Source organism: Candidatus Dorea massiliensis AP6, from assembly GCF_964245105.1.
Classification (GTDB): domain Bacteria; phylum Bacillota; class Clostridia; order Lachnospirales; family Lachnospiraceae; genus Laedolimicola; species Laedolimicola intestinihominis.
Genome location: NZ_CAXTKW010000013.1, coordinates 57672 through 115044 on the forward strand (window position 1 = coordinate 57672; position 57373 = coordinate 115044).

At 49.1% G+C, this 57373-nt stretch carries 58 protein-coding genes and 4 pseudogenes (2 of these 62 only partly in view); 11 read left to right on the top strand and 51 right to left on the bottom strand.

The genetic code is table 11. The features are described from left to right. The 10 genes from murA to ACESZP_RS13745 all read right to left on the bottom strand — a co-directional run. Window positions 1-1201, bottom strand: partial view of a UDP-N-acetylglucosamine 1-carboxyvinyltransferase gene (gene murA, locus ACESZP_RS13700; protein ID WP_349164292.1) — the 5' portion only. Its footprint begins 41 nt before the window's first position; 1201 of the gene's 1242 nt are visible here — the first part of the coding sequence; the start codon lies at window positions 1199-1201; its stop codon lies off the left edge, out of view. A 28-nt stretch (window positions 1202-1229) separates the two neighbouring features. Beyond that, window positions 1230-2360: an FtsW/RodA/SpoVE family cell cycle protein gene (locus ACESZP_RS13705; RefSeq protein WP_178038611.1), complete on the bottom strand. Its 1131-nt coding sequence runs from the start codon at window positions 2358-2360 to the stop codon at window positions 1230-1232. 52 nt (window positions 2361-2412) lie between these two features. Then, window positions 2413-3771, bottom strand: a complete 1359-nt coding sequence (murD, locus tag ACESZP_RS13710; protein ID WP_499709309.1) for a UDP-N-acetylmuramoyl-L-alanine--D-glutamate ligase — start codon at window positions 3769-3771, stop codon at window positions 2413-2415. Between the two features lie 14 nt (window positions 3772-3785). Further along, window positions 3786-4745 (bottom strand): phospho-N-acetylmuramoyl-pentapeptide-transferase, encoded by a 960-nt coding sequence (gene mraY / locus ACESZP_RS13715; RefSeq protein ID WP_178038678.1) that lies wholly within the window; start codon window positions 4743-4745, stop codon window positions 3786-3788. A gap of 35 nt (window positions 4746-4780) precedes the next feature. Then, entirely contained in the window at window positions 4781-6559 is a 1779-nt protein-coding gene (locus ACESZP_RS13720) for a peptidoglycan D,D-transpeptidase FtsI family protein (protein ID WP_499709310.1), read from the bottom strand. Window positions 6560-6607: 48 nt separating this feature from the next. Then, window positions 6608-8773, bottom strand: coding sequence for a peptidoglycan D,D-transpeptidase FtsI family protein (locus ACESZP_RS13725; protein ID WP_499709312.1), 2166 nt, complete (start codon window positions 8771-8773; stop codon window positions 6608-6610). Between the two features lie 5 nt (window positions 8774-8778). After that, window positions 8779-9318, bottom strand: coding sequence for a hypothetical protein (locus ACESZP_RS13730; protein WP_499709313.1), 540 nt, complete (start codon window positions 9316-9318; stop codon window positions 8779-8781). A gap of 2 nt (window positions 9319-9320) precedes the next feature. Further along, window positions 9321-10271, bottom strand: coding sequence for a 16S rRNA (cytosine(1402)-N(4))-methyltransferase RsmH (gene rsmH, locus ACESZP_RS13735; protein WP_499709315.1), 951 nt, complete (start codon window positions 10269-10271; stop codon window positions 9321-9323). A 17-nt stretch (window positions 10272-10288) separates the two neighbouring features. Beyond that, window positions 10289-10726 carry a division/cell wall cluster transcriptional repressor MraZ gene (gene mraZ / locus ACESZP_RS13740; RefSeq protein WP_178038606.1) on the bottom strand — a complete coding sequence of 146 codons (438 nt, stop codon included), beginning with the start codon at window positions 10724-10726 and terminating at the stop codon, window positions 10289-10291. A gap of 262 nt (window positions 10727-10988) precedes the next feature. Beyond that, the gene (locus tag ACESZP_RS13745; protein ID WP_499709317.1) at window positions 10989-11603 is read right to left on the bottom strand and encodes a DedA family protein; all 615 of its coding nucleotides are present in this window, start codon (window positions 11601-11603) and stop codon (window positions 10989-10991) included. A 180-nt stretch (window positions 11604-11783) separates the two neighbouring features. Between ACESZP_RS13745 and ychF the strand changes: the two genes are divergently transcribed. Continuing rightward, the gene (ychF, locus tag ACESZP_RS13750) at window positions 11784-12881 is read left to right on the top strand and encodes a redox-regulated ATPase YchF (protein WP_499709319.1); all 1098 of its coding nucleotides are present in this window, start codon (window positions 11784-11786) and stop codon (window positions 12879-12881) included. A gap of 102 nt (window positions 12882-12983) precedes the next feature. On the opposite strand, the gene ACESZP_RS13755 is transcribed toward ychF, so the two are convergent. From ACESZP_RS13755 to ACESZP_RS13895, 29 genes are all read right to left on the bottom strand, one after another. Next, window positions 12984-13772 (bottom strand): SseB family protein, encoded by a 789-nt coding sequence (locus tag ACESZP_RS13755; protein WP_499709321.1) that lies wholly within the window; start codon window positions 13770-13772, stop codon window positions 12984-12986. Window positions 13773-13886: 114 nt separating this feature from the next. Next, on the bottom strand, window positions 13887-14750 hold the full coding sequence (locus ACESZP_RS13760; protein WP_499709323.1) for a DNA adenine methylase: 864 nt from the start codon (window positions 14748-14750) through the stop codon (window positions 13887-13889). A 71-nt stretch (window positions 14751-14821) separates the two neighbouring features. Beyond that, a complete protein-coding gene (gene greA, locus ACESZP_RS13765) occupies window positions 14822-15319 on the bottom strand; it encodes a transcription elongation factor GreA (protein ID WP_349163568.1) in 498 nt (165 codons plus the stop codon). Window positions 15320-15322: 3 nt separating this feature from the next. Continuing rightward, window positions 15323-16489: a DUF4317 domain-containing protein gene (locus ACESZP_RS13770; RefSeq protein WP_499709325.1), complete on the bottom strand. Its 1167-nt coding sequence runs from the start codon at window positions 16487-16489 to the stop codon at window positions 15323-15325. Window positions 16490-16576: 87 nt separating this feature from the next. After that, on the bottom strand, window positions 16577-19246 hold the full coding sequence (locus tag ACESZP_RS13775; RefSeq protein WP_499709327.1) for an NYN domain-containing protein: 2670 nt from the start codon (window positions 19244-19246) through the stop codon (window positions 16577-16579). Between the two features lie 103 nt (window positions 19247-19349). After that, the gene (locus ACESZP_RS13780) at window positions 19350-20141 is read right to left on the bottom strand and encodes a DUF3169 family protein (RefSeq protein WP_499709329.1); all 792 of its coding nucleotides are present in this window, start codon (window positions 20139-20141) and stop codon (window positions 19350-19352) included. Beyond that, window positions 20113-20349 (bottom strand): helix-turn-helix transcriptional regulator, encoded by a 237-nt coding sequence (locus ACESZP_RS13785; RefSeq protein WP_349163563.1) that lies wholly within the window; start codon window positions 20347-20349, stop codon window positions 20113-20115. The genes ACESZP_RS13780 and ACESZP_RS13785 overlap by 29 nt, the downstream gene beginning before the upstream one ends. A 186-nt stretch (window positions 20350-20535) precedes the next feature. Further along, window positions 20536-22089, bottom strand: coding sequence for an ABC-F family ATP-binding cassette domain-containing protein (locus ACESZP_RS13790; protein ID WP_499709331.1), 1554 nt, complete (start codon window positions 22087-22089; stop codon window positions 20536-20538). A 121-nt stretch (window positions 22090-22210) separates the two neighbouring features. Continuing rightward, complete coding sequence (locus tag ACESZP_RS13795; RefSeq protein WP_499709332.1) at window positions 22211-23530, bottom strand: aspartate kinase; 1320 nt, start codon at window positions 23528-23530, stop codon at window positions 22211-22213. A 266-nt stretch (window positions 23531-23796) separates the two neighbouring features. Then, window positions 23797-24543, bottom strand: a complete 747-nt coding sequence (locus ACESZP_RS13800; RefSeq protein ID WP_499709334.1) for a GNAT family N-acetyltransferase — start codon at window positions 24541-24543, stop codon at window positions 23797-23799. Between the two features lie 16 nt (window positions 24544-24559). Beyond that, window positions 24560-25186, bottom strand: a complete 627-nt coding sequence (locus ACESZP_RS13805) for a GNAT family N-acetyltransferase (protein WP_499709335.1) — start codon at window positions 25184-25186, stop codon at window positions 24560-24562. A 22-nt stretch (window positions 25187-25208) separates the two neighbouring features. Beyond that, window positions 25209-25451 (bottom strand): hypothetical protein, encoded by a 243-nt coding sequence (locus tag ACESZP_RS13810; RefSeq protein WP_499709337.1) that lies wholly within the window; start codon window positions 25449-25451, stop codon window positions 25209-25211. A 24-nt stretch (window positions 25452-25475) separates the two neighbouring features. Beyond that, entirely contained in the window at window positions 25476-26099 is a 624-nt protein-coding gene (locus tag ACESZP_RS13815) for a TetR/AcrR family transcriptional regulator (protein ID WP_499709339.1), read from the bottom strand. A 90-nt stretch (window positions 26100-26189) separates the two neighbouring features. Further along, the gene (locus tag ACESZP_RS13820; RefSeq protein ID WP_499709340.1) at window positions 26190-26549 is read right to left on the bottom strand and encodes a VOC family protein; all 360 of its coding nucleotides are present in this window, start codon (window positions 26547-26549) and stop codon (window positions 26190-26192) included. Between the two features lie 28 nt (window positions 26550-26577). Further along, window positions 26578-27969 carry an ABC transporter ATP-binding protein gene (locus ACESZP_RS13825; protein ID WP_499709341.1) on the bottom strand — a complete coding sequence of 464 codons (1392 nt, stop codon included), beginning with the start codon at window positions 27967-27969 and terminating at the stop codon, window positions 26578-26580. Beyond that, complete coding sequence (locus ACESZP_RS13830; RefSeq protein WP_499709343.1) at window positions 27966-28697, bottom strand: energy-coupling factor transporter transmembrane component T; 732 nt, start codon at window positions 28695-28697, stop codon at window positions 27966-27968. The genes ACESZP_RS13825 and ACESZP_RS13830 overlap by 4 nt, the downstream gene beginning before the upstream one ends. Further along, a complete protein-coding gene (locus ACESZP_RS13835; protein WP_499709345.1) occupies window positions 28697-29281 on the bottom strand; it encodes an MptD family putative ECF transporter S component in 585 nt (194 codons plus the stop codon). The genes ACESZP_RS13830 and ACESZP_RS13835 overlap by 1 nt, the downstream gene beginning before the upstream one ends. Window positions 29282-29298: 17 nt before the next feature. After that, the gene (locus ACESZP_RS13840; protein WP_499709346.1) at window positions 29299-31032 is read right to left on the bottom strand and encodes an ABC transporter ATP-binding protein; all 1734 of its coding nucleotides are present in this window, start codon (window positions 31030-31032) and stop codon (window positions 29299-29301) included. Next, entirely contained in the window at window positions 31029-32792 is a 1764-nt protein-coding gene (locus tag ACESZP_RS13845; RefSeq protein WP_499709348.1) for an ABC transporter ATP-binding protein, read from the bottom strand. Before ACESZP_RS13845 ends, ACESZP_RS13840 begins: the two co-directional genes overlap by 4 nt. 7 nt (window positions 32793-32799) lie before the next feature. Next, window positions 32800-33771, bottom strand: a complete 972-nt coding sequence (locus ACESZP_RS13850; protein ID WP_499709399.1) for a helix-turn-helix domain-containing protein — start codon at window positions 33769-33771, stop codon at window positions 32800-32802. Between the two features lie 385 nt (window positions 33772-34156). Next, window positions 34157-34501, bottom strand: coding sequence for an L-2-amino-thiazoline-4-carboxylic acid hydrolase (locus tag ACESZP_RS13855; protein ID WP_499709349.1), 345 nt, complete (start codon window positions 34499-34501; stop codon window positions 34157-34159). 30 nt (window positions 34502-34531) lie between these two features. After that, window positions 34532-35164: an L-2-amino-thiazoline-4-carboxylic acid hydrolase gene (locus ACESZP_RS13860; RefSeq protein ID WP_499709351.1), complete on the bottom strand. Its 633-nt coding sequence runs from the start codon at window positions 35162-35164 to the stop codon at window positions 34532-34534. Continuing rightward, entirely contained in the window at window positions 35161-36087 is a 927-nt protein-coding gene (locus ACESZP_RS13865; protein WP_499709352.1) for a ketopantoate reductase family protein, read from the bottom strand. The genes ACESZP_RS13860 and ACESZP_RS13865 overlap by 4 nt, the downstream gene beginning before the upstream one ends. Next, window positions 36084-36926, bottom strand: a complete 843-nt coding sequence (locus ACESZP_RS13870) for a class I SAM-dependent methyltransferase (RefSeq protein WP_499709353.1) — start codon at window positions 36924-36926, stop codon at window positions 36084-36086. Before ACESZP_RS13870 ends, ACESZP_RS13865 begins: the two co-directional genes overlap by 4 nt. A gap of 9 nt (window positions 36927-36935) precedes the next feature. Then, window positions 36936-37670, bottom strand: coding sequence for a hypothetical protein (locus ACESZP_RS13875; protein ID WP_499709355.1), 735 nt, complete (start codon window positions 37668-37670; stop codon window positions 36936-36938). A gap of 49 nt (window positions 37671-37719) precedes the next feature. Then, window positions 37720-38214: a hypothetical protein gene (locus ACESZP_RS13880; protein ID WP_499709356.1), complete on the bottom strand. Its 495-nt coding sequence runs from the start codon at window positions 38212-38214 to the stop codon at window positions 37720-37722. Between the two features lie 81 nt (window positions 38215-38295). After that, on the bottom strand, window positions 38296-38907 hold the full coding sequence (locus ACESZP_RS13885; protein WP_499709357.1) for a class I SAM-dependent methyltransferase: 612 nt from the start codon (window positions 38905-38907) through the stop codon (window positions 38296-38298). A gap of 1 nt (window position 38908) precedes the next feature. Further along, complete coding sequence (locus tag ACESZP_RS13890) at window positions 38909-39523, bottom strand: class I SAM-dependent methyltransferase (RefSeq protein WP_117760435.1); 615 nt, start codon at window positions 39521-39523, stop codon at window positions 38909-38911. A gap of 322 nt (window positions 39524-39845) precedes the next feature. Next, entirely contained in the window at window positions 39846-40154 is a 309-nt protein-coding gene (locus tag ACESZP_RS13895) for a hypothetical protein (RefSeq protein WP_499709359.1), read from the bottom strand. Window positions 40155-40233: 79 nt separating this feature from the next. Between ACESZP_RS13895 and ACESZP_RS13900 the strand changes: the two are divergent. Continuing rightward, window positions 40234-40356 (top strand): annotated as a pseudogene (locus ACESZP_RS13900) (IS256 family transposase); the annotation flags it as partial. Between the two features lie 150 nt (window positions 40357-40506). Here the strand turns inward: ACESZP_RS13900 and treC are convergent. Continuing rightward, complete coding sequence (treC, locus tag ACESZP_RS13905; RefSeq protein WP_499709360.1) at window positions 40507-42159, bottom strand: alpha,alpha-phosphotrehalase; 1653 nt, start codon at window positions 42157-42159, stop codon at window positions 40507-40509. Window positions 42160-42169: 10 nt separating this feature from the next. After that, window positions 42170-44093 (bottom strand): annotated as a pseudogene (gene treP, locus ACESZP_RS13910) (PTS system trehalose-specific EIIBC component). Window positions 44094-44297: 204 nt separating this feature from the next. Here treP and treR point away from each other — a divergent pair. The 3 genes and pseudogenes from treR to ACESZP_RS13925 all read left to right on the top strand — a co-directional run. Further along, window positions 44298-45023 (top strand): trehalose operon repressor, encoded by a 726-nt coding sequence (gene treR, locus ACESZP_RS13915; RefSeq protein WP_499709361.1) that lies wholly within the window; start codon window positions 44298-44300, stop codon window positions 45021-45023. Window positions 45024-45033: 10 nt separating this feature from the next. Continuing rightward, on the top strand, window positions 45034-45804 hold the full coding sequence (locus ACESZP_RS13920) for an HAD-IIB family hydrolase (RefSeq protein ID WP_499709362.1): 771 nt from the start codon (window positions 45034-45036) through the stop codon (window positions 45802-45804). 202 nt (window positions 45805-46006) lie between these two features. Continuing rightward, window positions 46007-46207, top strand: a pseudogene (locus ACESZP_RS13925) (transposase); the annotation flags it as partial. A gap of 239 nt (window positions 46208-46446) precedes the next feature. On the opposite strand, the gene ACESZP_RS13930 reads toward ACESZP_RS13925, so the two are convergent. The 3 genes from ACESZP_RS13930 to ACESZP_RS13940 are packed head-to-tail and all read right to left on the bottom strand — an operon-like array spanning window position 46447 to window position 48573. Further along, window positions 46447-47364, bottom strand: a complete 918-nt coding sequence (locus ACESZP_RS13930; protein ID WP_499709363.1) for a radical SAM mobile pair protein B — start codon at window positions 47362-47364, stop codon at window positions 46447-46449. Then, on the bottom strand, window positions 47352-48041 hold the full coding sequence (locus tag ACESZP_RS13935) for a radical SAM mobile pair protein A (RefSeq protein WP_499709364.1): 690 nt from the start codon (window positions 48039-48041) through the stop codon (window positions 47352-47354). The genes ACESZP_RS13930 and ACESZP_RS13935 overlap by 13 nt, the downstream gene beginning before the upstream one ends. 28 nt (window positions 48042-48069) lie before the next feature. Then, the gene (locus ACESZP_RS13940) at window positions 48070-48573 is read right to left on the bottom strand and encodes a flavin reductase family protein (protein WP_499709365.1); all 504 of its coding nucleotides are present in this window, start codon (window positions 48571-48573) and stop codon (window positions 48070-48072) included. A 154-nt stretch (window positions 48574-48727) separates the two neighbouring features. On the opposite strand from ACESZP_RS13940, the gene ACESZP_RS13945 reads away from it, so the two are divergent. After that, window positions 48728-49081: a winged helix-turn-helix transcriptional regulator gene (locus ACESZP_RS13945; RefSeq protein WP_308458567.1), complete on the top strand. Its 354-nt coding sequence runs from the start codon at window positions 48728-48730 to the stop codon at window positions 49079-49081. An 83-nt stretch (window positions 49082-49164) separates the two neighbouring features. On the opposite strand, the gene ACESZP_RS13950 is transcribed toward ACESZP_RS13945, so the two are convergent. The 5 genes from ACESZP_RS13950 to ACESZP_RS13970 form a co-directional block, all read right to left on the bottom strand. Next, on the bottom strand, window positions 49165-49728 hold the full coding sequence (locus ACESZP_RS13950; protein WP_499709366.1) for a DNA-3-methyladenine glycosylase I: 564 nt from the start codon (window positions 49726-49728) through the stop codon (window positions 49165-49167). A 3-nt stretch (window positions 49729-49731) separates the two neighbouring features. Beyond that, window positions 49732-50052 carry a TIGR04076 family protein gene (locus tag ACESZP_RS13955; protein WP_499709368.1) on the bottom strand — a complete coding sequence of 107 codons (321 nt, stop codon included), beginning with the start codon at window positions 50050-50052 and terminating at the stop codon, window positions 49732-49734. Window positions 50053-50073: 21 nt separating this feature from the next. Continuing rightward, window positions 50074-50910 (bottom strand): SIR2 family NAD-dependent protein deacylase, encoded by an 837-nt coding sequence (locus ACESZP_RS13960; protein WP_499709370.1) that lies wholly within the window; start codon window positions 50908-50910, stop codon window positions 50074-50076. A 21-nt stretch (window positions 50911-50931) separates the two neighbouring features. Further along, on the bottom strand, window positions 50932-51333 hold the full coding sequence (locus ACESZP_RS13965) for a hypothetical protein (RefSeq protein ID WP_499709372.1): 402 nt from the start codon (window positions 51331-51333) through the stop codon (window positions 50932-50934). A 62-nt stretch (window positions 51334-51395) separates the two neighbouring features. Beyond that, window positions 51396-52376, bottom strand: coding sequence for an SIR2 family NAD-dependent protein deacylase (locus ACESZP_RS13970; protein WP_499709374.1), 981 nt, complete (start codon window positions 52374-52376; stop codon window positions 51396-51398). A 127-nt stretch (window positions 52377-52503) separates the two neighbouring features. Between ACESZP_RS13970 and ACESZP_RS13975 the strand changes: the two genes are divergently transcribed. The 5 genes and pseudogenes from ACESZP_RS13975 to ACESZP_RS13995 all read left to right on the top strand — a co-directional run bounded on the left by ACESZP_RS13975 (window position 52504) and on the right by ACESZP_RS13995 (window position 54733). Beyond that, window positions 52504-52947: an Rrf2 family transcriptional regulator gene (locus ACESZP_RS13975; RefSeq protein ID WP_499709375.1), complete on the top strand. Its 444-nt coding sequence runs from the start codon at window positions 52504-52506 to the stop codon at window positions 52945-52947. A 146-nt stretch (window positions 52948-53093) separates the two neighbouring features. Then, window positions 53094-53384, top strand: coding sequence for a heavy-metal-associated domain-containing protein (locus ACESZP_RS13980; RefSeq protein ID WP_499709377.1), 291 nt, complete (start codon window positions 53094-53096; stop codon window positions 53382-53384). Then, a complete protein-coding gene (locus ACESZP_RS13985) occupies window positions 53339-53812 on the top strand; it encodes a hypothetical protein (protein WP_499709379.1) in 474 nt (157 codons plus the stop codon). The genes ACESZP_RS13980 and ACESZP_RS13985 overlap by 46 nt, the downstream gene beginning before the upstream one ends. After that, window positions 53781-54396 (top strand): annotated as a pseudogene (locus ACESZP_RS13990) (ATP-binding protein); the annotation flags it as partial. The gene ACESZP_RS13985 and the pseudogene ACESZP_RS13990, both read left to right, overlap by 32 nt. A 100-nt stretch (window positions 54397-54496) precedes the next feature. Further along, a complete protein-coding gene (locus ACESZP_RS13995) occupies window positions 54497-54733 on the top strand; it encodes a DUF6061 family protein (protein WP_048791018.1) in 237 nt (78 codons plus the stop codon). A gap of 159 nt (window positions 54734-54892) precedes the next feature. On the opposite strand, the gene ACESZP_RS14000 is transcribed toward ACESZP_RS13995, so the two are convergent. Beyond that, the gene (locus ACESZP_RS14000) at window positions 54893-57322 is read right to left on the bottom strand and encodes an ABC transporter permease (protein ID WP_499709381.1); all 2430 of its coding nucleotides are present in this window, start codon (window positions 57320-57322) and stop codon (window positions 54893-54895) included. Further along, window positions 57319-57373: the end of an ABC transporter ATP-binding protein gene (locus ACESZP_RS14005; protein WP_499709383.1), read on the bottom strand. 620 nt of this gene lie beyond the right edge of the window; only the last 55 of its 675 coding nucleotides appear in the window; its start codon lies beyond the right edge, outside the window; its stop codon occupies window positions 57319-57321. The genes ACESZP_RS14000 and ACESZP_RS14005 overlap by 4 nt, the downstream gene beginning before the upstream one ends.

Consider the following 57373-nt stretch of genomic DNA (forward strand, 5'->3'; position numbering starts at 1 on the left):
TATTTTCATAGCCCCTGGCAATAAAAGGATACTGTAAAATGCGGCTTTTCCCTTGAGCCGCAGCCGCCGCGATGCAAAGGGCCGCCCCGCCCCGAAGCTCCCGGGCAGTAAGTGCCGCGCCCTGCAGGCTTCTGCCGCGCACCAGGGCTTCTTCCCCTGTTACTGTAATATCCGCGCCCATTTTCCGAAGCTCTTCCACGATTTTATAACGGGCCTCAAAAACCCGCTCGCAAATCCTGCTCTCTCCGGGCAGAGCTGCCAGGACCGCCATGAGGGGTGACTGCAAATCTGTCGGAAAACCCGGATAAGGCGCGGTGGAAATGGCAAGGTGACAGGGTTTTACTTCCCGCCTGGTAAGGCTCACACCGTCCTTCCCTGTTTTGCTTTCCACCCCAAGCTCTGACAGCACCGGCCAGAGACTGTCAAGCTGTTCCACGGGAGCTTCCCTGAGTCGAATCCTGCCGCCTGTGGCAGCCAGTAAAAGCATATAGGTGCCCGCCACTATCCGATCGGGCATTACGGTAAATTCCGTATCATAAAGCTGTTGTCCGCCCTCTATCACGATGCGTCCGCTCCCCTCGCCCCGGATACGCGCTCCCATACTTCTTAAGAACCTGCAGAGCTCGCAGATCTCCGGTTCCCGGGCCGCGCCGTGCAGAATGGTCTCGCCCTCAGCCTTTACAGCCAGCAAAATCACATTTTCCGTGGCGCCCACACTTGGAAAGGGCAGATGAATTTCTGCGCCGTGCGGACTCCTGCAGACTGCATAAATTCCATTTTCTTCCAGTTTTATTTTCGCACCCATCTGTGTAAGCGCCGCCAGATGAATATCCACGGGCCTGGCCCCGATGACGCAGCCACCCGGATAGGGAAGCCGCACCTCCCCCAGCCTTCCAAGAAGACTTCCCAGCAGCATGATCGATGATCGCATTTTCTCCGCATAGGCCTCCTCCGCCTGAAGCGGCATGAGCGCCGAAGCATCCACGACCAGCGCTCCACGCTCCTGCCGCACCTGACAGTCACAGCCCCTCAGAAGCTCCAGCATGGCCGTCACATCCGTGATATCCGGACAGTTTTTCAGCACTGTCACGCCGGAATGAAGCAGAGCCCCGGAAAGAATGGGAAGGGCTGCGTTTTTCGATCCCTGTATACGCGCTTCGCCCCGTAAAGGGTAACCGCCCTCGATGTCCAGATAATCCATATGTCTTCTCCCCGTCTCTGCTATACCTTTAGCATATGCCGCTCTCCCCGTGGGGGTGATTACGGGACACATTTAAAGCCATCCCCATTTCCGACAGGAGAAATAAGACTGAGGTACCGCCATAGCTGACGAAGGGCAGGGTGATCCCTGTATTGGGGATTGTATTGGTCACCACCGCGATATTCAAAATCACCTGAATCAGGATGTGGCCCAGAATTCCGGTTACAATGAGACAGCCAAATAAATCCTGCACATGCACCGCGATGCTATATAACCGCCAGACCAGCAGCACAAAAAGCAGCATCAAAAGTACCGCCCCCATCAGTCCAAACTCCTCGCATACAATCGAAAAAATCATATCATTCTGAGCCTCCGGCACAAAGCCCAGCTTCTGAAGGCTGCCTCCGAAGCCCACGCCGAAGAGGCCGCCGGAACCAATGGCGTAGAGCCCCTGCATGGTCTGATAGCCCTTCTCATAAGCCTCAGGATGCCGCCAGATGGCCAGACGCTCCAGGCGGTAGGATTCCAGACTTAAGAACACTGCCAGAAAACCGGCGCCGCCTGCGCCGATCAGAACAAATCTCAGATAACCGGGGCTGGCCACAAAAATCAGAATCACCGCAATTCCCATGATAATGATGGCAGTACTCAAATTATTGGTGCCCACCAGGCCCACCAGCGGCAGGGCCAGAAGCATAACCCCCAGCATCTGCCGCAAAGTCACAATGCGCTGCAGACGGCTGCTGATCACCCGGGCTAATAGCAGGATAACCGCCACCTTGGCGAATTCCGAAGGCTGAAAGGACACCGGACCGATTGCCAGCCAGCGCCTGGAACCGTTATACTCGTCACCGAAGATCAGCACTGCCACCTGAAGAAGCAGGGAAATCAGGTATCCCAGGCCTGCCAGTTTTCCCCATTTATGATAATCAATGCAAGATACCGCATACATGGCCGCCAGTCCCAGAGCTGTGGCCAGAAGCTGCTTTTTCAGATAATAGGCCGGGTCGGCGAACTTCACCTGCCCATTCCAGGAGCTGGTGCTATAAAGCACAACAAGTCCGAATCCCGCCAGAAGCAGCACAGTCAGCACAAGGCCGTAATCGGGAGCCCCACTCCCGTGCTTCTTCTCTTTTCCGGCGGAATCCGGACCTGTCATAAAACCTCCGTCCCGGGGCCTAAACCCACTGCTTTATTTTTCTTCCCTTTTTTTATTCGGGAAGCGCGCGGACGTAATCTTTAAACATTCTTCCTCTCTGCTCGTAATTATCGAACATGCCCCAGCTTGCGCAGGCCGGAGACAGCAGAACCGCGTCGCCGCTCTCTGCCTTGCCGGCGCAGACCTGCACTGCTTCTTCCAGGCTCTCGGTAAATACGATATGGGTAAAGCCATGCTTCTTCGCAGTCTCCGCAATCTGATTCGCAGTCTGGCCCAGCAATACCAGCCATTTCACCTTGTCACCAAAACACTCGATCCAATCGTCGAAGGTCACATGCTTATCGTATCCTCCTCCGATGACAATGGTAGGACGATTCATGGCCTGCACCGCCTTGATGGACGCGTCGGTATTCGTTCCTTTGGAATCATTGTAATAAGCGACTCCCTTTTTCTCTGCCACAAACTCAATGCGGTGCTCCACAGCCGTGAAATGAATAACCGTTTCACGGATATACGGGAAGGGCACGCCCATGGCTGCCGCGATGGCCACCGCTGCCATAACGTTCTCATAATTATGGGTTCCGAGAAGTTTCAGTTCTGACACATCACAGATCTTTGTCCGGACGGACTCATCTGCATAGACGATGGCTGTTCCATCCATATATACGCCCTGATCCAGTATATGCTCCCGGCTGAAATACAGAACCGAGGCCTTGCAGCTCCCGCCGAAGCGTCTGGTCTCCTCATCATCGTAATTCAGGACGCAGGTATCATCCCCGGTCTGATTTTCCGCGATCTTCTCCTTGGTTTCGATATAGCACTGCATGGTATGATGGCGGTTCAGATGATCCGGCGTGATATTCAGGATAGCGCTGACCTTTGGGTGGAAGTTCTCGATGGTCTCCAGCTGGAAGCTGCTGATCTCCGCAGCGATCACGCTATTGTCGGTCATCTTCAGCGCCTCCTGGGTGTAGGCGGTTCCGATATTACCCACCACGAAGACCTCCGGGTAATAGCTCTTGAAAATCTCTCCCACCAGGGTTGTTGTTGTAGTTTTTCCGTTTGTTCCGGTAATGGCCGCAATTTTGCCCTTGCCAAAATGGTAAGCCAGCTCCACCTCACCCCAGATGGCTGCGCCGTTCGTGCGCAGCTCCTCTACCAACGGCAGATCCACCGGCACGCCCGGGCTTAACACGACCAGCTCAGTCTCTTTCTTTAAATTCTCCGGGAATTCGCCCAGGACAACCTTGCACTTGCTGCCCTCGGGCAGTCTTTTCCGTACTTCCGCTTCCGTCAGTTTCTCATTGCTGTCATAGAGGGTCGGCACCGCGCCCGCCGCCTCCAGAAGCTTTACCGCGCCGACGCCGCTGACACCGCTACCAATCACTACTATCTTTTTATCCGTAATCATTTCTCATATCCTCCTTAAAGCGCCAGTAAGCCAACCAGGCACAGCAGTGCCGTCACGATGGAAAATACCGCCACGACACGGGTCTCAGACCAGCCGCCCAGCTCGAAATGATGATGAATCGGCGCCATCCGGAAGATACGTTTTCCACCGCTCATCTTAAAATAAGTTACCTGAATCATAACCGACAGAATCTCCACCCAGTAAATCAGCGCCACAATCAGAATGAAAATCGGCATATCCATCATGTAAGCCGTGGCCGCCACAAAGCCGCCCAAAGCCAAAGATCCGGTATCGCCCATAAAGACGCTGGCCGGAAATACATTAAAGAGCAGGAATCCCATCAGGCTTCCCACCACTGCGCAGGTAATCGGATGCAGACCGCTTCCGGTTCCCACTGCAACCACTGTGAAAAATACGGCAATCAGTACGGTGACACTGGAAGCCAGGCCGTCCAGGCCGTCGGTAAAGTTGGCGCCGTTGACCGTTCCGATGATAGCCAGAAAGGCCACCGGAATAGCCAGCCAGCCCAGATGCAGATAGTGTCCCGGCCAGAACGGAATCAGCATAGCCATGTCGCCGCCGGTCAGGTTATAATAGTAAAAAATGAATACGCCGGTCACCAGGAACTGGCCGAACATCTTCTGTCCGGGCGTCAGGCCCTCGGAGCGGTGCAGAATAATCTTGATATAATCATCCAGAAATCCGATAATGCCAAAACCCACGGTCACAAAAAGCACCGGGATAATCTTTGGGAAATCCTTTGCGTAAATCAGGGATGTTACAATAATGGCAATCAAAATCATGACGCCGCCCATGGTCGGCGTACCCGTCTTCTTCAGATGGCTCTTGGGTCCCTCCTCACGCTCTGTCTGGCCAAATTTCATCTTGCGAAGCAGTGGAATCACAACGGGTCCCAGAGCCGCGCTGATAGCAAATGATATCAGAACCGGAAATATCAGTGTTTTCAAATCCATAACCAATCTACCTCTCATACTTATTTCTCTTATGGCTAATCTGCATTATAAGCCTTTTCTTCCGTTTTTTCAATGCCAAGATAGGGAAGAATATTTTCAAAAATATCCCGGACGACCGGAGCGGCGATGGTGCCGCCGTAATAGACCCCCTGGGGATTGTGAATCACGCACATGGCCAAAACCTGCGGATTGTCCGCCGGAGCAAAACCGATGAACGAGGAAATGTAGCGTCCGGTGCCTCTGGGGAGCGTCTGGGATGTGGCCGTCTTGCCGCCGATACGGTAACCCTCAATGTACGCCTTCTTTCCGCCGCCCTCGGACACCACCTTTTCCAGCAAAAAGCGCATGGTTTCTGAGGTTTCAGCGCGCACCACCCGTTTTCCTTTGGGCCAGGACAGCTTCTTCAGCACCTTTCCATCCTGATTTTCAATGGCAATCCCGAAATGAGGCGTAATCCGAAGCCCGCCATTTATGATGGAACTGACCGTAGCTGCCATCTGCATGGGCGTAATCTGGAAGGACTGCCCAAAGGACATGGTCGCCAGCTCGACTAAGCCAATATTTTCCAGTTTGTGCATGATAATATTGGCCTCTCCGGGCACATCAATTCCTGTCTTCTCCATCAGGCCAAATTGCCGGAAATACCCGTAGAAATCCTCTGCGCCCACCCGTTGACCGATATCGATAAAGACCGGGTTGCAGGAATTTTCGATGGCCTGTACAAAGGTCTCGCTCCCGTGTCCCCTCACCTTATGGCAGCGGATCCGCCGATCCTCCACCATGCGGAAGCCCGGACAGTTGAAGGTATCGTTTAGATTCACCACGCCTTTTTCCAATGCGGCTGCCGCCGTCACCACCTTAAAAACAGACCCCGGCTCGTAGGTATCATTGATGCTCTGGTTCCGCCACATCTGATTGCGCAGATCCTGCTTCTGCTCCCCGGCAAGCGCTGCTGCGTCCTGTCCGGTGTCCGCAAGATACGCCGTCAGGTCATAGGGATTGTTCAAATCAAACTCCGGCACATTTACATTGGCGTAGATCTCGCCATTCTGGGGATTCATGACCAGAATCGATACATAGGCGGCCTGTTTTTCTTCCCGGACCTTCTTTGCCGCCTGCTCCGTGTAGAGCTGGATATTATAGTCCAGACTGACCCTCAGATCTGCCCCCGGCACCGGTTCCACCCGCTCCTCGCCCGCGTCGGCCAGTTCGATACCCCGGGCGTCTGTCAGCGTCAGAATTGTACCGTTCTGCCCCTGCAGATAGGAATCATACCGGACCTCCAGTCCGATGATGCCCTGATTATCGCCGCCGGTGAAGCCAAGCACCTTGGACGCCAGGGAACCGTAAGGATAAGAGCGCTTATAATCCTCGTCAATTTTCACACCGGCCAGTTCCAGGGCACGGATGCGGTCGCCGGTTTCTTTGTCCACATTGGCCTTGATCCGCTCGATGGAGCTGTATTTCTCCACCCGTCCGCGTACCTGCTCATCCGACAAATTCAGTTCACGTGAAAGCGCCGTAATTACCGCCTCCGGATCGGTCAGCTGGCTATGTACCACCGACACGGTACACACGGTACGGTTGGAAGCCAATACCGTACCATTCCGGTCGAGAATCCTTCCCCGGGCTGCCTTGATGCTCCGCTCCCGCTGGTGCAGATCCTCCGCCAGTTCCTGATAATAGTCCGCCTCATAAACCATTAACCGCACCAGCCTCGCCACCAGACCCACCAGCATCAGCACACACACGCAGAACACCAGCGTCAGCTTCTTCCGGTTATATGTTCTGCTTTTCGTTTCCTTTTCTTTCATAAAAACCCCATAATCGGTTTGTTACAACCTATTATGGGGTTTCTGATTTTATTCTGTCTCTGCAGGGTTGCTTCCGTCCTCAGGAAGAATCGGGCTTTCATAGTCATCCAACGGACCACTGTCGCCTTCTGCCTCTACTTCTTCTTCCGTAGGCATCTTCACAGTCTCGCCGGTATTCGGATCCACCAGTGTACCTTCTTCAATCGGAGTTTCCTCTTCCGTCGCCTCTTCTTCTGCTTCCTGCTCTGCCCGGGCCGCTTCCTCAGCCGCCACTTCCTCCTTCATGTCTTCCGGAATCTCTGCGTTTCTCGGAATATTCAGATATGGCATAGCCTCTTTCATAATATTTTTGAATATCTCCTGGGCAAAAGCGCTGCTTGCCTGAGTCGTCGGGCTGTCCGCGTTGGGCTCGTCCACCACCACATAGCAGACTACCTGGGGATTATCCGCCGGCGCAAAGCCGATGAATGACACCAGATATTTTCTGGCGGAACGGGGAACCTTCTGAGCCGTTCCGGTCTTACCGCCCATAGTATAACCTGCTACGCGGCCCTTTTTACCGGTGGGGTTATTGCCGTTGGCGTCCGCAGTTCCGTACATGGTGTGATACAGATACTGCCGGATCATGGAAGACGTCTTATTGGAAATGGTCTGGCGCACCAGCACCGGATTGACAGTCTCCACGGTGCCGCCCTCCGCGTTCAGAATCTTCTTCACCACGTGGGGCTGGTAATAATAACCGCCATTGATAACGGAAGAAAAGGCCGAAGCCACCTGAATCATAGACGTATTGAAGCCCTGACCGAAAGAGCTGGTCGCCAGCTCCACCGGACCCATGGTGTCCTTCGTAAATACCGTCGACGCGTTATTGGTCTCGCCGGGCAGATCGATGTTGGTCTTCAGACCGAAGTTAAAGATCTGCTGGTACTTCAGAAAGTTATCATAACCAATCATGGCGCCCATCTGCATCAGGGCGTCATTGCAGGAAAACATCAGGGAGCCTTCCAGGGAAATGATACCGTGGCCGGTCTTCTTCGCGCACTTAATCTTGGGTTGGCCCTGTACGATAACCTGTCCGCCGTCGCAGAGGAAGGTGGTGGAATCATTGACCAGGCCCAGCTCCAGAGCCGCTGCCACCGTCATGGGTTTTACGGTTGATCCGGGTTCGTATCCGTCGCTGATGCAGAAGTTTCGCCACATCTGGTTCTTGGCGTCCAGCTGTTCCTCCTCGGACATGGCATCCACCTGCTCCTGGGTCAGGTAGCCATTGCCCACCAGATCCTGAGGATTATTCAGATCGAAATCCACATCACCCGCCATGGCCAGAATCTCGCCGGTCTGGGGATTCATCATCAGCACGCCAATATTCTTCGCCGCCGGTCCTTCCACGCTTTTATTCGTATAATCTTCGATAAATTTGCCAATGTATTTCTCTGCAATGCCTTGCAGGGTTGCGTCAATCGTAGACACCACTGTATTGCCATCTACGGCCTTCTTTACCGAGGTAGACTGCTCCAGATCCTCGTTCAGGTACTTGTAGCTGCGGCCATTGATGCCGTTCAGGGTATCACTGTATTCTTCTTCGATACCGGTCTGCCCCTGATTTCCCGTAACGGTATATCCAATCACATGGCAGGCCAGAGAATTATACGGATAGCGACGGATATAAGAGTCCTCAAACCAGACACCCTTGATGTTGCTTCCGGTCTCTTTGTCCTCCTGCGCTGCCTTAAAATCAGCAATTTCATCTTTACTCAGCTGTTTTCTTAAGATAACATAGCTGCTGTCTTTCTTTTCGCTTAAGGTAGCCCGAAGTTCTGACTCATCCAGTTCAAAATACTGCACCAGCGCCTTGATGGTCGGTTCCACGCAGTCCTTCTCCGCATCCTCCTTGTCCTGGTTCTGCCACAGTACCTTCGGATCCAGAATCAGATTGTAAACCTTTTCACTGGTAGCCAGAATTGTGCCGTTGCGATCCAGAATATCGCCTCTTCTGTATGGCAGCGTAGTACTGTTGGTATCCTGCTGCGCCAGTACTTTTTTCGTATACTTATCTCCGCTGGTTTTATTGATATAAGCCAGCCTTACGCTCACTCCCAGCAGAGCAAGCACAATGAGCGCGAATACCAGCGCCAGCTTACGCTTCATTCGGTTGGTAAGCAGCGCCTGCATCCGCGCTCTCGGTTTTCTTTTTTTCTCTGTACGATCGTTCAAATTACTCACCTGCTAATCGTGCCAAGCGCTCCCTTGAGACTCTTATCGTCCTCCGGGATCTCGGCATACTGCTTTACGTAATCGCTCCCCTCATCGTCGTAAAGTACTACCTGATCCTCATTTGCGTATACCATGCCAAGCTCATTCATGGCAATGTCCCGGATTTTCTCCAGATCCACAGAAGTCGTCACCCGGTTATATTCATCGTCATTCTCATCCTTCAGCGTGGAAAGCTGCGTCTCCAGCGCCGTGATGTTCTTTGCCCGGGCGGTATTGTCCGCCTGCAGCTTCAGATATCCCACACAGACCCACATGGCCACGCCCAGCGCTACTGCCAGAAACATGCCATATCCCAGGCCCATGCGTTCCTTCGCCTTTACTCTGCGGGCCGTATGAACGGAAAACCGTTCTTCCTGCCTGCGCTGTCTCTCCGGCTGCTCGCCGGTCCGAAGCCTGCGGACCGCCGCTCCATCCACATAGGTGGTTCTGCGTTCTGTTTTTCCATCTGTTCTGTTATTCGTATAAATGCTTCTGATCTCTGCCATTTTTACGCTTCCTGACTCCCGATCCGTTCAAAGACGCGAAGCTTCGCGCTCTTGGATCGCTTATTATATTCCAATTCCTCCGCACCGGGAGCAATCGGCTTTCTAATCGGTGACCTGCCCTTCGGTTTTTTACCACACACACACACAGGAAAGTTAGAAGGGCAGGTACAGGGATTTTCATTGGTTTTAAATATGGTTTTTACTATCCGGTCTTCCAGAGAATGGAAGGTTATCACACAGATTCTGCCGCCCGGATTCAACAGATCAATCATATCATCCAGTGAGTTCTTCAGTACCTCCAGCTCCTGATTCAGCTCAATGCGAATGGCCTGGAAGGTACGTTTGGCCGGATGTCCGCCTACGGCCCGTATCTTCGCCGGAATCGCCGCCCGGATAATCTCCGTCAGTTCTCCGGTGGTCTCGATGGGCTTCTTCTCTCTGGCCAACGCAATATGCTTCGTGATATTGGCTGCGAACTTTTCCTCGCCGTAATCCCGGATGACCCGGTACAGCTCATGCTCTGTATAGCCATTTACAATATCCCGGGCCGTCTTCGTCTGGCGCTGATCCATACGCATGTCCAGCGGGGCGTCCACCCGGTAGGTAAACCCCCGGTCTGCCGCGTCCAGCTGATAGGAAGAAACCCCCAGATCCAGCACGATGCCGTCCACATGGTCAATGCCAAGATTCTGAAGCTCCCGGCGCATATTGCAGTAATTGCTTCGGACGATAGTTACCCGGTCGCCGAATTCCTTCAGTCTCTCTCCCGCTGCCGCAATGGCGTCCGCATCCTGGTCGATTCCGATAAGCCTTCCTTTATCCGAAAGCTGCTTACAAATCTCATAAGAATGTCCGCCGCCGCCCAGCGTACCGTCTACGTATATTCCATCCGGACGGATATGCAGTTGTTCAATCGTCTCATGCAGTAAGACGGATACATGTGAAAATTCCATGTCTGTCCCCTTTATTGTTAGATATCCAGACCAAGCTCTGTCAGCTGACCTGCAATCTCGTCCATGTCAATCTCTTCGTAATTGTTGTTCTCGTTCCACTTCTCCTCACTCCAGATCTCGATACGGTTCAGGAGTCCGGCCAGTACAACGTCTTTTTCAATTCCCGCGAACTTCCGTAAGGTTGCCGGAATCAGTACTCTTCCCTGCTTGTCAAACTCACAGGAAGTGGCGCCCGCAGTCAGAAAACGTACAAAAGAACGCGCATTCTTATTGGTCATAGGGAGCTGCTTCAGCTTTTCTTCGTAGTTTTCCCATTCTTTCATGGGAAATACGAAAAGGCAGCCATCCAATCCTCTTGTCACAATGCACTCGTCACCGAGCTTTTCCCGAAACTTAGAAGGAATGATCAGCCTGCCCTTGGTGTCTACCGTATGGTTATATTCGCCCCGGAACATAGCGTCACCCCACTTTCATCGGTTTCTGGTTCTTATCTACCACTTAAATGCACTTTCAAACCACTTTCCACCACTATTCACCACTTATGGATTAATAATATCTTAAATTTTCATAAAAAGCAAGTCCTTTTTCTGTGTATTTTGCACAAACGCAAAACAACAATATCTTGTTTTTTGCATTTTCACGCATACAAGATATTGTTGTTTTATTGATATAACTTGTGTCATTTCCACTTCTTTTTACAAAATGCTTCAGAATTTCTTAATTTTTTCTTCTTATATAAAAACCAAGCACTCCACTCAGGGCGCTGATTCCCAGTATAATCAGCATCACATGGGAGTATTCCCCCACAAGCCAGGCAATATAACTCCAGGATTCGCCCATGAACGCCCCAAGGGATACTAAAAGGATGTTCCAGATCAGAGTTCCGGCTGTGGTATAGAGGAGAAATAAGGGGAATTCCATACGGCTCATGCCAGCCGGAACTGAAATCAGACTGCGCACTACCGGAACGCAGCGACAGAAAAAGACCGTTATGCGCCCTTTACTCCGAAACCAGTCGTCTGCCTTTGCGATATCTTCTCCCTTCAGGCGTAGAAGCTTTCCCACTTTTCCATCCACCAGACGGGTCAGCCGCTCCCGATTTAAAAGATATCCTGCTCCGTAGAGCACCACAGCCCCAGCCAGGGAACCAAGCGTCGCGAAGCATACAACTCCCGGCACGCTTAAGGCTGTATGAATTGTCAAAAATCCGCCAAAAGGCAGAATCACCTCTGAGGGAATAGGCGGGAATACATTTTCCAGGAAAATCAGAAAAAAGAGCCCGGGATACCCGTACTGCTCCATCACAGACAGAATCAGGCTTTTCAAAATCACGCCTCCTGCGGCTTTCGCTCCTTTTTCTATCCTATGCGGCTGTTTTTTCGTTTATCCCGATTATTCCCGACTATTTTGGCCGAATCTTTCCCATCTGAGAATTTACATTTCCCGCCGAGTATGCTATAGTATACTGTAAATGTTTTGAAATCATATGCTTTTAAGGAGGATATAGATCACATGAAATTAGGTATCGTGGGTCTGCCGAATGTCGGCAAGAGTACCCTGTTCAATTCCCTGACCAAGGCAGGCGCTGAATCCGCCAACTATCCTTTCTGCACCATCGACCCCAACGTGGGTGTGGTAGCCGTACCGGACGCCCGTCTGGGACTGCTGGCAGATATGTACCATTCCGCCAAGGTAACCCCGGCGGTCATTGAGTTTGTGGATATCGCAGGTCTGGTAAAGGGCGCGTCCAAGGGCGAGGGCCTGGGCAATCAGTTCCTGGCCAATATCCGCGAGGTGGACGCTATTGTACACGTAGTCCGCTGCTTTGAGGATCCCAATGTCATCCATGTAGACGGCAGCGTCGATCCCATCCGTGACATCGAAACCATCAATCTGGAGCTGATTTTCTCCGATCTGGAGATTCTGGAGCGCCGTATTTCCAAGACGGTCCGCGGCGCCCGCAATGATAAGACTCTAGCCAAGGAGCTGGAGCTTCTGAACCGTCTGAAGGCATGGCTGGAGGATGGAAAAATGGCTTCCGGTTTCACCACAGACGACGAGGATGAACAGGCATGGCTGGCCAGCTACAACCTGCTGACCTACAAACCGGTGATTTTCGCAGCCAATGTAAGCGAAGATGATCTGGCAGATGACGGCGCGTCCAACCCACATGTGGAAGCCGTTCGAAAATACGCAGCCGAGAACGGCAGCGAGGTATTTGTCATCTGCGCACAGATTGAGGAAGAAATCTCCGAGCTGGATGATGATGAGAAATCCATGTTCCTGGAAGACTTAGGCCTGAAGGAGTCCGGCCTGGACAAGCTGATCCGCGCAAGCTACCATCTGCTTGGTCTTATCAGCTACCTGACCGCCGGTGAGACCGAGACCCGCGCATGGACCATTACCCGCGGAACCAAGGCTCCCCAGGCAGCCGGTAAGATTCACTCTGACTTTGAGCGTGGCTTCATCCGTGCCGAGGTGGTCAATTATCAGGATCTGCTGGATTGCGGCAGCTATTCCGCTGCTAAGGAAAAGGGCCTGGTAGGTCTGGAAGGAAAGGATTATGTGGTGAAAGACGGCGATGTGATTCTATTCCGCTTCAACGTGTAAAATCTGTATCGAGATGCCCGGAAGGGCAGAAAACAAGCGTAATTAAGGGAGTTAACGATTCACCATTCCGGCGTTTCGGTAACTCCCTTTTCTATTCGTAATTTACTGCTGTTTTGCCAGCGTTTCTACCTTATCCCGCTGAAGCAGTAGATTGAAGCCTGCCGGATTCAGTGCAAAGCCCTTCGCATTCTGAATCAGCGGCGGAACCAGCTTCTGGAACGGCGCGGACAGAGCCTGCAGCTTCCGGGGATTCTTCTGGCGGAACTTTTCAAACTCCCACAGATCGGAGAAAATCGGCTGAATAATATCACCCGTCGAATTCTTCAGATAGGGAACCTTCACATCCGGATTCGGCTTCGTCAGATCCAACGCCCCTTTCACATCTGTGACATCCAACGCCAGCACAAAGCGGGAACGACGCAGGTTCGCGATGAGCTCCTGCTCCATCTCCCGCAGACGGGCATTACGCTCCGGATCCGGCGTATTCTGATTGGGGCGGCGCAGCTCCTGCAGAAAATAAACGGCTGTCAGCTGCAGCGAATCATTCATCACCGGCGGCATATTGTCCTTCTGCTCCGGCTTTTTCACCGTGACAACCGCGCTTAAATCCAGATAGCAGAAGCCTGCTCCGTTGTGGAACGCTACCCGATTGATACCGGTCAGATACAGTCCCGTATAAAAAGCTGACATCTTATCCTTGATAATCTCCGTCACCACCGTCGGCTGATTCTCTTCCTCCAGCTTTTCGGCATATTCCTTTGCATCCTGCTCCTGCTCAAATATCGCCGTCTGATCGTCAAAGGTCTCCGAATCGCATTCCGCAAAGGGAAGATTCGTTGCTTTCGAAGTCAGAACGTAAAAATGATCCAGTTTCTGTAAATTTTTTATCATCAATCTATTGTCCGTACTCATATCGCGCATTCCTCTTTCCAATAGCCTGTCATGGCCTCATTTCCTATTATTTTACCAGAATCCGGGCTGTCTGACAAGACACAGCAATTTTTTTCACTTTTTTCTGGTTCTGCGTTTCGGCCTGATCGCTTCCCCGTAATTTCGAATGATCACTTCCTTGCCCCGACGCTTCTTCGGATCGGAATTGATGGCGCGGCGCACGTCGATCTCCTCAATCAGGAAGCCTTCATACAGTTCCTGAATCAGTTCCGTGTTGTGATTGGTCAGCATACAGTAGACACCTTTTTTCGTCAGCTCCCGGAAAAGTTCCGCCAGACGACGGTGTTCCTCTTCCGTGAATCCTTCCTTGGTATAGGAATCAAAGGAAGTAGGATTCAGCGGCGCGTAAGGACTGTCGAAGTAGATGAAATCGCCTTTCTGCACACCTGCAAGGGCCTGCTCAAAATCCTGACAGGTGATGGTCACGGACTTCAGATAAGCGGAAATAGCCTTGATATTCTCCATATCCATGGAGCGGATCGACTGCTTCTGATTCCAGGGAACGTTGAACTCGCCCTTGGTATTGACCCGGTAAAGACCGTTAAAGCAATGCTTATTCAGGTAAATGAACAGGGCTGCCATCTCGGTATCGTAAGAACTGTTTAAGCGCTTCTCATTATAACGGCTGCGCAGCTCATAATAAAATTCCCGAGTACAGGTAACCTTGTCCAGTTCCATCAGCTTCTCCAGAAGCGCGTCCAGATGATCCCGTATCTCAGTGTAGGTGTGAACCAACTCCTGGTTGATATCGTTAATCCGGGCTTCCTCCGGCGCCAGAGACAGTACCATTGCCCCTCCGCCCACAAAGGGCTCATAATACGCGTTGTAAGTATCCGGCATACGGATACAGAGCTGCTCCAGCATCTGTCGCTTGCCGCCGGCCCATTTGACAAATGGGACCATGGTTGTTGTATTCATAACATTTCCCCGTTTTTCTTTGTATTTATCTTGGTACGGACGTTCAGGGCACAGGCCGCAGACCCGCCTCCTTAAAATTTACGGATGCTTTCTTCTTCGCCGCCGTCCTTGTCGATGGAGCGGATCTGCACGTCGTAGCCGCCGTCGCCTACCCGGACATGGACACGGTCACCGGCCTTATGTCCCAGAAGGGCTTTGCCAAGCGGTGATTCGATGCTGATACGACCCTCCAGGGAATTTCCCCGGATAGATGTGACGATTTTCACTTCCTCGGTCTCATCCTCATCTTCATAGTAAAGCACTACCTTGGTATCCATGCCGACCTCGTCAGCTCCCGAATGATCCTCCACCACTTCTGCCGTCTTCAGCATTCTCTCCAGATAGCGAATGCGGCTTTCATTCTGGTTTTTATCCTTCTTAGCAGCATAATATTCAAAATTCTCGCTCAGATCTCCATGGGCCCGTGCTTCTTTGACCGCCTCAATGGCTTCTTTCCGGACCACCAGCTTCCGGTGCTCGATTTCCTGCTGAATCTTCTCCACATCCTGCTTTGTCAACTGCTCCCGCATGAATTATTCCTCTCCTTCACCCATTCGCTCACTGAAGCTTCCTGTCCGCATTGTGCGAACCGAAATTCCATTTACCTCCACCCGGTCATCCACCGGAATCACCAGGCACTGCCTGCCGTCAATGATACGGGTTTCCACCAGATCCGCCCGTTCCGGATTTACCTGAATCACCACATCCGGAGCTTTGATCTCAAATTTTCTTGTATTCATCACATTGGATGCCAGAAATTCCGTATTGGCCCCGGCGGATTCCTCATAGCGCTCCTCAAGCTCCGTCATTTTTTCTGCTTCCACGCCGCTTTCCGCAAAGAGCTGCTTCACCTCCGCCTTGCTCAGCACCAGCGGCTCCGGCTCATCCTTTTTTTCCTCCGCCATCTCGTAGAGCCTCTCATGGATGTTGCGGACGGCTTCGTAATCGCACTCTTCGCCCAACGTCTCCTCAATCATGGCATTGAAGGTGTCCTTCTGATCGGCGGCTGTCAATGGCGTACCGCAGCCGAACATGCCTTCCACGAAATCATCCTTCAGCTCTTCCGCATTCTTGGAATAGTAAAGCATACTATGTAAATCGGTGCTGCGATCCTGAAAGGCCGGGAACAGAAAGCCCGCCATGGGCAGCTCCACCAGCCAGTCCCGGACGCGGGAACCGAAGCGGTTGCTTTCCGCATCGTAGCTTAAGCCCGCCTTGGACAGGTTTACCGGGCAGATGGTACAGAGCAGATATTCATATACCTCATCCGATGCGTCGAACATTTCCTCATTATCAGAGGATTTTCCCGGCACATCATACATGCCGTGTACCAGCAGAATCAGATAGTTCTCGCCATACTCGTAGTTCTCTATGATTTTATCATAGAACTGCTCCAGAAGCACATCATCCTTCAATTTACTGTCGCGAAGCTTCAGCAAAAACTCCTGCTGCCCGCCTTCCATCTCCGCGTCCAGGGGGAATTCCAGATTTACCAGGTTCTTTCCCACGGTGCCGGACAGGCTCTTCCGGAAGATTTCAAAATACTTGAAGCACTCCTCCTCGGACTGAGATAGAAAGGCTTCCTTCATCTCGCTTTTTTTATTCTTCTCGCCGTCCACATAACATGCGCAAAGTCTGGTCAGCGCGCAGTTCTGGGGTGTAAACTGCTTCTTGATTTCCGCAATTTCTTTTTTATTCATGTAAAAATTCACTCCTGAATCTGTTTTCTCTTTTCCTACTTTGTTTTTTCACTGAAGGCATCTTTTTCATGCTATTGTAAAATTCTGTCATTCTTCTGCTGCCAGAATCTCCTCTATCCAGCCACGGACTTCATCAGACAGGTTCTCAAACAAATAGTTTTTTCCACCCACAGGCTTCTTCTCCAATGTCTCTCTGAGTTCGCTGCCGGTTACATCCACCAGCTCCCGCAGTCCCGCAGCCGAAAGCCTTGATGCCCCCTGACCCATGATAATCACCTGTTCCAGGCCGTCGGAGGTAGCCACTGTCACCTGGTACTTGCGTCCCAGCTCATGAACCGTCTTCTCAATGTATTGATCCGCTGTCTCGGCTTCTTTTGTATACACCACATGAATGTTGTGATATTTAAAGATTTCTCTGGTTCCGCCTTCCACGCGATAAGCGTCAAAGACCAGAATCAGGGTACAGCCCAGCGCGCCCTGCAGATTGGACAAAATATCCATCAGCTTTCCACGGGCAGACTCCAGATTGATTTCTGACAGCGCTTTCAGATCTTCCCATGCAAAAATAATATTATAACCATCCACCAGAAGATATTCTTTTTCCTTTTTACGGAACTTAATTTCCCGCTTTTCTGTATCCTCCGATTCCTTCCGGAAGCTGCGCTCCACCCGGCCCACACCCTGACGGTCGCGCCGGATCGGCCCGTAAGTCCGCTCAAAGATCTCATCCAGTTCCTTCGGATCCACGGCTCCCAGAGACGACTGACTGCGTCTCGCCGTCTCCAGTCCCGCTTCTTTCGGCTCCTTTTTCGGACGCAGCACGCTGTCCAGATGCATATAGGAAAAAACCTGATTCCAGGGTACGTAAAAGCCTGCTCCATGGGCACAGAACACGGAGCCCGTCGGATTCAGAATATCCGCCTCGGAATCATAGCCCATGGCCACGATCACCTCGTCCGCATTTGCGCAAGGGCCGTAACCCTTCAGGGCACAGGACAGGTGTCCCAGACCTCTCGTATAGGCAGTCATCTCTGCAGCATAGCCCTGCATCTGTGATACGGGCGCAGAACCGCTTAACACCATCTGGCCATTCTCATTCTCCGGCTCGGAAAATGTACCGGACATCTTCTGAATATCCGTCATGGCCCGTCCCAGCTTATCCGCCGGAACTGTAAGACGGAACTCATAGAAAGGCTCCAAAAGCACGCTTTTCGCCTGCTTCAGCCCCTGCCGTACCGCCCGATAGGTGGCCTGCCGGAAATCACCGCCCTCTGTATGCTTGGCGTGGGCTCTGCCTGCCGCCAGCGTAATCTTCATATCCGTAATCTCCGCCCCGGTCAACACGCCCGGATGACTCCGTTCCGTCAGATGAGTCAGAATCAGCCTCTGCCAGTTCCGATCCAGCTCGTCCTCGCTGCAGCTGCTTGCAAAAGTCAGACCGCTTCCCGGCTCGCCGGGCTCCAGGATCAAATGTACCTCCGCATAATGGCGCAAGGGTTCGAAATGACCCACTCCCTCCACTACATTTTCGATGGTTTCCTTGTATACAATACTGCCTGCGCCAAACTCTACCGGGACCCCGAAGCGCTCCTGCATCAGGCTTTTCAGGATCTCAATCTGCACTTCGCCCATCACGCGCACATGAATCTCGGAAAGCTCCTCTCTCCAGACCACATGCAGCTCCGGAAGCTCCTCCTCCAAACGGCGAAGCTTCTGAAGAAGTTCATGCAGATTGCAGTCCTTCGGAGGCAGTAACTGGTAAGTTAATACCGGTTCCAGGGACGGAGCCGGGCCCTTATCTTCCATTCCCAGTCCTTCGCCCGCCCAGGTGCGGGAAAGTCCTGTCACTGCGCAGATCGTGCCAGCCGACGCCTCCTGAACGTTCTCAAAGCTGCCGCCGGAATAGAGACGAATCTGATCCGCCTTTTCCTCCCAGGCTTCTCCATCTGTCTCGCCCTGGATAAGCTGTTTTACCTTCAATGAACCGCCCGTCACCTTCAGATAGCTTAAGCGGCTGCCCTGTTCATCCCGGCCAATCTTGTATACACGAGCGCCGAATTCCGTCGGATAAATATGTCGCTCCATATAACGCGCCATGGCGTCCAGGAATTCCTGCACGCCTTCATCTTTCAGAGCGGATCCAAAATAACAGGGATAAATCTTACGCTCCCTGATCTTATGAGCGATACTCTCTGTGCTCAACGTTCCCTGTTCCAGGAACTGTTCCAGCAACGCCTCATCGCAGACCGCTGCGTCCTCACAGATATCCGCCTCTGCCCGATCTGCCGTAAAATCCACACAGCGTCCATCCAAAGCGCCCTTTAATTCTGCCAGAAGCGCCATACGGTCCGTTCCTGGCTGATCCATTTTATTCACAAATAAGAAAACCGGGATCCGGTACTTCTTCAAAAGCTTCCACAGTGTCCGCACATGAGCCTGCACACCATCTGCACCATTGATCACCAGAATCGCATAGTCCAGCACCCAAAGAGTGCGCTCCATCTCTGCAGAGAAGTCCACATGTCCCGGTGTATCTAAAAGCGCTGCTTTCCAGTCCCCCAGCTGAAGCTGGGCCTGGCTTGCAAAGATCGTAATGCCTCTGGCCCGCTCCAGACTGTGTGTATCCATATGGGCGTCGCCATGATCTACGCGGCCTGCCTTTCGGATGGCACCGCACCGATAGAGCATGGCTTCCGCCAAAGTTGTCTTTCCCGCGTCCACATGGGCCAGGATTCCGATTGTCGTTCTCTTTTCCATAAATTCAAACCTCGGATTCCATTCTAACACAAAATGTGTGTTCGGGGAAGAACTTATTTTCCAACCGGCTGTATTCTTAAGTTCTGTCCACAGATACCTATTCTTATCGCACCAGCGTTCTCGTCTCTCTCAGCCTTACGCAGGAACGTGCATAGGTAAACTGCGTCACCAGCCAGATAATGGATACCACTACCACAGCGAACATTCCCGTATCAAAATACAGATGCGCCACCATCGTTCCCACCAGCAGAATGGGAACCGTCCGATTCACAGTCATGAAAGCCTTATAGGAGCTTCGGTATATAATCTCTTTCTCCGCCTCGTCGCAGCTTTCCAGCCACTGCTCCTGGAACTTCAGGGAAGACGGTTCGCCCTTTTTCTCCGGATGGGTTTTCTGAAGCAGCTTCACATAGCGAATCTGCCAGAAATACTCATAGATAAAGCAGGCGATAAACACGATGCAAGCTGCCAGGAAACGAAATGCATGGCCGTCGCTTGTGATATACTTCATAGAGTAGCCAAAGGTCAAAACCAGAATACTGAGCACCTGGGATACCACACTTACATTCATTCCAAAGGCCCCTTCTTTTTCTTCCTCATATTCCAGCCGATCGCATTCTTCATCCTCCGCTGTCTGCTGCTTTTCACAGGTCGCTTTCAGCCTCCGGTAACTGGTCTCCCCCAGAATCACAGATGCCGCAAAAATGATTCCCAGAAGCGGCGTCATCACACTTTGAATCAACGCAGTGATTCCTGCCATATCAATTCCAATTCCAGATGCTTTGGTTGCCTCATAAAGTCCACCGGAAATACCTCCCGCCACGCCTCCTATCGCTGCGGCAACTGCGATAATTTTCAGACATCTTTTATAACTGTTGACTTTTTTCTCTTTCATCTTCCCCATCCTCCTCATACCGGAAAATATCCTCTACCTGTACCTCGCAAATCATCGCCAGCTTCAAAGCCAGTGTCACCGACGGCGAGTAATCGCCCCGTTCAATCAGACTGATCGTCTGCCGGGATACGCCCGCCTTCTTCCCCAGCTCCGTCTGATTCATATTCAGCCGGGATCGGTATTCCTTTAAACGATTTAATAACGGCATAATGTTCAGTTCTCCTTTGCGTTTGACAACTTTTCTTGTCATTATTATCATAGCATTGACAAGGATAGTTGTCAAGATGTTTTGACAAGTCTTTTTGTCATTTAAATTTGGTGATATGTCGTTGTCAGTTAAACAAAAAACATCGATCTTTTTTGGCAAGATCGATGTTTTCGTTTTACATTCTTTTTACAGCGTCTTCGTCGTCCACTTACTCATATCCCACACTTCTCCGACCACATCCTGATAAAACTCCGGCTCGTGGCAGATAAGCAGGATACTTCCCTTGTACTCCTTCAATGCCCGTTTCAGTTCGTCCTTGGCATCCACGTCCAGGTGGTTGGTGGGCTCGTCCAAGAGGAGGAAGTTGGTGTCGCGGTTGATGAGCTTGCAGAGGCGGACCTTGGCCTGCTCGCCGCCGCTTAAGACGCGGACCTGGCTTTCAATATGCTTGGTGGTCAGGCCGCATTTGGCCAGGGCTGCGCGGATTTCCTGCTGGTTGTAGGAAGGAAATTCGTTCCAGATTTCGTCGATGCAGGTGGTCTTATTATCACCCTTTACTTCCTGTTCGAAGTAGCCAAGCTGCAGATTTTCACCCAGCTCGCAGCTGCCGGACAGGGACGGAATCAGACCCAGAATACTCTTCAAAAGCGTGGTTTTACCGATACCGTTGGTTCCCACCAGCGCAATTTTCTGACCGCGCTCCATGCTGAAATTAAGCGGCCTGGACAGGGGTTCTGTGTAGCCAATCACCAGATCTTTTGTCTCAAAAAGCATTTTTCCGGGCGTGCGGCCATAGCGGAAATTGAATTCCGGCTTTGGCTTTTCGGCAGCCAGCTCAATAACGTCCATTTTGTCCAGCTTTTTCTGGCGGGACATGGCCATATTTCGGGTAGAAACACGGGCCTTGTTGCGGGCCACGAAGTCCTTCAGCTCGCTGATTTCCTGCTGCTGACGGCGGTAAGCAGCCTCTAACTGAGCCTTTTTCACCGCATAGACCTCCAGGAAATGGTCGTAATCGCCCACATAGCGGTTCAGCTCCTGATTCTCCATATGGTAAATGATATTGACCACCTCGTTCATAAAAGGCACGTCATGGGAAATCAGAATAAACGCATTTTCATAATCCAGAAGATAGCGCTTCAGCCAGCCGATATGCTCCTCATCCAGGTAGTTGGTCGGCTCGTCCAGAAGCAGAATATCCGGCTTCTCCAGCAGCAGCTTGGCCAGCAGCACCTTCGTTCTCTGTCCGCCGCTCAAATCCGTCACGTCCCGGTCAAGTCCCAGATCCAGAAGCCCCAGCGCCCGAGCTACCTCTTCCACCTTCGCGTCAATGGTATAAAAATCATGCAGGGTCAGCTCATCCTGAATGGTTCCCAGTTCCTCCATCAGGGCGTCCATATCGTCCCCGGCGCTGCCCAGCATATCGCAAATCTCATTCATCCGTTCTTCCTTTTTCAGCAGCGGATCAAAGGCGGATTTCAGCACCTGGCCGACGGTCATGCCTTTCTCCAGCACCGCATGCTGATCCAGATAGCCTGCATGGACATTTTTCGCCCATTCCACTTTTCCCTCGTCAGGCATCAGCTTCCCGGTCACGATACTCATAAAGGTGGACTTTCCTTCGCCGTTGGCGCCCACCAGACCGATATGTTCCCCCTTCAGAAGCCGGAAGGACACGTCTGAGAAAATGGCCCGGTCGCCAAAGCCATGGGTTAGGTGCTCCACATTCAAAATACTCATAAATCTCTCCCTGTACAGTTCAAAATCATTTCTCTTGTTACGCGCATGTAACCCATATTTTATCGGCTTTTCCGGGATTCGTCAAGGGATCAAAATACCTGTCACGGCAGCCCTTCTTTTCTTACATCTGTGTCAGAACAAAAATATCATAAATTGCTTTGATCGCAGCCTCAAAATCCCTGTTTTCCACACCAATAATAATATTCAGCTCACTGGAACCCTGATCGATCATCTTCACGTTCACATTGGCATGGGCCAATGCAGAAAAAATTCTTCCGGCAGTTCCTCTGGTGGACTTCATTCCCCGTCCTACTACGGCAATCAGCGCCAGATCGGACTCCATCTCCACAAAATCCGGAGATACGGCCCGATGGATTCCTGCAATCACCTGCTGTTCCTTTTCCTCAAATTCATCCTGATGCACATAAACCGTCAGAGTATCAATTCCGGAAGGAATATGCTCAAAGCTGATACCCTGGTCTTCAAATACCTGAAGAACCTTGCGTCCAAATCCAATTTCACTGTTCATCATGGATTTTTCAATATTGATAGAACAGAAACCTTTCTTTCCCGCAATACCGGTGATGGTGTATTTGGGCTTTCTGCAGGTACTTTCCACGATAAAGGTTCCCTTATCTTCCGGGTGATTGGTATTTCGGATGTTAATGGGGATTCCCTCTTTTCTCACAGGGAAGATGGCCTCCTCGTGAAGGACCGTTGCTCCCATATACGACAACTCGCGAAGTTCCCGATAGGTAATGGTCTCGATCACAGCCGGATTCTCCACGATCCTCGGATCCGTCACCAGAAAACCGGATACATCTGTCCAGTTCTCATACAGATCCGCCATAATCGCCTTGGCCACCAGCGAGCCTGTTACATCGGAACCGCCTCTGGAAAATGTCCGCACCTTTCCGCCATCCTCAGCGCCGTAGAATCCCGGAATAACAGCTTTTTCACACCTCGCCAGTCTTTTTTCCAGAAGTCGGTTGGTCTTTTCCGCCTCGAGAACTCCGTTCTTATCAAAACGAATCACCTCCGCGGCATCCACAAACTCATATCCCAGATAAGCCGCCATGACTTTACCATTCAGGAACTCTCCTCTGGACGCAGCATACTCTTTCCCTGCATGCGCGGAAAAATCAGCAGCAATCTGCTCAAATTCCCGTTCCAAGGACAGGTCCAAAGAAAGCCCCTTTATAATCTCCTCAAAGCGCTCCTTAATAGCCTGAAGCTTTCCGGAAAACTCTTCCCCTGCTTCCGCAGCCTCATAGCAGGCATACAGCATATCCGTTACCTTGGTGTCTCCGTTAAAGCGCTTTCCCGGCGCAGACGGCACCACATATCTGCGGCTTTCTTCACTTCTGATGATCTCTCCTACCTTCTTAAACTGTTCCGCATTGGCCAGAGAGCTTCCTCCAAATTTTACAACTTTTTTCATAGTGATAACGACTCCTCATAGCTTTATAGAATACACTGAGGTTATTTTAAAAAAAAGTGGCAGAATTTGCAAGTGTTTCTTTTTAAAATCAAGCGAACCCAAACACGATGTTACGCTTGGAATTTTGTGCACTCATTCCAGACTCATCTCAGCAAATCAGACCATCGGTATCCAGCAGTGCGTATTTTTTCATTAAAATTTTCTCCATTTCATTTGACAACATTATGTTGCGACTCAAAAACAACACAAAAAATTGCGGAGTAAAATCAGTTTTGCAAACCAGCCAGCGCCAGAAATTTTTTATCTGACTGAATACTCTGTGTCAGAAACTGACCGTCCCGAAACAGAGCATATGTCGTGACCGGTGCGGGTACATTCTGTGCAGATTCTTTATCAGTAACGTGAATAACTTTGAACGGAATACCATGTTCCTTCGCCACCTGTTGCACCCTCGGCACCCAATAATGGGTATACGGACACTGATCGGTGTAATAAAGAACAAAGCCCGCTTCCTCAATCACCGGATGTCTCGCGCATTCCTTGAAATGCAGCGGCTGTGTACCTGATTCAATGGGAAGATACATGAGATTGATCCCGCAGTCGGATATGTCTGCCACACGGAACCCCTTGTAAGCAAGAAATTTCGGATCAGCGAGAAATTCCCGCTTCCGTCCCTCTGCACACAGAATACAAAGACCTTTCTTCCCCTGAGCCTTAGCATCACGGATACACGCCTCCAGCAGATCATTCGAGTATCCGTGTCCTTTCATGGAGCCGGATACCCATAAACAGTTAATATAAAGATAACCCTCTGCCACAATAGGCACCCAGGCGTTTTCAGCCGGAATATATTCAATAAAGCATTTTCCACGCTCTGCGCTCCGATAAAAAACAAGTCCGTCATCAAAGCGCTGCCTCAGCCATTCCTTTTTTGCGACACTCTGTTTGCCGGACATGGCGCAGCAGATATGTTCCTTATCCATATTTTCTTTTGTAATCCGAAGATAGTTCATCCGTTATTCCTCCCGTTCAACACAACTGTCCCGGCAGCATCTGCTTTTCTTTTGCCAGGAAAGTGGCTTCAAACTTTTCAAACCCCTCCGGGTCTTTCTCACAGACAAAATACCCCTCCGGGTCTTTGTAAGTACCGGAGACGCCGTCCAAGAATCCCGGTTTCAGTTCTTTGATGAGAAAATAGTCCGCCTCCGGGTCGTCGGCATAGCGCACGCCCTTGGTTTTGGCCGGAACAAAGCCAGACTTGCCGTAAAAGTCAATATTGCCGGTAATGGCAAGCGCCCCTGCACCCATTTCCTTTGCTTTTCCCATGGAATAGTCGAGCAGCTGCTTTCCGTAGCCCTGCCGCTTGTATGCGGGTGCGATGCCAATGGGACCGAAGGTCATGATCGGCACCTTTCGCCCGTCGTCACAGTCGATCTCCGACCGCACATAGATTACCTGCCCGATTAGCTTTCCGTCCAGTTCCATCACAAAATCCAGCTCCGGCACAAATGCCAGGTCGTCCCGATAACAGTGCAGCACATAGTGCTCCATACAGCCGGGCCGGTAAACATTCCAGAATGCCTCGCGGGTCAGGTTTTCGACAGCTCTGTAATCTTCTTTTGTTTCCAGACGTATGGTAATATTCTTTTCTGACATGATATTTCTCCTCTCTTATTTCTTATCTCTTAATCAATAATCCTTCTTTTCTGCTGATTTTGGGAACGATGGCGGCCTGCTTCTTCATAGTCGCCGCAAAGCAACATATCACAAGTCCGAACACCAGCAGAACTGTGCTTCTGCGCCCCCAATATTGAATGCTTGTGCGACCCCAAACCGACCAGACGATAAGACCCAGCAGGGCAAAGAGCATCAAAGTTGTCACCGTAGTTATGGCGTTTCCAAAATAAAGTTTCATTCTCATTTCACCTCTCAATACTGAATCTTATCATTTCCTTCTCTTTCTGTAATCAGACTCAACCTTGGCAATAAAGTGATCAATGTGTGTTGCCAGCAAAGAGGAAACCGATTCTTTTTCCTCTGCACCGTCGTAGACACTGTATAAAAGATACATTGGACCATAGAATTCCAATGCCAGCTGCATAGCGTCCTCATCAGAATCTGCCAGCTTGCGGAAGATGGCCGCCATGTACTCCAAAGGCCCACCAGCCAGATAGTCATGATGGAGCTGTGCAAGCTTGGGATCACGATACTGCTCCAACGTCAGCATTTTACGGAAATTAGAAGAAAACGGTTGCTTTGTCCAATGGTCAAACTGGGCAAGGCTGTACGTGCGAATTTTTTGAATTGGTGTATGCAGATATGCTTCCGCAAAGCCGTCTGGTTCCGTTTCCGGCATTTCATAGGCCTCCGCGCGCTCATAGTCCATCTTGTTCATCCGCTCCACAATCTTATCTAAGATCTCTTGCTTGCTGGCATAATGCTTATATAAGGCGGCTTTCGTAAATCCCAACTGCCCTGCAATATCATTCATAGACGTCCCCAGATAGCCGTTCTGCGCAAACAGCTCCAGTGCTATTCTCAAAATCCGTTCCTTTGTACTCTCTGCCATAACTATCTCCTCTATTAAAGTAACCACTCGGTAACTTCATTGTAGTTACCGAGTGGTTACTTGTCAAGAGCTAATGAAAAAAGCTCGAAGTCAAACTGTAATTTCAATTTGATTTCCTTCGATTACAACAATACAACTTTCATAGTACCCATCTCCGGTTATCCTGGGACCGCTGACCACTTCATATCCGTCAGCTTTCAGTTCAGCGGTCAAAGCATCCACTTTTTCTTTGCTGCCTACGCTGAACGCAATGTGCGCATACCCAGTGCGGGCAAATCCCTTTGGAAAATCGGGCATTTCCGGCTTGTTCATAATTTCAAGCCGTGCCCCCTCGTCAAACGACAGAAAATAAGAGCGGAAACTTGTTTTTGTATTATGGTAGCCTTCATTTGATTTTGCACCCAGATACTTCACAAAGAAATTGCGGGCTGTTTCCAGCTTCGCATACATTCTACATGGCAGGATTGGAAGGACAGGATTAAATCACCGTCCCGTTCTCGATACAAACAATATGATCGCAGCAGCGCTGAATCAACTCCGGGTCGTGGGTCACGATCAGCACGGTCTGGTTGCCTTTCAGAGAAAAAAGCAACGCCGCCGTTTGCTCCATGTGGCGGAAGTCAAGACCGCTGGTAGGCTCGTCAAAGATCAGGATCTCTTTTCCAGCCAGAATGGCAGACGCAATGGCTACCCGCTGCTTTTGTCCACCGGACAGGCTCATGGGATGGCGTTCCCGCAGATGGGACAGATCCAGCATCTCCAAAACACGTTCAACATCTGAACTATTTTCCGACCGCATCCCAAGCTGGACTTCGTCAGCTACTGTTTCGCAGAACAGTTGGTGGTTCACATCCTGCATGACCATGTAGCAGTTTTTCAGCAGCTGTCTGTTTTTCCAAAGCTGTCCGTTTATCTCGACCTGCCCTTTGAACTTCTTCTCCAGTCCGCACAGGCAGCGGGAAAAGGTGGACTTGCCCGCACCATTGGGACCGACAAGCGCAATAATACCGTCCAAAGGCAGGGAAAGATGAGGAATATTCAACACCGGTGTTCCATCGTAAGAAAAACAAAAGTTTTGCAGCTGCATCATTTCGGTTTCCGGAACACTGTTCTGTACCGGCGCTATCTTCTCATCGCGCAAGGATCGAAGTCCCATTTGATGAAGCTGTTCTGTGGAATACTGTGCAAATGCCTGCATAGAAAGGTCGAAAGCTACCTGTCCATCCTTCATGCAGATCACCCGGTCACAGAGATCGCGGAGCCACGACAGCCGGTGCTCCGCGATCACAATGGTCTTACCTTCAGCTTTCCATCCGAGCAGTGTCTGCTTCAGCTCCTCAATAGCGTGAACGTCCAGATTGGAGGTAGGCTCATCCAGCACCATCACCTCCGGGCGCAGAGCCGAAACGGAGGCGCAGGAAATCTTCTGCTTTTCTCCGCCAGAGAGTTCAAAGATGCTGCGCCCTAACAGTTTTTTTATGTTTAGCTCCCTCGCTGCTTCGTCTACACGGGAGAGTATCTCGTCTTCCGGCATTCCCATGTTCTCGCAGCCAAAGGCCAGCTCACTGGTGGTGTCCACGCAGAAAAACTGACTGCGGGGGTTCTGGAACACGCTACCGACGATTCTTGCCGTGTCGTAAAGCTCGGCCTCCGTCACATTCAGGCCATTTACCATGGCACATCCTTCCATCTTACCCTCATAGAAATGTGGGATCAGGCCGTTAATCAGGCGGGTAACGGTCGTCTTTCCGCTGCCGGACTCGCCGCAGAGAAGAACACATTCGCCTTCGGCAATGGTCAAGGATACATTTTTCAGGGATGGTTTTTCTGCATTTTCATGCTGAAAGCTGACTTTTTTGATCTCGATCATAGAACCCTCCCCATGATCCAAACCGCATAAGGGATCAGACAAACTACAAACAGAAGATAGTCCTGTATATGAAAGCCGATTTTGCAGATGTTGGTTCGCTTCACCTCGCCGCCAAGTCCACGGGTTAGTGCCGCGGCAGACAGGTCCTCACCGATCTTCACGCAGCAGGTTATCAGCGGCACCAATCGGTATTCCAGCATTTTTCCCACATTCTTTCCGCCCATGTAAATTCCCCGCATCCGCATTGCGGCATTGATGGAGGCTGCCTCATCCATGACCGTGGGAAAAAATCGAAACATGACGGACAGTGGAATGATGATCTTTTCACTCAGGTGCAGGCGCAGCATAGCGGCAGTGAACTCGCTGACCGTGGTAGTGGAAACCAGATAACCGCCCATCGCGATCCCCGGCAGGAAGCGGGAGAGCATTCCGCTGCACCCCAGGAGGATGAAATTGACTGCCCCCTTGGTCAGTGGGACAAGCTGCGTATAGGTCAGCCAGGACAGCAGGTAGACGAGCAGATAGGTTGCCGCCCCTTTCCACTTTTTTGCGCTCAGCATCAGCACAGCGGGCATGGCACAGAGGATGGGGACGAGAGGTTCCACACTCCCGCCCCCGGCAGACCCCAACACGAACAGGGCGATGTCGAAGAGCATCACCAGCTTCGTCCTGGGGTCCAGCACCAAACCTCTGTTTTGAATGCTGGCCTGCAGGATTCCCCGAGCCATCAGACGATGCCCGCCTTGACAAAGTGCTTTTTCAGCAGCGCCTTGCCCAACAGTGCGCCCAGCATACCGCACACAAAGGCGGCTACGATCAACACGGGAGCCGTCCAGGGCTGCATGATGTTTCCCAGCGTATTGATATATTCTGCGCCAAAGCTCTGGCGGGTGGAGAAATAGCCCTCCCTGTCGATATACAGCGGCAGATAGTTACCAAACAGAAGAACGCAGAAGGTTCCATAGCTGAGAATGCTTTTCTTCCCACTGGCGTAGCTGCCGCTTTTTGCGATCAGGTCAGCCAGAAAGCCGAACACTACGCCAAAGAGAATAGGCCAGAATCCCATACCGGTGACGCATAGATAAATACCAACAATGGTCGCCATAATGGTGATCATTCCGAACTTTTTGACCTTGGTATAGAACAGCATCATGGGAACGCCGAGGATGATCGGTACGATCACCGTCAGCATGGGCATCATGATAGGAATATATCCTAACATGGAAATACAAGTCATTAAGACACAGTAGAGCGCTGCATAAATGCCAATGTTAATCAAGTCTTTTCCTTTGAGTTTCTGATTGTTTTTCATCGTTATTTCCTCCTTCTTTATACCTTCCAGCCCACAGCCTGTTCACGAGATTCCACAAACCGGCGATAGATACCGCCTTGCTCCATGAGCTGCTCGTGCGTGCCGCTTTGGGCGATTCGGCCTTTGTCGATGACCAAAATGTTATCCGCGTGGCGGACCGTTTTCAGCCTGTGGGCAATCATCAGAATGGTCTTTTCTTTTGTCAGGGCTTCAATGGCAGCGGTTAGCTCCTGCTCGCTTTCCGGGTCTACATTCGCAGTCGCTTCGTCCAGGATGATGATAGGAGCATCCTTCATAATGGCTCTGGCAATGGAAATACGCTGCTTCTCTCCGCCGGAGAGACTGGCCCCACCCTCACCGATGACCGTATCATAGCCATCCGGCAATGCCATAATGAAATCATGGCAACAGGCTTTCCTGGACGCCTCGATGACCTTTTCCATAGGAGCATCCGGCTGGCCGAAGCGAATGTTATTGGCAATGGTATCCTGGAACAGATACACGCTCTGGAACACAAAACTGAAATTGCGCATCAGACTGTCCATGCTGTATTCCCGTACATCCACACCGCCAAGCTTCACGCATCCCTTGTCCACATCCCAGAATCGAGAAATCAGATGGCAAAGGGTGGTCTTTCCTCCACCGGAAGGGCCGACGATTGCCGTGGTGGTGTGTTGCGGAATATGGATGGATACCCCATCAATGATCTTTCGCTTGTCATAGGAAAACTCTGCGTTTTCCACATCGATGTCATAGCTGGAGGGAATGATATCCTTTCCGTCAATGTCCATCGTGGGCATATTCAGCACCGCCTGCGCCTTGCCCACATACAAATCCACATTGCGCAGCAGAGCGGAATAGTTGCCCGCCGTGTCCAGCGCACCAAACAGGATGAACGCCGCAAGGATCATGACCACAGCATTCAGCAGTTCCATCGTTCCGTTCAAGTAAAATGCCACGGATATAATGGCCACCACCACGCCGAGGAGCTTGGCCGTAAGGTTTTGCAGAAACATAATGGGTACAAAAGCCATTTCAGCCTTGGTATTCGCCGCACTGTTTTCATCAATGGCTTCATTCAAAGCCCTGCTCTTTTTCCCTGTCAGATTGTAGGCCTTAACCTCTGCAATGCCCTGAACATACTCCAGCACCTTTTCCACCAACTTGCGGTCAGAGGAATCCTTGAGCGGTGCAATCGTTTTGGATTTCTTTTGGAGCAGCGAGTTGATGGCAAAGTACAGCAATACACCCATAACGGCGATGCCGCCGATTCGCAGGTCAAAAAGAAGGATCATAAGGACTACGAAGATGGTGGTCAGGATTCCCTGCGTCACCATCATGACCACACGGGTCGCCACATCCGCCAACGCTTCCATACTGTTAGTGGCAACTGAGGTGATGTAGCCAAGGCTGTTTCGATTGAAATATCCCATAGGCAGATACTTCAAATGCTCGGCGATTTCAATGCGCTTGTCTGCGCAGGTACCATAGCCCGCCTCGCACTGAAGCATGGTGGAACGGTAATTCGCAAAGGCGTTGCCCGCTACGCTCAGTAGCATGATGCCGAAGGAGATCAGGATGTGCTGTACGGTCAGATCACCCGACAATACCCCGTGCAGAGTCACGGCGATGGCCGGGATTTTCATAGCCTCAAAGATGGCTTTCAGTACTCCAAGGAAAATGGAGCGGATAAATTTGTGCCGGTTTTCTTTTCCGCTGAACGCAAAGAACCGTCTGAATATCTGGATCATTCCTGCGCACCTCCTTCCACGGTGTCCCGAACGGAGATATGAGAACGCCACATCCGGGCATACAATTCATCCTGTGCCAGCAACTCCTCATGCGTTCCACTGGTACGAATTTTTCCGTCCTCTACCACAAAGATCTGGTCGCTGTTTGTGATGGTAGACAGGCGGTGAGCGATCACGATCAAGGTCTTGCCCTTGGTCAGCTTTGCCACCGCCGATTGAATCATGGCTTCGTTTTCCGGGTCAGTAAAAGCAGTGGCTTCATCCAGAATAATAATGGGCGCGTTTTTCAACATAGCTCTGGCAATGGCGATCCGCTGCCGCTCACCACCGGAGAGATGCCCGCCTGCGCCGCCGACCACGGTATCGTAGCCATTTTCAAGGCCCATGATAAACGCATGGCATCCACATGCTTTGGCCGCTTCCATCACCTCAGCATCGGTGGCGTTCTGCTTGCCCATGCGGATATTTTCCATAACTGTGGTATCAAAAAGAAAGTTGTCCTGGGATACATAGGCAATATAGCGATGATAGTCCTCCTGCGTCAGCTTCCGTATATCCACGCCGCCTAGGGTAATACTGCCGCCGCTTACATCCCACAGCGATGCGACCAGCCTGGCGATCGTGGATTTTCCGCTGCCGGAGGGCCCAACCAGGGCATTGACGGTACCCTCTCTGATCTCCAGATTGATACCGTGAAGCACTTCCTTCTCGTGATATCCGAAGGTCACATCTTTGAGCTTAATATCCTTGGACTGAGGCTGGCTGGCAGATGTGTCCGGCCGCTTCATGTCCTCCAACGTCAGCAGAGATGTCACCTCACCGATGATGGTACTCAGCTTTGCAAGATCATCGCCGTAAGACATGACGGTGATGAGCGGTGCGATCAGGCCAACGGAAAAAAGAATGACCTGAATGAAAGTACCTGCGTCCAGCGTTCCAGCTCGGAATAGCAGACCGCCGATGGGAAGCACTGCGATCATGGTAGCCGGGAAGATAGACATGGCAAGGCAGAAATAGATATTGCACCGCCGCATCCACTCCACATAGCAGCTTGCGCCCTCTTTCGCCGCCACCACAAATTTATCGTAGGAGCTTTGCGCCTTACCGAAGGCTTTGATGACCTCGATGCCGTTGATATATTCCACGGCAGTATCATTGAGAATTTTTGTCTTATTTATGGTATTCTGATAGCTTTCCTCATAGTCACGGGTCATGAGGGCATAGCAGCCAAAACCAATCGGAACCGTTGCCAATACCGCCAACGCCATCCGCCAATCCAGAATAAACAAATACACCAAAAGAGCGATAGGCACCAGCAGATTGGATGTAAACTCCGGTATGATATGTGCCATAGTCGTTTCGATGCTGTCAATACGCTCCACCAGTACATTTTTGATGGAGCCGGAGGGGATGTCCAGCACCGTGCCCAAAGGCACACGGGAGAGTTTCGCGCAGACCCGCTTGCGTATGGTGCCCAGCACAGCGAAGGTTGCTTTATGAGAGAGTGTGGTGGAAATGCTATGAAATCCGCAGCGCCCCAACCACAGGACTGCCATAACAAGACAGTTTTTTATGTATATGCTCATGTCCCTGCATCCACCCAGGAGATCTGAGATGATGCCTGCCATCACAAAATAGGGCAAAATGCCGCAGACCACGCCACAAACCGCGCTTAGAACGCTGAGCACGTATTGCGGTCGATGTTGTCCTGCAAAATCCCATATCCACGATGGCACGGAGCGTCTTGATTGTTTTTCCATGGTTTTCTTACCTCCTGTCATTTCGATATTCAGCAGGGGACATACCAAAGAGTTCCTTGAATGCCGCTGCAAATTTACTCGGGTTGTCGTAGCCAACGCTGGCCGCCACATCAATAATTTTCTTTTTTCTGTCAGTAACCAGCATGGAAGCCGCTACATTCATTTTGTAGGTGCGAATGTAGGTATAAATAGGACTGCCGTAGACACCCTTAAAGCCGGTTTTCAGTGCGCCCACGCTGACGTCAAAACGCTTAGCCAGTTCTTCCGTAGTGTAATTCACAGAGAGTTCTTCCGTCAGCAGCTTGTGGACAGACTTAATCTTCTCTATTTGACTGGAATAGAAATAAGGGCGCTCATCCCGATAATCAGCAAGTTCCAGCGCGCCCAGGAACACCAGAAGCTCCATGACCTTGATTTTAAAATAATCCATGCGGATTTTCGATGGAACATGATAAAGCTCAGAAAATATATGCTCGATGGCACTGTTTTGACGCAAAATGTATAGTCTGTCTCCACTGCAGAATTTCTGCGCTAAGGAGGCAATATCAACGGAAATCGTTGGCATTTCCTCATCGATGGCCTTTTCCGCCTGCTCCATAAAAAAGCCGATTGTAATCCCGTGGTAGTGGGAAAGAGGAAAATCCACATCGCCGGTATGATGTACACGCCGGTCAACGCGCATATCCCCGGCCTCTATATAATAGTGGAGATCCTGTTCCGTTCTGTGTTCCATGCGCCCTTCCCGGCAATGGTCGATACACAGAAGGTTTGCGCAGCTTGTAAACCGACTGTAGCAGTGGGCAAGGTGAAAATCGTTATACATAAGATAGACACCGTCAAATACGCGGTAGATGGTCATCAATCCGTCACCGCTGGGTTCATTCAGACGCAGAACCTTGCATTCTTCTGTTTCCACCACTTCTTCGATATTGTCTCCAAAATCAGCCCCGCGGAACATTTTCCATGGGTCCGTTACCATTTCCAAAAACACCCCCTTTTTTGGGTTAGGATTTGCTAACTCGCATTGATTAAGAAAAGCCGTACCATGCGGCTTTCCGAACTATTGTATCAGACCAACGCTTGAGCGCTCTACTCCGATTTGCTTTTTCTGCTCCATTTGGAAAGGAAAATCGACTTTCTACAACTTTTAACCGAAGAATCCCCTAATAATATCCCAGAGTTGTGTAGTTATTTCGAAAACAATGTACTGGATATCCAGAAGGCTGTGGATGAGAGAAAAAGCAGATAGTTTTCCCATTTTTGAGTTTTATAGATGCTTTTTTCGGCCTATTCAGCCTGATTTTAGTCTATTTTGCAAGTACCTTTTTCTTGTCTGGCTGAGGAAACTCTTAAAGTTTGTTACCTCATCTTTTTTTCATATAGAAATCACAGCGGCTTGCGCCGGTTCCCAGCGTTCCAGTTCTTCTGAACTCCAGGCCTGGAAGGTTGCCGTAGCAGCGGTCATCATTGGCGCAGAATATTTTTGTCAGCTCCGGGCAGCCAACGTATTTCTGATGGCAGCGTTTTCGATCACAGCATAGGCGGTTTGCTCGTCTGTCTCTTCTTTGCTTTGACATGGTATTGGTATCAAATACCCCATAATTATTTCTTCGCCAGAATACAAAACCAGTGCTTTTCTTTTTCGGCGTGGCACACAACAGAAGCAAACCCAGCAGTTTCCAGAACCTTGCAAATCGTCTTTTCATCATAAATACGCATGCCGTCAATGATTTTTTATATCAGCTTCTCCTCTTGTACCCGCAATCGCAGTAGTCATCACCATTGGCAATGGTACATTCCCGCACAAAATGCGATGCACCGCCCACCTCGCTCATGCTGTAATCCAGAGCGCACATGGCGGGGACGAGGTCAAAAAGCCCCAACTCCCGCATGAGTGTGCAGATGCCACACTGAGAAAACCGTGCCTCATAACCGCTGTCATCGGGGTAGAGGCAAAATTCCATGTTCCAGGAATAGGGGTTCCGGTCGGCGGCTTTGAACGCTGCCGTGGTTTTCATGCCGTCTATATCCTGTCGGCTGAATTTCTTCTTCCCGCTCATGCGGCAGAACCAGCGCATGGTAGGGGTCATCATGGCCTGCCGGTAATAGACCGTTAATTTTTCCACATCCGGGCGTTCCGGCATGGAGAGAACAAAGGCTGACAGCATGGCACAGCTGACAATGTTCATTTTGAAGCGGTCGCCCTTTTCAAACTCCGGCAACTTGCGGATAATCTCCTTATATTTTTGCTTTGCCTTGGATGTAACCACTTTGGAAGCATCTCCATCCAGTTCAAAAACGGTTATGAGATTTCGCTCAAAGGACATTCCAAACAGCGCCCACATTCCAAAGGGCATTCCAGCGTATTTCATTGCAGATACCTCCCGGCTTCCGCTTCCAGTGCCTGCCACACCGGGTAGGCTACGCCGTTCGCATCGAAAAATTTCTTAAGATCCCGGTTCAGCGCACTCATTTCATCGATGGCGTTCATTGCGTGGTCGGAGGCGCAGAGTTTGCCCAGCGAGGTGGCACACATCAGCTCGAAAAAGCGCAGGCAGGTCTTGCGGTATTTCTCCCCTTCAAAGTCTGCATCCTCCTTGGGCAGAATGGTGTGCCCGGCATCTCGGATGGCGCGGTATCCCTCGATGTTGGCATCCAGCACACGGTTCAGGTACGCGGTATCTCCCCTGAGCTTTTTCAGGTCGCCGTCTGTCTTATAGCAGGCGAAGGCCGCAGGCATCACAAACGCGGCATGGCAGAGCAGATAGTCCTCCATGTTCGGCTCGTAAACAACCTTATATTTTGTGCCGTGGAAGATGCGCCCGATCAACTGTTTATTGGAGGTTGCACCCGTCAGCTGCCCGATGGTGATCTTCTTCAGGTCGATGGAGACCACCCGGTCAACCTCCCGATGCCCGGCAGAAAGCGCAAAGGCAAACAGGACGTTCTTTTCCGGCAGTGCCGCCGCCAATGTTTTTGTCTGTACGTTGTTGCCCACAAATACGATGTTTTTCGTCCGATTCGCCCGCAGCGTGTCCAGAGCGGAATCCAGCTGTGTATAGCGCAGGACCACAAAGATCACATCGTACATTGCATCCGGTGCAAGTTCAGTCACCACCGGAATGCGGCTGACCGAAGTGCGGAGCGAAAATTTGTCCTTGATCCGCAGGCCATTCTGCTTGATCTCCGCAGCCCAGTTTCCCCGCGCAAGCAGAGTGACATCCTTTCCGGCGCGCAGCAGATTTCTTGCCAGATTGCACCCCAGAACGCCTGCACCATATACCAGAATTTTCATAGCTTGCCTCCAAATCCGATCTTCACGATCTGCATTTTCATCCCGTTGTCCCCGACCTTGGCGAGAAATCGGAAAAAGCCGCTGACGGAAGAGTCTTTCAGGTCGTTGTAGCCCATCATATAGCCCCTGCTGGATACTTGCAAACGGCTGTCCCATGGGGAAAGCTCGCTTTTCGCATCCGAAACCGCGAAATATGCTCCCACATCCTTGATTTTCGCCGTCCTGAGCCACGTTTTAGCGATCATCTTCACCGCCGTACGGTTGGCAGCATCAAAGACCAGCACCCCGCCGGGGAAAGCGTCCGCCATCCCCTGCACCAGCGCCCTGACATGCTCCGTCAGGAAGTAATAGAACACCCCGGAGGCAAAGAGCACCGCCCCGCCGGAGGCATCGATCTTGTCAAACCATGCGGGGTCTTTCAGGTCGCAGGGGATGTTTCGCTCCCGCTCCCCGGCGGGCAGAAGCTGCTGCCGCAAGGCGATCACATCCGGGAAGTCCAGATTGTAGATCTTGCAACTGCCATTGTCGCAGGCTCTACCGGTGTTATCCAGCCCGCAGCCCAGATTGACCACCGCCGCATTGGGGTGAGATTTCAGATAATCCAGCACCTCAAAAGCAAGGTCATTCTGCCGTATGGCGACCTCCAGCGCACCGAAACGCTGCATCAGGCTGCGGGAATTTTTCTCTGCCTCTGAAAAGTCGTAGTCGATCTGGTCGATCAGACGCACCGCCGTTTCGTCCCGGTAAAGGTTTGGGTACAACTCCGTACACAGCTTCCGTGAATACAGCGGGAGGATCAACGTCTCCTGCACGGTGTTTTTCTCGATTTTGTATTTCATGGGTATCACTCACTTTCTGATAAATGGCAGTTCCGGCATACAGTCACGCTCGGCGATGTGTGCCAGCATTTCGGCGAACCCCTTTGGATCGCGAATCTGATATTGCATGTGATTGTATCCCTCAAACACGGGATAATGGCCGCAGGGGTAGGCTTCCATCACTGCTTGACGGTATTTGAAATGATCTTCTATACTGCCAAACTCGAAATAGGTATGTTTTTGCAATTCTTTTGAAAGCGGCGGAAAGGGTTTGTCCTCCAGACTGTCCGAAATCTGCCGCCGCAAATTTGTATAGGTCAGATTTTTCCCTGCGTCTATAAAATACGACTTTATGGAATCGTCGTCACACCACAGTATCTTTTTCAGCGTACCGCCCTTCGACCAATATAGGCTCTTGATGGCAAAATACAGAAACGGCGTCATGATACGGCGCGTGCCCTTTCCGATTTGGGCGAACTGCCCGCCGTCAAAGAAAGCGTGCTCCACGGGCAGTTTCGTCTGCGTCAGAAACGCCATGGCAAGGTCTGCACCGATGGAAGAAGCGACCACCATCGCCAGCCGCTCCACGCCCTGTCGATGCAGAAAGTCCTCCACCTGCCGTATTTCGTCCAGCTTGCTGACATATTTCTGCCCCTCGCAGTAAACGGTGGAGGTGGGCAAGATGCAGAAATATCGATCCTGCAAATACCTCGCAATCGGTTCGCTGCTCGCTCCTGTCACACCCATTGCATGAAAGAACAGCACGGCAGGATTCCTCCTGTCGCCATATGTTTGAAACAGCATTTCTATCACCTCATATTTTCATAAAAAGCATCATAATCGCCGCCAGTGCTGCCGAAATGACCGCCATACCAATTGTACCGAACAGCCACTTTTTGCCCTTATCCTTGGCTGTAATGTAGGGTTTCAGGTCTTCCGTTCCCGGAATTTCCCATGCGTTCGTATGTCCTACCCAATAGCCGTCAACCCAAAATCGGTCTATGAGATTCATAACGGACAGTATGACCAGCAGCTGCCAAAAGCCCTGAACGAAGCCCTTTGCGCCGTTGAGCGCATAGACGCAGACCAGCACATAGGCGATGTATCCGGGGACGCAGACAGCTTTGAAAAGTAGAGAATTGCGCTTGATTTTCTCGTGTGTTGTAAGTCCCAGCTTCACGCACCGCTGCTGCACCGCCGGGCTGTAAAGATGCACCATACCCACTGCCCCTTTGCGGATGCCCACGGCGCAGACGAGAACCAGCAGGATTCCCAGCCCAAGACCCTCCAGAATCGTTTGTAAAATCATCCCTGTTTCTCCTTATTCTTCTTTCCGGCAGACAAACCATGCCATGCCCTTCACTGTTCCAAATGTTACGGTTGCACTACTTCACTGCTTTTGCGCCGTGACGCACAGCCAGCCCTTTTTATTTTTGTGACTCTGAACCCTGCCAAAGCCTGCCTGCTCCAGATACACTTTCAGATCAGCATCCGTATAGATGGTCATACCGTTAATGATTTGCGTCCATTTGTTGTCTTTTGCTGTTTCGCCGTTTGCTTCGTTACAGATGAAAAAAGTCCCGCCGGGCTTCAGCACCCGATAGACCTCTCTGAAATTTTGCGCAAGCTCCGGCCAGAAATAGACCGTTTCAAATGCGGTCACTACATCAAACTGCTCCGCTTCAAACGGCAACTCTGTCACGCTTGCCTGCTGCACAGTACACTTTCCTGCTGCAATGGCACCTGCATTGACCTTTCGTGCTTTTTCTACACTGACTGCCGAATAGTCAATGCCCTGCACCTTGCCCTTGGGACACAGCTTCAGCAGCGTTTTGATGTTCGCTCCACCGCCGCAGCCGCAGTCCAGCACCATGGCATCCGGGGCAGGCTGCAAAAAATGCAATCCCCACGCTGCCATTGCGCTGTGCCCAAAGTTCATCATAGCAACCATGATCTTCCCGCTAAAGCCTACGGGCTTGCGGGTGTTTTCAAAGAAGGACATATCACACCTCCGATTTCACACATTCCGTATAGGTCAGCGGAAAAGAGGCCTTTAGAACAACACTTTTTCGCACTGTCCAATCATTCTGTTGCAGAAATTTTAGGTATTCTTCGCTCGTCCACTTGCTGTGGAGAGGAAAGCCTGCCAGATTCATGAAAAAGGCTTTGACCTTGCCGGGAAATGAGTTTTCTGCGTGCGTAAAGGTAGGCGCGATCAGCACACCGTCATCCTTCAGCACCCGTTTGATCTCTCGCAGTGATTTTTCTGGCTGAGGCACAATGTGCAGTGCGTTTGATACGATTACCACATCGAATGATTTGCTCGCGTATGGCAGAGAAAACATATCCTGCACGGAAAAGCGCAGCTTCGCAGAGTAATTCCCCCGTTTGGCCTCTGTAATCATTTCCGGAGAGGCATCCGTCGCCTCGATGTGTGCCGCTGCTTTTACGATGTGCTTGGCGATCAGTCCCGTTCCGGTAGCCACCTCCAGCACTGTTTTGTCTTTCACGACCGGACGGATCAGCTCATACATTTTCTCGTATACTGCCCTGTCTTTTCGCATAAAGCAGTCATACAGACCTGCATTTCTGTCCCAGAAATTCTTGTGTTCTCGCATTGCTGTCTCTCCTTTTATAGTTAGATTTATCTAACCGTCACGCGCACATTGATAAGTTAGGTTCGGCTAACTCATGCATTTAGGAAAAGCCGCATTTCTGCGGACTTTCGGCTTATACAAATAGCTTGCTGCAAGCATCACACATCTGTGTTTTCAGCCACTGAGGATAATGCCTCTCGATCTACTCCTTATGGAAACAGCCAAAATCTATTTTCACACCATTGCGGTGACTTTTGCCTTCTTATCCATATTATATCGTGCTCACTTCTTTTTTGCAATAGTATAGTATCTCTATTTTGTCATTTCCAAACGCAGAGCACGATTAGATTTTCTTTGCAATCGTAGACAGCTCCGAAATAATGCTCAGAAGCCAACCATTCAAAGACGAATAGTAGAGCTGCAATCTCCGTAATCTTCTCATCTCCAAAACATTGAAGACGGTCTCTCGTCCGCAGGCCTTGCATTTGGTCTGCACATGCCCTCTGGTATCCTCAAAGACGATGATTGAATTGTGTCGGCAATAAGGGCACCTGACAGTCCTGGGCTTTTGCGAAGCAATCGCATCCTTTGCCCGGATGATTTTAATCTGCATTTCCGCAAATGGTTCCGATACTCCGATATTCCTGCTCATGGCCACACCTCCAATGGATCACGATATTCATAATCCTTTTTCCGGTTCAGATAGCCCAGTTGTTCCAAGCGGATAGCAGCTGCTGAAAGCCCTGTATCTGGCAACCTTTGAAGCAACCAAAAAGTGGACTTCCACAATCCGAAACTGGGGAGCGGTCTATGGAGAACTAAGTATTATGTACGAAGGACGCCTTCCAGAATAGGCAATATTCCATCGCAAAACAGGCGGCAGAACCGCCTGCTTCTGTCCTCCGGACAACTTCATCCCCCACCCTACGATATAGATATCATATCCGTCCTTCAGGTTCATAATTAACTCGTTTTTCAAAGATATCAGTGGACAGATTCATATATTATCTCTTTCTGTAAAGCATCATTGCTTCATAAGGTTTTAAGGAAATCTTTGACTCTTCTATTTTTTGTTCAGAATAGTTGCCCAGCAATGTTTCGAAGCCCTTCAGATCCATTCCACTATCCCATACAACTTCTGTTTTATAGAAGTTACAGACTACCAGCATTTTTTCCTCTCCGTAAATTCTTTCATAGGCAATAATGGATGAATGTCTTACATCTAACGGCCTGATATCACCATATGCAATGATATCCAGCTCTTTACGTAAAGCTACGAGCTTTTTATAGTAGTTGAAAATGGATGTTTCATCATGCAGCTGGCTCTGTGCATTAATCTTGGAATAATTTTTATTCACACCAATCCATGGCATTCCCTTGGTAAAGCCACCGTGATTTTCACCATTCCACTGCATTGGTGTTCTTCCGTTATCCCTGGAATGAATCTGGATAATACGAAATGCATCTTCTTTAGAAAGACCTTTCTGCTGCAGAATTTCATAATGGTTCAAACTTTCTACATCACGAAACTGACTGATGTCAGTGAAATCGGTATTTGTCATACCAATCTCTTCACCCTGGTAAATATATGGAGTACCGCGAAGTCCATGAATGATGGTCGCAAGCATTTTAGCTGACTCTTTCCAGTATTTTCCTTCATCACCAAATCTGGAAACCGGACGCGGCTGATCGTGATTGCACCAGAACACTGCATTCCAGGCATGATTCTTGGCCATTCCAATTTGCCAGCTAAAGAGAATATCTTTCAATTTCTGGAAATCTGTTGGTACAAGCACCCATTTTTCATTCCCCATAAAGTCAACCTTTAAATGATGGAAGCTAAATACCATGGAAAGCTCATGGCTGTCTTCACCTGCATATCCAAAACAATTTTCCATAGATGTGCTGGACATTTCACCGACAGTAATAATTTCTGCATCCTGTCCGAATGACTCCGCATTTAATTCTTTCAGGTACTGATGGATGTTTGGTCCGTCAGTGTAAAATCTACGGCCATCCCCTTCGAAATCATCTTCGAATTTATCTTTGCTGATAAGATTCACTACATCAAATCGGAAACCCTTGACACCTTTGCTCATCCAAAAACGTACAACCTTCTGAACCTCTTTACGCACCTTGGGGTTATCCCAGTTCAGATCCGGCTGCTTTACATGGAATAAATGCAGATAGTATTCATCCATTTCCGGCACATATTCCCATGCACTTCCTCCGAACTTACTTTCCCAGTTTGTGGGTGCACTGCCATCCTCTTTTCCTTTTTTGAAAATATAATAGTTCTTATATCTTTCATCTCCGGCCAATGCTTTCTGGAACCATTCATGATTGCTGGAGGTATGGTTAAATACCATATCCAGCATCAGTTTGATGCCACGCTTCTGTGCCTCTCTGGAAAGCTCTTCAAAATCTTCCATCGTACCGTAACGGGGATCAATGTTATAGTAATCCTCCACATCATAACCGTTATCATACTGGGGAGACACAAAAAACGGAGTCATCCAAATATAGTCCACGCCCAATTCTTTTATATAATCTAACTTTGCCGTCACACCCTTTAAATCCCCAAAGCCATCTCCGTTGGTATCATAAAAGGATCTGGGATAAATCTGATATACAGTGCTTTTTCTAAAATCTGTCATACAATTCCTCTTATTCTGTCTGTGCTACTGTTGTCTCTTTTTCAATTGCATGAATGCCTGTCACAAATATTATATTTTCCATATTACCTGGCTCAGTAATGACGCAAATGATCGTATCAACATAACCTGCTTCACTGATTTTCTTTTTATCAAATTTGATCAGGGGTGTTCCGGCAGATCCTTCTGGCCTTCTTTTACAAGGTATTCAAAACCGTCACCGTTCATGGCTACAGTATCAATTCCGATATGTAAAAGGATCTCTGCACCGTTTGCAAGTTTTAAACCACATGCATGACGTGACTCCTGCATAAGTAAGCTGACTGTTGCATCAGCCGGAGCATAAATAGTTTCATTCTCCGGAATGATTGCAAATCCTTCACCCATGATTCCTGCGGAAAACACACCGTCATTCACTTCTTTTAATGCAATCACATCACCTGTTGCAAATGCTTTTAATTCTGTTACCTCTGCTGATTTAACTTCTTCTACTGATTTAACTTCTTCTACTGATTTAACTTCTTTTGGCTGAAGTTTTTTTTACCAACCATAACTGTTAATACAAATGGAACTGCTACGGCAATTAACATACAAATAGCAAAGGTTAACATGGATTGCGGCTGCATGGAAAGGATTCCCGGAAGACCGCCAACACCGATTGCATTTGCTGTACTGTTTGTAGCTACACAGACAATTGATGCACATGCAGAACCAATCATACCGCAGATGAAAGGATAACTGTGTTTCAAGTTTACACCAAACATTGCCGGTTCTGTAACCCCCAGATAACAGGAGATACATGACGGAATGTTTACTTCCTGCGCCTGGGCATCATTTTTCTGAAGATAGATCATGCCTAATACTGCGGAACCCTGTGCGATATTGGACAAAGCAATCATTGGCCATAACATTGTTCCGCCAAAGTCAGCAATCAACTGTAAGTCGATTGCATTTGACATATGATGAAGTCCTGTGATTACAAGCGGTGCATACACAAAACCGAAGATTGCACCGAATACAATTCTCAGTGATCCTGTGATTCCTGCGTATACAACGGAGGAAATGACAGAGCCGATTTTCCATCCGATTGGTCCAAGCACAAAGTGTGCTGCCATAACAGAGAGTACTAAGCTACAGAAAGGTACCACGATCATAGAAATTACGGATGGACAGATCTTCCTGAAGAATTTTTCAAGATATACCAGCGTAAATGCTGCCAGAATTGCAGGAATGACCTGAGCCTGATAACCAATCATATCTACCTGTACAAAACCGAAATCCCACTTTGGAATATCTGCTGCCGCTGTGCCTGCCACTGCATATGCATTTAAGAGCTGACCAGACACAAGTGTAAGTCCAAGTACAATACCAAGCATCTGTGTTGTACCCATTTTCTTGGTTACAGACCAGCAGATACCAACCGGCAACATATGGAATACCGCTTCTCCGATGAGCCACAGGAAATGGTCAACTCCTGACCAGAACTAGCTGATATCACAGAGCGTCTTTGTACCGTTTTCAAATAAATATAAGCTGTCAATGCAGTTTCTGAATCCCAAAATCAAACCGCCCACAATGATTGCAGGAATGAGTGGAGCGAAAATTTCTGCTAATGCAGTCATAATTCTCTGAACTACGTTCTGATTCTGTTTTGCTGCGCTCTTTACAGCATCTTTCGATACGCCTTCAATGCCTGCAACTGCTATGAAGTCGTTGTAAAAATCTGAAACCGTGTTCCCGATGATTACCTGGAACTGTCCTGCCTGTGTGAAACTTCCCTTAACAACTTTCATTGCTTCAATTTTCTGAATATCCGCTTTCTTCGGATCATTTAATACGAATCTCATTCGTGTGATACAATGTGATACTGCAGCAATGTTTTCTCTTCCTCCCACAAGGTGCAGTAATTCTTTTGCGTCGTTTGTATACTTCCCCATCTTGCTCCTCCTTATTAAAATAAATGTTTCGCGCTTATTCTTGTTTAAACAAGTTTTCCTGTGATTATGTTATATCACACTTGTTTAAACATGTCAACACTTATTTCAAAACTTGTTTAGACAAGTTATGTCTTATTTGATTCTTGACTTTCCATATGTAAATATTATAATAAATGATGGATGTTCAAACAAGTGGAGGAACTTATGCCGAAAGCAAAATATGCAGAAATTTATAAAGACTTGAAAAGAAAAATTGAGACCGGAGAATATGAATTTCAGGAACTTCTCCCCTCTGAAAATACACTGGTGCAGGAATATGACTGCTCACGCAATACCATTCGCCGTGCCATCGGGGATCTGGTAGCCGATGGATATGTACAGACGATGCAGGGAAAAGGGGTACGAATTATCTTCCAGCCCGCATTACAGACCTCATTTACCATCGGCTTAATTGAAACGTTTACGGAATCTGCAAAGAGAAATAACCAGAAAGCCAAAACCAAAGTAATTCACTTTGCAGAATTGGTAGTAGACAAAAGAATTGCTGCAAAAACCGGTTTTAATATTGGCGATGAGATTTATTATCTGCAGAGACTTCATTACTTAGATGGGAAAGCACTTATTCTAAACCATAATTATTTTTTGAAAAGCGTTGCTAAAGATCTAACGATAGAGATTGCAGAAAAGTCGATTTACGATTATCTGGAAAATACCCTTGGAGTTTCCATTGTCACAAGTAAACGTATCATGACCGTAGAAAAGATGACTGAAATTGATGAAAAATATTTGGATCTTGGAGACTATAACTGTATGGCTGTTGTCACCTCTCATACTTACAATAGTGATGGTGTTATGTTTGAATATACCCAGTCACGCCATCGCCCTGATTACTTTAGCTTCCAGGATAATGCAACAAGACGATCAATTTAGCAGGAAAAATATGAAACAGAAAAATATTTTATTTACAGACATGGATGGAACAATATTGTTCTCTGATAATGGAAAAACATATTTTAAGGAATCTGATTTAGATGCAATAAAGGAATTCCAGCAAAGAGGAAATCTGATCGTAATTAACTCCGGCAGAGCATTGCCATGGATAGTTGCTCCGTTGGAAGGATATCTTTTGCCTGATTACATGATTGCCGGTACAGGGAGTATTATCGCGGATAGTCATCAACAAATACTGCATGAAGAACCTGTATCATTTACAGCAATCAAAAAAATAATAAACGAATATGCATCGGATATACCATTAACAGTTCATACGAAAGACAACATATTTTCATGCAATCAAAAAAAGCAGTACAACCTGCCAATAACACCTATTAGCAGTATTGATTTATTAAAAACGGAAAAACTTTATGGAATGTCATTCCATTTCAAAGACAATAAATCTGCAAAAGCTTTTGCAGACTGGCTGGAAAAGTCAGATCACCAGGAGGTGAGAGCTTTTGTAAATATCAAGGATGTTGACATGGCGTGGAGAGACTGTTCAAAAGGGAACGCCATGAACATCCTTTGTCAGAAACTTGGATTCATGCATGAACAAGTCTACGCCATTGGTGATGCTGAAAATGACATTGATATGTTAAGGGCAACAAAGCATGGTTATACATTCCATCATTCTCCAGCTACTGTAAAGCAATATGCAGAAGGCTGTGTCAAATCTGTGTCAGAGTTAATTGATAAAATATTAAAAGTCTCATAATAAAGTAACATATTTTAAACCATATATTTCAACAATCTATGTGACGGTATATCGTTCTATGCACAGTAAATCATAGGCATGATTTTGGGAACGTTATACCGTACTTTTATTCGGATTACTGGAAAGCATGAAACTTTTTCTGTAAAATAGTATTTAGAAGGTTCTTCTATGATAAAATAGAATCATAGGAGGGCCTTTTATTATGGCAAGACAAACGAAACTTGTACACAGGGTACAAATGACAGAAGGAAAACGGAACATCATTCATCAGCTTTTGGAGGAATATGATATTCAGACAGCTGAAGATATCCAGGATGCATTGAAAGATCTTTTAGGCGGAACCATCAAAGAAATAATGGAAGCTGAAATGGATGACCATCTTGGATACGAGAAATCCGAGCGTTACGGTATAGGTCCGTCCAATCTTCGCATCCTTCAAAAGCATCTTTCTCACCTCTCAATATCAATAAACAATCATTTAATCGTTCTGTCTACATTGTAGAGCGGGGAAAATCGAAAAACAATGGACAGAGTACAAGTCCTTCCAAGAGGGATAAGAAAACTTCTGAATGGGTAAACAGTGCTAAAAAAGGTTCTGACATTGAAGCATAGCTCCATGTCAGAACCCATTTATTTCACAAATTATTTTTTGGGGTTGCGTCGCCCGGTGTTTTCCGAGCCACGCACTTCCTCATGGTAAAAGTAATCCACAATGACCGGGTGCCCAGGCTCTGCTCGTCCGTAGGGCAGCTCGTTGTCCACGAAGGGACAGCTGTTTTCTTTCGCCAGCCGTTCCGCTTGATCCTCCAAACCACGGAAATAGCTTCTGTCCCTCTTGTTGTAGATAGCGTCGTACAGCGGAACCAAGTCAGGATGTTTTTTACGTATATAGTCAAGGATGTCTTTTTTGAATCCGCCTCGCAGGTTTAGATTTTCCAGCCATACCAGGTCGCACTGATTTCTGACCTGATGGAAAATAGCCTCAAAATCCGTGATACCGGGAAAAACCGGAGCAATAAAGCATACGGTGCGGATACCTGCGTCATAAACCTGCTTCATGGCATCCAGCCGTCGCTTAATGCTGACGGCATTGTCCATATCGTTTTTGAAATCCTCGTCCAGCGTATTGATCGACCAGGAAACCGTGACCTTTCCCAGTTCTTTCAGGAGGTCGATGTCACGGATTACCAAGTCTGACTTGGTACAGATGAGAATTTCTGCCTCGCTGCCCCGGAGCTGCTCAAGAAGTTTTCGGGTGTTCTGAAACTGAGCCTCCTGAGGCAGGTACCCATCCGTCACTGAGCCGATGACCACACGCTGTCCGGCGTACTTCCTGGGATTTTTGATGGCAGGCCAATGTTTCACATCCAGAAAAGTACCCCAAGGCTCAGTATGGCCGGTGAACCGCTTCATGAACGAAGCGTAGCAATACTTGCAGCCATGGGTACAGCCCACATAAGGATTGACGGAATAGCCTCCCACCGGCAGGGTGGATTTTGTCATAATATTTTTGGTTTCTACATCCTGAATCAGAATGCTGCTCTCTTTTACTTCCGCCATGTCTTCTGTTCCTCCAATACCCGGTAAAAAGCCGGGGGAAATTCTTGTACCATTTGTGCCTCTCCCATGATAGGAAGCAGATCTTCCTTCATGAATACAGGGATGCCTAGCGCATGGGCCTGATGTGTCAGGTTCCACACCCATTCCGGTTTCGATACAGCTTTGCCCTTCCTATGTCCGGTCTCAGTACCAATGACGATCCACTCAATTCCGGTAAGGTCTACCATGCCAACATCATCAAACATAGGTTCAAAGGTCACATGATAATGTCCGCCATGGATATGCTCCCGCAAAGTCCGGATACGGTTTTTCTCTTTACTGGAGGTAACAGTTACACCAAACCAAGCGTTGTCTAATGGGGTGGAAAAGACGATGCCCTCCGGTCTCTTAGTCAAGAACAGATACTGATGCTGTGGGTTTTCAGTCATCTTGTCAAATATCTGTTCCCGCCACTCTGGCTTCCAGTGGGAAAAATCACTCATGCCGGTGAGCAGAAAATTTTGTGGGCGCTTTTTCTCCATCAGCCGCAGCTTATTTGGAAAAAACTCCGGCTTTTCAAAGTCGTCGATCATGTGAAACCGACGAACATTGTTTCTGGCGTAGCAGTAGCTGCAACCAATAGTACAGCCGATCACCAGATTCATGTTCTGAATACAGTCTTTAATACAAACAGCCACCGCTGATGCCTCCTTACCGTTTTAAGATTTAGCCTTCTGCCGCAGGTGTAACTTTCCCGAAGCCGTTCCAGGCATACAGGCCCTTCTTGTCCTCATCGCCCAGGAACTTGTCCACCTGACAGATGTGCAGGATATGGTCGCCCACCTCCACCGACTGCTGCAAGGTAGCCACCATCGCCAGCCGGGTGTCCGCCGGAATCTGGATGTCGCTGCCCTCCACAGCCATCATCTCGATGTTGTTGGCGGCCACCTTGTCGGTCTCGGCACCGGTAGACGCTCCGCAGGCCATTACTGCGCCAGCCAGACTCTCACCGGGAACAGTGACGATGACTTTGCCGGTCTCGCGCACACGCTTGCCGGTGTGAGACTGTTTGCCAGTGGCGAAGCCCACCATAGGCGGATTGAAGGAGAGGTAAGACACAAAGCAAATGGGAGCCAGGTTCGTAGAACCATCCTCCTTTTTAGAGCAGATCAGCGTCAGCGGATTGGGGGAGGTCAGAACAGTAGCCTCCATAATGTTCAGTTCTTTCATAAAATTCAGACCTTTCTAAGAAATTTCAGTCGTTGACTGCATGATCAACCCGTGATATATTTATTATATCTGATAGCAATTTTTGTTCAAGTACGCAAATTATTTGTACCTGGTATCAAAAAATATACTGCAAAAGATGAGGAAATCTCCAATTATGACTTATGAAGAATTCAAAGAAAAGGTTGGCAGTGTCATTCTAACCGACGAGGGAAACTGCCCGGTCACGCCGGTGGTTCAAATGCTGCAGGGCAAATGGAAACTCCAAATTCTCTATGAACTGTGCATCAAGTGCCCCATGCGGTTTGGGGAACTGAAAAAGATGCTAAAGCCAATTACAAATACGGCGCTGACAAATGCCCTCAAAGAGTTGGAAGCCGATGATTTGATACAACGAATCCAGTACAATGAGATGCCCTTGCGGGTGGAATATTTCCTTACTGAGAAAGGTCGTGACCTGCTGCCGGTCTTTTACGCCATTTCCCAATGGGGAATGAAATATATACCATGATTCTAACTATATTAATATCTGCATGATAATAGCCGGGAGGCATTGACAATTTGAGTCAACTTCCCGGCTTTTTTATGCATTCTCTACTGCTGCAAAGGATTCAGGAAGCAACCTGATTCATGAGAGTTGATAACTCCCACCGCCTGCAAATAGGCATAGATGATTATGGTCCCAACAAACTTCATGCCCCGCTTTTTCAAGTCTTTTGAGATGGCATCAGATAATGGTGAGCTGACCTTGTCTACTTCTTGGATGATTTTTTCCTCTGTCCAGTGCCATAAGTATCGGTCAAAGCTGCCCCACTCTTGCTGTATCTTTTGAAACACTTGTGCGTTGACCACTGCAGCTCGCATTTTCAGCCGGTTACGGATGATTCCAGAGTCAGCTTGCAGGGCCGTCAATTTTTCTTCGCTATAAGATGCCACTTTCCGTAAATCAAACCCGTCAAAAGCACGGCGAAACGCTTCCCGTTTATTTAAGACACATTCCCAGGTGAGTCCTGCCTGAAAATTCTCCAAAATCAACATTTCAAACAGCATATGGTCATCGTGGACCGGTCTGCCCCATTCCTCGTCATGGTATCGCAGATAAGTGGTATTAGTTGGGCTCACCCAGTGGCATCGAATCTTTCCGTCTGCCCATTGCATTTCTTACTCCGCCTCCAAGAGAAAAATAACAGGTCGGATGCCGTCCGGACATGCAAACACACCAATCGTATCATCATTGAGCCAAGTGCCAGACGGCTGAACCAGTTCCCCCAAGGATAACTGACGCGCCATGGGAGCAATCACCTGCCAAGCAACGCCACACATCCCATCCGGCGGATTGATTCCATCGCTGTACAGCACTTGACCTTTCTGATGAAAAGGACACATCCCCAAATTAGGAATTGCATACTGTTCTGCCAGTTCCTGATCATATTCCGTCCGCAGCACGGTGATTTTAACCTTTTTATGCATTCGTATAGTCATTATTAACCTGCTCCGAAATCGTCATGCCTCGCACGCCTCCCGGAGAGCAGGCAGCAGCTCATCCAGCCGCCCGTCCAGTCCGAAGGACTTCTCTTTGATATTGTCCGCAATGTAGATCTCCCCCAGATTGATGGTCACATAAGTGGCGTTTGGCTCGCTTGCCACCATGCGCATCATCGGGGCCTTGATCAGCTGATTACGCCAGCCAATGCCCAGCTCCAGAACCACCAGTTTCTTTCCGTGGTAGGTTTTCAGAAAGTTTTGGAACCGTGCCTGGGCAGCGGTATCCAGAATCATTCTCTGACCTGCGCCCATGTGGATGTCCATGGGACCTCCGCACTTGGGACAACGCGGCACCAACTCTGTAGGCACATGGCCGCCCTGTTCGGCAGCCGATAATTTTTCGGCCACCTCTAAACTTGAATAGAGGGTGTCGTGGCAGGGGCGGGCACACTGCATCGTAAACCAGTTGCCCTCGATTTCATAGATTTTCGTCGGATCGAAGCCACACAGTTCAAAGTGACCTTCTCCGTTTGATGTGACGACAAAGTAATCTTTCTCTCCCACAATGGCCTTCAAATCGTTCATCACCGGCGTAGGCTGGTACTGCCCGCAGTAATGATGGATGAGCCGAGCCCAGAAGGCCCACTTTTCCTCCTCGCTGGGCCATCCGGCCATCATGCCCTGCAAAATACAACGTAAGCCGTATTTATGTTTGAAATCCCCAAACAGTCTTTCAAAAGCCGCATTGTCCGCAAACAAATGCAGTCCTTCGGTAATGGACAGGCCGTTACTGGCTCCGATCAAGATAGCGTCCGCTTCTCTGAATTTTTCCGCAATAGGATTCCAATCAATCATATTCGTTCGCCCCTTTCTATTTTATGTTTGCTGCGATGGATCGCACCTGCCGGAGAGCAGCCAGAGTTTCCGCCAAATCTCCTTGCAGATACAGGCTGCGTCCCCGCAGATGCTCCGGACTATGAGATGCCTCTCGATTAAGACATGCATAATGGTGGTCAGCACAAAAGCAGGTTTGTCCGCAACAAGCGCCTGCAGGTCCAGATAGGACTGCCCCGTAGGGGCTTCCCACATGAAGCGGATATATTGACTGTAATACCCCCACTGCTCTCCATAGCTGGAAAAGCAATGGTAGAATCCAGCCAGCGGAGAGGTAAAGCCATACTGTTCGCGAAAGGGAGCCAATGCCTCCGAAAGTACCGGGGACCAATGGTAGTGGTCGTATCCAGCCGCGCTTGACAGGCCGGAGCCACCTCCGATCACAACAGCATCTGCTTGATCAATACGCTCGGCAAGTTCCTGAAGCGTCGCTTGGTTTGCAACCCTCATCGATCGTTATCTCCGCTGTCCATGGTATCCCGTGCATCCCGTAGCACTTGAGCAATGTCGGCCACAATGGTCATGCCCTTGTCCTCCAACTGCTTGGGCAGGAAGTCATACTTGTTGTTGATAGCAATATATCGAGCATGGGGAAAGCTGATGGTCAGGTTCCAGAAAGGCTCTTGGATAAACATGGGAGTCATTCGGCCAACGCCCAGCTCCAGAAATAGAATCTTGCTGTCTTTGTGTTCCAGCACATAGCGAGAAATTTTTTCGTACTGTTCTTCGTATTTCTTTCCTTGCAGGAAATTCCCATATCCTCGCACCCAGGGGAATGCCTCACCGCCGCAGTGAGGGCACCGAGGAATGAGATCCGTAGGAATCTTCGTGTCATCCCCCATAGCGGCTACCATATCAGCCACTGGCTTTACCGCATCCCAAGTGTCATCGGTACAACAGGCGGCACACTGGAAGAAGCGGTGATCCCCCTGGATTTCTGCCACCTTCTCCTCCGGGTAGAGTTTGACAAACTGGGTATCCTGGTTCGTGGTGAGGATAAAGAAGTCCTTGCCTTTCAGCAAAGCGTCTAAATCCAAATAGGAATGACGCACAGGTGCGGTCTGGGTGGTGTGAAGGAAGGTGGCGAGATACCCCCAATACTCTTCCCTTGTCTTCCATGGGTGCATCATCCCTGCAAAAGCACCTTTGAAGTGGTACTTCTCGGCAAAAGGTCGGAAGTATTTGCGGTAGGAGTCGTTGTCCTCGTAGTAAAAATCTCCGCCACCGGCAGCGGACAGGCCGGAGGCCCCGCCCACTACCACACAGTCCGCTTCCTTTACCTCCTGTACCAAACGATGGATCTGTTCGCTATACGGCAGCGGCTTTTTGTCAGTCAGCTGATAAGGCGTACTGCCGGAAGCATAGATAGGATAGTGTCTGGAATAATTCATCTGGGTCTGCATGACCAAATCATCATAGAAGTTCATTTTCACCATTCCTTTCAGGTGGGTGTTATTTTTATTCTTACTTCAAATCATTTTAGCATCCTCTTGCATCACTGTCAATATATTGTTATAATAAAAATAACATCAAGACAAAAAAGGAGATCAGGCCATGAAATATTCTACCCGCTTTAGCGATGCTGTTCATATTCTGGCTTTTATCGCTCTGTACCCAGACTGCGACCTGACCAGTAACAAGCTGGCAGAGAGCATTCAGACAAATCCTGCCTATGTGCGCCAGCTCATGTCCGCCCTGCGGAAGGGTGGACTGCTGGTCAGCGTGAAGGGACATCCCCGCCCCTCTCTGGCTCGTGAACCGGAGAAAATCACTCTGCTGGATGCCTATCGGGCAGTAGAGGGCAACAAGCCCCTGCTCCATCAGGACATCCACACCAATCCTGCCTGTGGCGTGGGTATAAATATCCAACTGGTGCTGCGGGATTTTTACTTGGACATTCAAAAAACAGCGGAACAAAGAATGCAAGAAATCACGCTGAAAGATGTGCTGGAACAATATCACATGAAGTTAGAAGGGATGCCCTTGCAGCGTTTATGACGGATTGATTTTCAGAAACGCTTCCATTTGGGACAAAAATTCTTCTGAACGGGAAATACAGAACCTCCTTGCGGGACTATACTGAGAACCGGAGAGGCCTATACCCCGTATGGGTATTCCGTTTTCCAGAAAAGGAGGTTTCAAATATGCAGGAAAAGTACAATGTCACCGGCATGACTTGTGCAGCCTGCCAGGCTAGGGTACAAAAAAGCGTATCCAGCCTGACCGGCGTGCAAGAGTGCAATGTCAATCTGTTAAAAAACAGTATGGTGGTGACTTATGACGACAAAAATGTAAACAGTGGGCAGATTATCGCCGCTGTAGAAAAGGCGGGCTATGGCGCATCCCTAAGCAGGTCAAGGGAAAATCAGCTGCACAGGCTGTCTCCCCGGTGGACACGGCGAAAAAGGAATATAAGGCGATGCGCCGTCGAGTAATCTGGTCCTTTGTATTCACTATCCCTTTGTTCTATATCTCAATGGGACATATGTTGGGCTGGCCGCTGCCGGGTGTCTTTCTGGGGACGGAAAACTCCATGATCTACGCCCTGACCCTGTTTTTACTGGTTCTGCCAGTAGCAATTATCAACAACAAATACTATCGCATGGGTTTCAAGACCCTGTTCCACGGATCGCCCAACATGGATTCCCTAATCGCATTGGGTTCCGGTGCCTCCCTGGCCTACGGAATCTACGCCCTCTATAAAATTGCTTGGGGCTTTGGCCACGGAAATTTGGCGCTGGTAGATCAGTTTGCTCACGACCTCTATTTCGAGGGAGCGGGCACCATTCTCACGCTCATTACTCTGGGCAAATTCTTCGAGGCGCGTGCCAAATTTGATTTATTTACTGAACAGCGGCAGTGATCGTGTAGACAAGCCGGATTATGCGGAACGAGCTGTGACAGAGGCTCTTGTCAATGCGCTTATCCATCGTGATTATATTGTGCTTGGCAGCGAAATCCATATTGATATGTTTGATGATCGGGTGGAAATCACATCTCCGGGCGGTATGTTTGGCGGCGGCTCAATTCAGGAATACGATATTTACAGTATCCGTTCCATGCGACGAAACCCTGTGATTGCTGACCTGTTCCACCGCATGAAGTACATGGAACGCCGTGGAAGTGGCCTACGCAAAATCGTCAGTGAAACCGAAAAGCTGCCTGGATACACAGAGGCATATAAGCCCGAATTTTTCTCGACAGCGACAGATTTCAGAGTCATCTTGAAAAATGTAAACTACATCATGTGCGGTGCTTCCGCACATGATACAGCACATGATACAGCACATGATGCCGCACATGATACATCTGTGATCAGCAAGCAAAACTTGCTATTGGAATTTTGTGCAGACCCTAAAAGTCGAGATGAAATGCAAGCATATATTGATGTTTCCAGACAAACCCAAAAGCAAAAACCAGAAATACACTACCGTTCATTCCAAATAACCAAGAAGCAGGGCATTGGGTCTCATCTCCCATTGTCCTGCTTCTTTTCATTCCAGATTATATACTAATGATTGATTAAATGATAAGGAGATGGGATACGATGAGAACAATATTTGCAGAATACAATCCACAACGAAACAGCATTGACATTTATACAAATGTTGGCTATATGCTTCGCATTGACTGCTGGGAAGCCGAAAAGGATTTAAAAACCACACCCGGATCAGACTGTGCATTGACTTCACTTGCAGTCGATGAACCACTTGAATATGCGAGATTATATCTTGAGGGCAATTTACAGATGTGGGTAGATGCAGAAGATTCATTAGAGTTATAAAATGCAAGCAGCCTGTATGCTTCATTACACACAGGCTGCTTAATCAAATTTATTATAATTGATGAAAAATCGGTTGCATTTTGTCAAAAGTACAAAACTTTTTGAAGCCAAGTGCTTTTAATTCCTGTTATGATACTGAGGATATCCCAGCAATACTTGCTATCCCTGATACCTTATTCTTTCTACCAGCGTTTCCTTTTTCAGATTACTGCTTAAAACACAGGAAAGCACAACTTGTAGAATACCAACCAGAAGAATCATAACAAGAATCGGGATAAGAGGAACGTGATAAACGTTCATTCCAAAAATCCCATTATGCTTCGCATAGGAAAACAGTGCATAGCCAAGGGGCAGACCGGCAGCAAGTGCGACGCAGATGGTGCCAACCGTAAAAATCAAGCCCTGTATTTGTAAGCTCAGATTCAACTGCTTATTGGTCATGCCTACCGCTTGCAGCACACCGTATTCCTGCTTCTTCGTGGTGATGTTGATGATCATGGTGTTTGCCAGATTCATAAACCCAATGAGACCGACAATTGCCATGAACAGATAGCAGCCAAGCTTCATCATACGGCTTGCGTATTCTGCGGTTTGCAATTCTGCGTGATAGGTGTTCAGCTTGATATGAGAAGTATCGGAGAGCAGGTCATTCAGGCTTTGCTCTACAGATGCCACATCTTTTTTAGCACAATCCACCCACAGGTATCCATAAGATGTCCCTTTCGGATTTACAGATCGGTATACTTCTTCCGGAATGACCAGATAAGTGTCCGCGCTTACAAAGGAGCCTGCGATTTTTCCATGATAGGTATAGGTTCCGCTTCCGTTATCAAAGTTGAATGTAATCGGTGCACCCGCAGAATACCCGTCAGCTTCCATCCACATGGACCAGCCAAAGAAAACATCCCCTTTTTTGACAGCCTGTGCATAGTCCATGGAACCGATATCGCCATCCCCGCGCATCATTTCAAAATCCTCTTGATTTACGATTGCAACCGGAAATTTTGTTCCGTTCAAATCTGCAGAGACGATTTCTCTCGTCAGTACATCCGTTACACCGGGGATGGATTTGATTTCTTTAATCAAAGAATCATTCAGTGGGTTGTTCTGTAGGATTGTGTCCAGATTATTCTCCGAATAGGCTTCATCATAATTCTGGGAATAATCCAGCTGCAACTCAAATTGTCCATGGTTGATTGCAATCCGCGCCTCGTGCTCCGTGTCAATATTCCCAACATAATTAGAGATAATTACAAACAATACACAGGAAAGCCCCATGGTAAGAATCGTAGCAATGGTTCTTTTCGGATTGCCTGTCACATTTGCCATTGCCATGGAGAAAACGGTGACATCTTTTCTGCCTTTTCGTCTGCCCTGTTTTTGCGTTTTGGAGCTGTCAAGATACCGTGTCGCTTCGATGGGTGAAATCCGGGAAACAATTTTCATGGGTTTGCGCAGAGCCAAAACGACCGTAAGAAACGATACAAAAATGCAGATGAGCATAATTGTCAGTGAAAACAGAGGCACCTGATGGTTCTTGATTCCGGACGATACCAGATTTCCCTGCTCCACCAGCCAGTTGAAGCTGACTTTTGCAATCAGGAAACCAAACAGCAGCCCCAGCGGTATCGAAGGAACCGCCAGAAGAATGCCCTCACGAAAGATCAACTGCTTCATCTGCTTTCTGGTTGCACCCAGCGCCTTGATTTTTCCGTACTCCTGAACCTTCTGGGCGATCCCGACCTGGAAGATATTATAAATGACCACAACGGAAAACAGCACGATTCCGAGGATCAGGGTTCCACAAACCACAATCATTTCATAGCTCGGCTGCAATACCCACTGCAGGTAGAGGTCATTGATGATCACGTTTTTCTGGTCAATGCCGCAGGAATCCGCGATTTCTTTTATAACAGGCACAACATTATTCATAGATACATTTGCAGAATCGCTCAAGGTAAAATAGATATTATATTGCCTGTCACCCTCCGCAACACGCTCATTATAAAAATCCTGCGAACCGAATACAACATAGGAAGCCTCGATGGTATATTCATCCCGGTCATATAAAATCCCGCTGACAGTAAATTCCACCGGTGCGTATTCCGACTGCATGCCGGAACGGTACTCCAATGTTACGGTGTCTCCGACCTTTACATCATGGTATCCCACTGCATCAAAGAAAGCGCGTCCTGCGGCAATTTCCTGCGCCTTTTCCGGATAGGTACCTTCCTTCAACACATATTCCTGATTATAGGGAAGCATTTTCCTGACCGTTTTATCCGCACTGACAAAGCCGCCATTTTCATTTCCTTTCAGGATGCCCTCCGTACACATGATGCCGATATCAGATATCTCAGCTCTGCGTTCCACTTCTTTTAATTGCGTACCATCTGCGGCGATAAACAGGCCGTAGTTGCTTCCGTATGAGCTTGCCGCCTGACTTTTCTGTAAATGAATTACCCCATTTCCCACAGTACTGATGATAACAAGCAGCATCGTGGTCAGACAGATTGCCATCATGATCAGTATACTTCTTGTCCTGTTCCTTTTGTCATTGCTATATGCAATCCTGCTTATTGTCTTCATCTGAAATCCACCACCTGTCCGTCCTCAATCACCAGAATACGGTCAGCGACC

Bases quoted from the DNA above. Each gene is read 5' to 3' on its own strand.
- ACESZP_RS13800 (WP_499709334.1), bottom strand. From the start codon at position 24,543: ATGAACTATCTTCGGATTACAAAAGAAAATATGGATAAGGAACATATC.
- ACESZP_RS13720 (WP_499709310.1), bottom strand. From the start codon at position 6,559: ATGAAAGAAAAGGAAACGAAAAGCAGAACATATAACCGGAAGAAGCTG.
- ACESZP_RS13840 (WP_499709346.1), bottom strand. From the start codon at position 31,032: ATGATCCAGATATTCAGACGGTTCTTTGCGTTCAGCGGAAAAGAAAAC.
- ACESZP_RS13855 (WP_499709349.1), bottom strand. From the start codon at position 34,501: ATGATGAAAAGACGATTTGCAAGGTTCTGGAAACTGCTGGGTTTGCTT.
- ACESZP_RS13885 (WP_499709357.1), bottom strand. From the start codon at position 38,907: ATGTCCTTCTTTGAAAACACCCGCAAGCCCGTAGGCTTTAGCGGGAAG.
- murD (WP_499709309.1), bottom strand. From the start codon at position 3,771: ATGATTACGGATAAAAAGATAGTAGTGATTGGTAGCGGTGTCAGCGGC.
- ACESZP_RS13785 (WP_349163563.1), bottom strand. From the start codon at position 20,349: ATGCCGTTATTAAATCGTTTAAAGGAATACCGATCCCGGCTGAATATG.
- mraZ (WP_178038606.1), bottom strand. From the start codon at position 10,726: ATGTTCCGGGGCGAATATAACCATACGGTAGACACCAAGGGCAGGCTG.
- ychF (WP_499709319.1), top strand. From the start codon at position 11,784: ATGAAATTAGGTATCGTGGGTCTGCCGAATGTCGGCAAGAGTACCCTG.
- ACESZP_RS13755 (WP_499709321.1), bottom strand. From the start codon at position 13,772: ATGATAAAAAATTTACAGAAACTGGATCATTTTTACGTTCTGACTTCG.
- ACESZP_RS13705 (WP_178038611.1), bottom strand. From the start codon at position 2,360: ATGACAGGTCCGGATTCCGCCGGAAAAGAGAAGAAGCACGGGAGTGGG.
- ACESZP_RS13920 (WP_499709362.1), top strand. From the start codon at position 45,034: ATGAAACAGAAAAATATTTTATTTACAGACATGGATGGAACAATATTG.
- ACESZP_RS13730 (WP_499709313.1), bottom strand. From the start codon at position 9,318: ATGGCAGAGATCAGAAGCATTTATACGAATAACAGAACAGATGGAAAA.
- ACESZP_RS13770 (WP_499709325.1), bottom strand. From the start codon at position 16,489: ATGAATAAAAAAGAAATTGCGGAAATCAAGAAGCAGTTTACACCCCAG.
- treR (WP_499709361.1), top strand. From the start codon at position 44,298: ATGCCGAAAGCAAAATATGCAGAAATTTATAAAGACTTGAAAAGAAAA.
- ACESZP_RS13955 (WP_499709368.1), bottom strand. From the start codon at position 50,052: ATGACTATACGAATGCATAAAAAGGTTAAAATCACCGTGCTGCGGACG.
- ACESZP_RS13960 (WP_499709370.1), bottom strand. From the start codon at position 50,910: ATGATTGATTGGAATCCTATTGCGGAAAAATTCAGAGAAGCGGACGCT.
- ACESZP_RS13825 (WP_499709341.1), bottom strand. From the start codon at position 27,969: ATGATCGAGATCAAAAAAGTCAGCTTTCAGCATGAAAATGCAGAAAAA.
- ACESZP_RS13780 (WP_499709329.1), bottom strand. From the start codon at position 20,141: ATGAAAGAGAAAAAAGTCAACAGTTATAAAAGATGTCTGAAAATTATC.
- ACESZP_RS13880 (WP_499709356.1), bottom strand. From the start codon at position 38,214: ATGATTTTACAAACGATTCTGGAGGGTCTTGGGCTGGGAATCCTGCTG.
- treC (WP_499709360.1), bottom strand. From the start codon at position 42,159: ATGACAGATTTTAGAAAAAGCACTGTATATCAGATTTATCCCAGATCC.
- ACESZP_RS13790 (WP_499709331.1), bottom strand. From the start codon at position 22,089: ATGAGTATTTTGAATGTGGAGCACCTAACCCATGGCTTTGGCGACCGG.
- ACESZP_RS13835 (WP_499709345.1), bottom strand. From the start codon at position 29,281: ATGAAAAACAATCAGAAACTCAAAGGAAAAGACTTGATTAACATTGGC.
- ACESZP_RS13970 (WP_499709374.1), bottom strand. From the start codon at position 52,376: ATGAACTTCTATGATGATTTGGTCATGCAGACCCAGATGAATTATTCC.
- ACESZP_RS13975 (WP_499709375.1), top strand. From the start codon at position 52,504: ATGAAATATTCTACCCGCTTTAGCGATGCTGTTCATATTCTGGCTTTT.
- ACESZP_RS13760 (WP_499709323.1), bottom strand. From the start codon at position 14,750: ATGAATACAACAACCATGGTCCCATTTGTCAAATGGGCCGGCGGCAAG.
- ACESZP_RS13775 (WP_499709327.1), bottom strand. From the start codon at position 19,246: ATGGAAAAGAGAACGACAATCGGAATCCTGGCCCATGTGGACGCGGGA.
- ACESZP_RS13860 (WP_499709351.1), bottom strand. From the start codon at position 35,164: ATGAAATACGCTGGAATGCCCTTTGGAATGTGGGCGCTGTTTGGAATG.
- ACESZP_RS13895 (WP_499709359.1), bottom strand. From the start codon at position 40,154: ATGAGCAGGAATATCGGAGTATCGGAACCATTTGCGGAAATGCAGATT.
- ACESZP_RS13820 (WP_499709340.1), bottom strand. From the start codon at position 26,549: ATGTATGCGAAGCTGGAAACAGCCCGCAATTTCTTTGTGAAGTATCTG.
- ACESZP_RS13870 (WP_499709353.1), bottom strand. From the start codon at position 36,926: ATGAAATACAAAATCGAGAAAAACACCGTGCAGGAGACGTTGATCCTC.
- ACESZP_RS13930 (WP_499709363.1), bottom strand. From the start codon at position 47,364: ATGGCGGAAGTAAAAGAGAGCAGCATTCTGATTCAGGATGTAGAAACC.
- ACESZP_RS13995 (WP_048791018.1), top strand. From the start codon at position 54,497: ATGAGAACAATATTTGCAGAATACAATCCACAACGAAACAGCATTGAC.
- mraY (WP_178038678.1), bottom strand. From the start codon at position 4,745: ATGGATTTGAAAACACTGATATTTCCGGTTCTGATATCATTTGCTATC.
- ACESZP_RS13810 (WP_499709337.1), bottom strand. From the start codon at position 25,451: ATGAGAATGAAACTTTATTTTGGAAACGCCATAACTACGGTGACAACT.
- ACESZP_RS13795 (WP_499709332.1), bottom strand. From the start codon at position 23,530: ATGAAAAAAGTTGTAAAATTTGGAGGAAGCTCTCTGGCCAATGCGGAA.
- ACESZP_RS13890 (WP_117760435.1), bottom strand. From the start codon at position 39,523: ATGCGAGAACACAAGAATTTCTGGGACAGAAATGCAGGTCTGTATGAC.
- ACESZP_RS13945 (WP_308458567.1), top strand. From the start codon at position 48,728: ATGACTTATGAAGAATTCAAAGAAAAGGTTGGCAGTGTCATTCTAACC.
- ACESZP_RS14000 (WP_499709381.1), bottom strand. From the start codon at position 57,322: ATGAAGACAATAAGCAGGATTGCATATAGCAATGACAAAAGGAACAGG.
- ACESZP_RS13845 (WP_499709348.1), bottom strand. From the start codon at position 32,792: ATGGAAAAACAATCAAGACGCTCCGTGCCATCGTGGATATGGGATTTT.
- ACESZP_RS13980 (WP_499709377.1), top strand. From the start codon at position 53,094: ATGCAGGAAAAGTACAATGTCACCGGCATGACTTGTGCAGCCTGCCAG.
- ACESZP_RS13815 (WP_499709339.1), bottom strand. From the start codon at position 26,099: ATGGCAGAGAGTACAAAGGAACGGATTTTGAGAATAGCACTGGAGCTG.
- ACESZP_RS13950 (WP_499709366.1), bottom strand. From the start codon at position 49,728: ATGCAATGGGCAGACGGAAAGATTCGATGCCACTGGGTGAGCCCAACT.
- greA (WP_349163568.1), bottom strand. From the start codon at position 15,319: ATGCGGGAGCAGTTGACAAAGCAGGATGTGGAGAAGATTCAGCAGGAA.
- ACESZP_RS13850 (WP_499709399.1), bottom strand. From the start codon at position 33,771: ATGGTAACGGACCCATGGAAAATGTTCCGCGGGGCTGATTTTGGAGAC.
- ACESZP_RS13805 (WP_499709335.1), bottom strand. From the start codon at position 25,186: ATGTCAGAAAAGAATATTACCATACGTCTGGAAACAAAAGAAGATTAC.
- ACESZP_RS13865 (WP_499709352.1), bottom strand. From the start codon at position 36,087: ATGAAAATTCTGGTATATGGTGCAGGCGTTCTGGGGTGCAATCTGGCA.
- ACESZP_RS13830 (WP_499709343.1), bottom strand. From the start codon at position 28,697: ATGGCTCGGGGAATCCTGCAGGCCAGCATTCAAAACAGAGGTTTGGTG.
- rsmH (WP_499709315.1), bottom strand. From the start codon at position 10,271: ATGGAATTTTCACATGTATCCGTCTTACTGCATGAGACGATTGAACAA.
- ACESZP_RS13940 (WP_499709365.1), bottom strand. From the start codon at position 48,573: ATGAAAGAACTGAACATTATGGAGGCTACTGTTCTGACCTCCCCCAAT.